Origin of the sequence: Niastella yeongjuensis (genome assembly GCF_900110245.1) — a bacterium.
GTDB classification, from domain to species: Bacteria; Bacteroidota; Bacteroidia; order Chitinophagales; family Chitinophagaceae; genus Niastella; species Niastella yeongjuensis.
This window is the reverse complement of record NZ_FOCZ01000001.1, coordinates 1-57,195: the sequence shown is the minus strand read 5'-3', so window position 1 is coordinate 57,195 and position 57,195 is coordinate 1. Positions and strand designations below refer to the sequence as shown.

The 57,195-nt window shown below is 44.1% G+C and carries 60 protein-coding genes and 1 pseudogene; 40 read left to right on the top strand and 21 right to left on the bottom strand.

The features are described from left to right. Positions 1-154 precede the first annotated feature (154 nt). From rpsP to rimM, 3 genes and pseudogenes are all read left to right on the top strand, one after another. Positions 155-331, top strand: a pseudogene (gene rpsP, locus BMX95_RS35780) (30S ribosomal protein S16); the annotation flags it as partial. Between the two features lie 30 nt (positions 332-361). Then, positions 362-586, top strand: a complete 225-nt coding sequence (locus BMX95_RS35775; RefSeq protein WP_394334979.1) for a hypothetical protein — start codon at positions 362-364, stop codon at positions 584-586. 518 nt (positions 587-1,104) lie between these two features. After that, complete coding sequence (gene rimM, locus BMX95_RS00290) at positions 1,105-1,620, top strand: ribosome maturation factor RimM (RefSeq protein ID WP_242673108.1); 516 nt, start codon at positions 1,105-1,107, stop codon at positions 1,618-1,620. 144 nt (positions 1,621-1,764) lie between these two features. Here rimM and BMX95_RS00285 read toward each other — a convergent pair whose 3' ends face one another. Together BMX95_RS00285 and BMX95_RS00280 are read right to left on the bottom strand one after the other, a co-directional pair. After that, complete coding sequence (locus tag BMX95_RS00285; RefSeq protein ID WP_081199729.1) at positions 1,765-2,325, bottom strand: DinB family protein; 561 nt, start codon at positions 2,323-2,325, stop codon at positions 1,765-1,767. 72 nt (positions 2,326-2,397) lie between these two features. Beyond that, positions 2,398-2,982 carry a Crp/Fnr family transcriptional regulator gene (locus BMX95_RS00280; RefSeq protein WP_081199731.1) on the bottom strand — a complete coding sequence of 195 codons (585 nt, stop codon included), beginning with the start codon at positions 2,980-2,982 and terminating at the stop codon, positions 2,398-2,400. 90 nt (positions 2,983-3,072) lie between these two features. Between BMX95_RS00280 and dinB the strand changes: the two genes are divergently transcribed. Both dinB and BMX95_RS00270 read left to right on the top strand, forming a co-directional pair. Then, a complete protein-coding gene (dinB, locus tag BMX95_RS00275; protein ID WP_081199733.1) occupies positions 3,073-4,218 on the top strand; it encodes a DNA polymerase IV in 1,146 nt (381 codons plus the stop codon). A 190-nt stretch (positions 4,219-4,408) separates the two neighbouring features. Next, positions 4,409-5,044, top strand: a complete 636-nt coding sequence (locus tag BMX95_RS00270; RefSeq protein WP_081199735.1) for a peroxiredoxin — start codon at positions 4,409-4,411, stop codon at positions 5,042-5,044. A gap of 60 nt (positions 5,045-5,104) precedes the next feature. Here the strand turns inward: BMX95_RS00270 and BMX95_RS00265 are convergent, their stop codons facing one another. Continuing rightward, entirely contained in the window at positions 5,105-5,896 is a 792-nt protein-coding gene (locus tag BMX95_RS00265; protein WP_081199941.1) for a hypothetical protein, read from the bottom strand. 112 nt (positions 5,897-6,008) lie between these two features. On the opposite strand from BMX95_RS00265, the gene BMX95_RS00260 reads away from it, so the two are divergent. Further along, the gene (locus tag BMX95_RS00260) at positions 6,009-7,280 is read left to right on the top strand and encodes a metal-dependent hydrolase family protein (protein ID WP_081199737.1); all 1,272 of its coding nucleotides are present in this window, start codon (positions 6,009-6,011) and stop codon (positions 7,278-7,280) included. A gap of 85 nt (positions 7,281-7,365) precedes the next feature. Here the strand turns inward: BMX95_RS00260 and BMX95_RS00255 are convergent, their stop codons facing one another. From BMX95_RS00255 to BMX95_RS00225, 7 genes are all read right to left on the bottom strand, one after another. Beyond that, positions 7,366-8,085, bottom strand: coding sequence for an RluA family pseudouridine synthase (locus BMX95_RS00255; protein WP_081199739.1), 720 nt, complete (start codon positions 8,083-8,085; stop codon positions 7,366-7,368). Next, a complete protein-coding gene (locus BMX95_RS35380) occupies positions 8,078-9,406 on the bottom strand; it encodes a pseudouridine synthase (RefSeq protein WP_081199741.1) in 1,329 nt (442 codons plus the stop codon). The genes BMX95_RS00255 and BMX95_RS35380 overlap by 8 nt, the downstream gene beginning before the upstream one ends. A 107-nt stretch (positions 9,407-9,513) precedes the next feature. Beyond that, the gene (locus BMX95_RS00245; protein WP_081199743.1) at positions 9,514-10,143 is read right to left on the bottom strand and encodes a Spy/CpxP family protein refolding chaperone; all 630 of its coding nucleotides are present in this window, start codon (positions 10,141-10,143) and stop codon (positions 9,514-9,516) included. 169 nt (positions 10,144-10,312) lie between these two features. Then, positions 10,313-10,993, bottom strand: coding sequence for a nucleotidyl transferase AbiEii/AbiGii toxin family protein (locus BMX95_RS00240; protein ID WP_081199745.1), 681 nt, complete (start codon positions 10,991-10,993; stop codon positions 10,313-10,315). Further along, positions 10,990-11,505 carry a hypothetical protein gene (locus tag BMX95_RS00235; RefSeq protein ID WP_207631566.1) on the bottom strand — a complete coding sequence of 172 codons (516 nt, stop codon included), beginning with the start codon at positions 11,503-11,505 and terminating at the stop codon, positions 10,990-10,992. Before BMX95_RS00235 ends, BMX95_RS00240 begins: the two co-directional genes overlap by 4 nt. A gap of 210 nt (positions 11,506-11,715) precedes the next feature. Then, positions 11,716-12,768: a dual-specificity RNA methyltransferase RlmN gene (gene rlmN / locus BMX95_RS00230; RefSeq protein ID WP_081199747.1), complete on the bottom strand. Its 1,053-nt coding sequence runs from the start codon at positions 12,766-12,768 to the stop codon at positions 11,716-11,718. A 114-nt stretch (positions 12,769-12,882) separates the two neighbouring features. After that, positions 12,883-13,722, bottom strand: coding sequence for a DUF6438 domain-containing protein (locus BMX95_RS00225; RefSeq protein ID WP_081199749.1), 840 nt, complete (start codon positions 13,720-13,722; stop codon positions 12,883-12,885). 160 nt (positions 13,723-13,882) lie between these two features. Between BMX95_RS00225 and BMX95_RS00220 the strand changes: the two genes are divergently transcribed. The 4 genes from BMX95_RS00220 (at position 13,883) to BMX95_RS00205 (ending at position 17,902) form a co-directional block, all read left to right on the top strand. After that, a complete protein-coding gene (locus tag BMX95_RS00220; protein WP_081199752.1) occupies positions 13,883-15,079 on the top strand; it encodes a thiolase family protein in 1,197 nt (398 codons plus the stop codon). A 186-nt stretch (positions 15,080-15,265) separates the two neighbouring features. Next, entirely contained in the window at positions 15,266-16,822 is a 1,557-nt protein-coding gene (locus tag BMX95_RS00215; protein WP_081199754.1) for a WG repeat-containing protein, read from the top strand. A 46-nt stretch (positions 16,823-16,868) separates the two neighbouring features. Beyond that, positions 16,869-17,315 carry a DinB family protein gene (locus tag BMX95_RS00210; RefSeq protein ID WP_081199756.1) on the top strand — a complete coding sequence of 149 codons (447 nt, stop codon included), beginning with the start codon at positions 16,869-16,871 and terminating at the stop codon, positions 17,313-17,315. Further along, positions 17,315-17,902, top strand: coding sequence for a hypothetical protein (locus tag BMX95_RS00205; RefSeq protein WP_081199758.1), 588 nt, complete (start codon positions 17,315-17,317; stop codon positions 17,900-17,902). Before BMX95_RS00210 ends, BMX95_RS00205 begins: the two co-directional genes overlap by 1 nt. A gap of 3 nt (positions 17,903-17,905) precedes the next feature. Here BMX95_RS00205 and BMX95_RS00200 read toward each other — a convergent pair whose 3' ends face one another. From BMX95_RS00200 to BMX95_RS00175, 6 genes are all read right to left on the bottom strand, one after another. Further along, complete coding sequence (locus BMX95_RS00200; RefSeq protein WP_081199760.1) at positions 17,906-19,102, bottom strand: FtsX-like permease family protein; 1,197 nt, start codon at positions 19,100-19,102, stop codon at positions 17,906-17,908. A 9-nt stretch (positions 19,103-19,111) separates the two neighbouring features. Beyond that, entirely contained in the window at positions 19,112-19,753 is a 642-nt protein-coding gene (locus tag BMX95_RS00195) for an ATP-binding cassette domain-containing protein (protein ID WP_081199762.1), read from the bottom strand. Between the two features lie 91 nt (positions 19,754-19,844). After that, positions 19,845-21,521 (bottom strand): DUF4836 family protein, encoded by a 1,677-nt coding sequence (locus BMX95_RS00190; RefSeq protein WP_133053898.1) that lies wholly within the window; start codon positions 21,519-21,521, stop codon positions 19,845-19,847. Between the two features lie 26 nt (positions 21,522-21,547). Beyond that, complete coding sequence (gene hisS / locus BMX95_RS00185) at positions 21,548-22,960, bottom strand: histidine--tRNA ligase (protein ID WP_081199766.1); 1,413 nt, start codon at positions 22,958-22,960, stop codon at positions 21,548-21,550. A gap of 33 nt (positions 22,961-22,993) precedes the next feature. After that, the gene (locus tag BMX95_RS00180; protein WP_081199768.1) at positions 22,994-23,461 is read right to left on the bottom strand and encodes a low molecular weight protein-tyrosine-phosphatase; all 468 of its coding nucleotides are present in this window, start codon (positions 23,459-23,461) and stop codon (positions 22,994-22,996) included. Between the two features lie 126 nt (positions 23,462-23,587). Next, positions 23,588-23,782, bottom strand: a complete 195-nt coding sequence (locus tag BMX95_RS00175; RefSeq protein ID WP_081199770.1) for a hypothetical protein — start codon at positions 23,780-23,782, stop codon at positions 23,588-23,590. A 300-nt stretch (positions 23,783-24,082) separates the two neighbouring features. On the opposite strand from BMX95_RS00175, the gene BMX95_RS00170 reads away from it, so the two are divergent. From BMX95_RS00170 to BMX95_RS00080, 19 genes are all read left to right on the top strand, one after another. Next, positions 24,083-24,316 (top strand): hypothetical protein, encoded by a 234-nt coding sequence (locus tag BMX95_RS00170; protein WP_081199772.1) that lies wholly within the window; start codon positions 24,083-24,085, stop codon positions 24,314-24,316. Positions 24,317-24,464: 148 nt separating this feature from the next. Then, complete coding sequence (locus BMX95_RS00165; RefSeq protein WP_081199774.1) at positions 24,465-25,397, top strand: PstS family phosphate ABC transporter substrate-binding protein; 933 nt, start codon at positions 24,465-24,467, stop codon at positions 25,395-25,397. A gap of 76 nt (positions 25,398-25,473) precedes the next feature. After that, a complete protein-coding gene (locus BMX95_RS00160) occupies positions 25,474-27,165 on the top strand; it encodes a tetratricopeptide repeat protein (RefSeq protein ID WP_081199776.1) in 1,692 nt (563 codons plus the stop codon). Positions 27,166-27,311: 146 nt separating this feature from the next. Beyond that, positions 27,312-27,725 (top strand): NADH-quinone oxidoreductase subunit A, encoded by a 414-nt coding sequence (locus BMX95_RS00155; protein WP_242673109.1) that lies wholly within the window; start codon positions 27,312-27,314, stop codon positions 27,723-27,725. Between the two features lie 136 nt (positions 27,726-27,861). Further along, positions 27,862-28,440, top strand: coding sequence for an NADH-quinone oxidoreductase subunit B (locus BMX95_RS00150; RefSeq protein WP_081199778.1), 579 nt, complete (start codon positions 27,862-27,864; stop codon positions 28,438-28,440). A gap of 6 nt (positions 28,441-28,446) precedes the next feature. Further along, the gene (locus BMX95_RS00145; RefSeq protein WP_081199780.1) at positions 28,447-28,950 is read left to right on the top strand and encodes an NADH-quinone oxidoreductase subunit C; all 504 of its coding nucleotides are present in this window, start codon (positions 28,447-28,449) and stop codon (positions 28,948-28,950) included. A gap of 16 nt (positions 28,951-28,966) precedes the next feature. Continuing rightward, the gene (locus BMX95_RS00140; RefSeq protein ID WP_081199782.1) at positions 28,967-30,190 is read left to right on the top strand and encodes an NADH-quinone oxidoreductase subunit D; all 1,224 of its coding nucleotides are present in this window, start codon (positions 28,967-28,969) and stop codon (positions 30,188-30,190) included. An 80-nt stretch (positions 30,191-30,270) separates the two neighbouring features. Then, complete coding sequence (locus tag BMX95_RS00135; protein ID WP_081199784.1) at positions 30,271-31,032, top strand: hypothetical protein; 762 nt, start codon at positions 30,271-30,273, stop codon at positions 31,030-31,032. 20 nt (positions 31,033-31,052) lie between these two features. Beyond that, on the top strand, positions 31,053-31,553 hold the full coding sequence (locus BMX95_RS00130) for an NADH-quinone oxidoreductase subunit NuoE family protein (RefSeq protein WP_081199786.1): 501 nt from the start codon (positions 31,053-31,055) through the stop codon (positions 31,551-31,553). Between the two features lie 36 nt (positions 31,554-31,589). After that, the gene (nuoF, locus tag BMX95_RS00125) at positions 31,590-32,954 is read left to right on the top strand and encodes an NADH-quinone oxidoreductase subunit NuoF (RefSeq protein ID WP_081199788.1); all 1,365 of its coding nucleotides are present in this window, start codon (positions 31,590-31,592) and stop codon (positions 32,952-32,954) included. A 39-nt stretch (positions 32,955-32,993) separates the two neighbouring features. Beyond that, a complete protein-coding gene (locus tag BMX95_RS00120; RefSeq protein WP_081199791.1) occupies positions 32,994-34,082 on the top strand; it encodes an NADH-quinone oxidoreductase subunit G in 1,089 nt (362 codons plus the stop codon). A gap of 30 nt (positions 34,083-34,112) precedes the next feature. Next, positions 34,113-35,180 (top strand): NADH-quinone oxidoreductase subunit NuoH, encoded by a 1,068-nt coding sequence (gene nuoH / locus BMX95_RS00115; protein ID WP_081199793.1) that lies wholly within the window; start codon positions 34,113-34,115, stop codon positions 35,178-35,180. 180 nt (positions 35,181-35,360) lie between these two features. Beyond that, on the top strand, positions 35,361-35,903 hold the full coding sequence (gene nuoI / locus BMX95_RS00110; protein ID WP_081199795.1) for an NADH-quinone oxidoreductase subunit NuoI: 543 nt from the start codon (positions 35,361-35,363) through the stop codon (positions 35,901-35,903). Between the two features lie 30 nt (positions 35,904-35,933). Beyond that, positions 35,934-36,431, top strand: a complete 498-nt coding sequence (locus BMX95_RS00105) for an NADH-quinone oxidoreductase subunit J family protein (protein WP_081199797.1) — start codon at positions 35,934-35,936, stop codon at positions 36,429-36,431. A 17-nt stretch (positions 36,432-36,448) separates the two neighbouring features. Then, positions 36,449-36,778, top strand: coding sequence for an NADH-quinone oxidoreductase subunit NuoK (gene nuoK, locus BMX95_RS00100; protein ID WP_081199799.1), 330 nt, complete (start codon positions 36,449-36,451; stop codon positions 36,776-36,778). Positions 36,779-36,823: 45 nt separating this feature from the next. Further along, positions 36,824-38,740 (top strand): NADH-quinone oxidoreductase subunit L, encoded by a 1,917-nt coding sequence (gene nuoL, locus BMX95_RS00095; RefSeq protein ID WP_177193668.1) that lies wholly within the window; start codon positions 36,824-36,826, stop codon positions 38,738-38,740. A gap of 51 nt (positions 38,741-38,791) precedes the next feature. Further along, positions 38,792-40,258 carry a complex I subunit 4 family protein gene (locus tag BMX95_RS00090; protein WP_081199801.1) on the top strand — a complete coding sequence of 489 codons (1,467 nt, stop codon included), beginning with the start codon at positions 38,792-38,794 and terminating at the stop codon, positions 40,256-40,258. Between the two features lie 21 nt (positions 40,259-40,279). Beyond that, entirely contained in the window at positions 40,280-41,671 is a 1,392-nt protein-coding gene (locus BMX95_RS00085; protein WP_081199803.1) for an NADH-quinone oxidoreductase subunit N, read from the top strand. 76 nt (positions 41,672-41,747) lie between these two features. Further along, on the top strand, positions 41,748-43,022 hold the full coding sequence (locus tag BMX95_RS00080) for an ABC transporter permease (RefSeq protein WP_081199805.1): 1,275 nt from the start codon (positions 41,748-41,750) through the stop codon (positions 43,020-43,022). Between the two features lie 117 nt (positions 43,023-43,139). Here the strand turns inward: BMX95_RS00080 and BMX95_RS00075 are convergent, their stop codons facing one another. After that, a complete protein-coding gene (locus BMX95_RS00075) occupies positions 43,140-45,674 on the bottom strand; it encodes a zinc-dependent metalloprotease (protein WP_317043922.1) in 2,535 nt (844 codons plus the stop codon). A 120-nt stretch (positions 45,675-45,794) separates the two neighbouring features. On the opposite strand from BMX95_RS00075, the gene BMX95_RS35590 reads away from it, so the two are divergent. From BMX95_RS35590 to mnmE, 8 genes are all read left to right on the top strand, one after another. After that, a complete protein-coding gene (locus BMX95_RS35590; protein WP_262493569.1) occupies positions 45,795-45,923 on the top strand; it encodes a hypothetical protein in 129 nt (42 codons plus the stop codon). Between the two features lie 241 nt (positions 45,924-46,164). After that, positions 46,165-47,031, top strand: a complete 867-nt coding sequence (locus BMX95_RS00070) for a MotA/TolQ/ExbB proton channel family protein (RefSeq protein ID WP_081199807.1) — start codon at positions 46,165-46,167, stop codon at positions 47,029-47,031. A 107-nt stretch (positions 47,032-47,138) separates the two neighbouring features. Further along, positions 47,139-47,798 carry an ExbD/TolR family protein gene (locus BMX95_RS00065; protein WP_081199809.1) on the top strand — a complete coding sequence of 220 codons (660 nt, stop codon included), beginning with the start codon at positions 47,139-47,141 and terminating at the stop codon, positions 47,796-47,798. A gap of 40 nt (positions 47,799-47,838) precedes the next feature. Next, positions 47,839-48,381 carry an ExbD/TolR family protein gene (locus BMX95_RS00060; RefSeq protein WP_081199811.1) on the top strand — a complete coding sequence of 181 codons (543 nt, stop codon included), beginning with the start codon at positions 47,839-47,841 and terminating at the stop codon, positions 48,379-48,381. A 55-nt stretch (positions 48,382-48,436) separates the two neighbouring features. Then, complete coding sequence (locus tag BMX95_RS00055) at positions 48,437-49,273, top strand: energy transducer TonB (RefSeq protein WP_081199813.1); 837 nt, start codon at positions 48,437-48,439, stop codon at positions 49,271-49,273. Positions 49,274-49,488: 215 nt separating this feature from the next. Beyond that, a complete protein-coding gene (locus BMX95_RS00050) occupies positions 49,489-50,316 on the top strand; it encodes an energy transducer TonB (RefSeq protein WP_081199815.1) in 828 nt (275 codons plus the stop codon). A 124-nt stretch (positions 50,317-50,440) separates the two neighbouring features. Then, complete coding sequence (locus tag BMX95_RS00045; protein WP_081199817.1) at positions 50,441-51,271, top strand: energy transducer TonB; 831 nt, start codon at positions 50,441-50,443, stop codon at positions 51,269-51,271. A gap of 165 nt (positions 51,272-51,436) precedes the next feature. Beyond that, a complete protein-coding gene (gene mnmE / locus BMX95_RS00040) occupies positions 51,437-52,822 on the top strand; it encodes a tRNA uridine-5-carboxymethylaminomethyl(34) synthesis GTPase MnmE (RefSeq protein ID WP_081199819.1) in 1,386 nt (461 codons plus the stop codon). A gap of 254 nt (positions 52,823-53,076) precedes the next feature. Here the strand turns inward: mnmE and BMX95_RS00035 are convergent, their stop codons facing one another. Next, positions 53,077-53,727, bottom strand: coding sequence for a RipA family octameric membrane protein (locus BMX95_RS00035; protein ID WP_081199821.1), 651 nt, complete (start codon positions 53,725-53,727; stop codon positions 53,077-53,079). A gap of 124 nt (positions 53,728-53,851) precedes the next feature. On the opposite strand from BMX95_RS00035, the gene BMX95_RS00030 reads away from it, so the two are divergent. Together BMX95_RS00030 and BMX95_RS00025 are read left to right on the top strand one after the other, a co-directional pair. After that, on the top strand, positions 53,852-54,223 hold the full coding sequence (locus BMX95_RS00030) for a helix-turn-helix domain-containing protein (protein ID WP_165758893.1): 372 nt from the start codon (positions 53,852-53,854) through the stop codon (positions 54,221-54,223). A 63-nt stretch (positions 54,224-54,286) separates the two neighbouring features. Next, positions 54,287-54,496 (top strand): hypothetical protein, encoded by a 210-nt coding sequence (locus BMX95_RS00025; RefSeq protein WP_081199825.1) that lies wholly within the window; start codon positions 54,287-54,289, stop codon positions 54,494-54,496. 89 nt (positions 54,497-54,585) lie between these two features. On the opposite strand, the gene BMX95_RS00020 is transcribed toward BMX95_RS00025, so the two are convergent. Then, positions 54,586-54,843 (bottom strand): hypothetical protein, encoded by a 258-nt coding sequence (locus tag BMX95_RS00020; protein WP_081199827.1) that lies wholly within the window; start codon positions 54,841-54,843, stop codon positions 54,586-54,588. Between the two features lie 450 nt (positions 54,844-55,293). Here BMX95_RS00020 and BMX95_RS00015 point away from each other — a divergent pair, with 450 nt between their 5' ends. Next, the gene (locus tag BMX95_RS00015; RefSeq protein WP_081199829.1) at positions 55,294-56,436 is read left to right on the top strand and encodes a site-specific integrase; all 1,143 of its coding nucleotides are present in this window, start codon (positions 55,294-55,296) and stop codon (positions 56,434-56,436) included. 8 nt (positions 56,437-56,444) lie between these two features. On the opposite strand, the gene BMX95_RS35770 is transcribed toward BMX95_RS00015, so the two are convergent. Both BMX95_RS35770 and BMX95_RS00005 read right to left on the bottom strand, forming a co-directional pair. Next, entirely contained in the window at positions 56,445-56,672 is a 228-nt protein-coding gene (locus tag BMX95_RS35770; protein WP_081199831.1) for a helix-turn-helix domain-containing protein, read from the bottom strand. 329 nt (positions 56,673-57,001) lie between these two features. Then, a partial coding sequence (locus BMX95_RS00005; RefSeq protein ID WP_177193667.1) for an ATP-binding protein occupies positions 57,002-57,195 on the bottom strand: 194 nt, incomplete at its 5' end.

The following is a 57,195-nucleotide window of genomic DNA, read 5'->3' as shown; positions in this document are numbered from 1 at the left end:
ATTTAACGCGTATCATCTTCAGAATGATGGCATGATAAAAGGCAAAAATTTCAACTGAATTATTAAATTTGGAAAAATCGTCTCGATTGCTATTTTTGCAATCGTTATAATGGAAAGTAACCCTATTTGTTAAGCATTTAAATTTCTATTTAAGATGCCAGTTAAAATCAGACTGCAACGCCATGGGTCTAAAAAAAGACCATTTTATTTCATCGTAGTGGCCGATGCACGCTCTCCGCGTGATGGAAAGTTTATCCAGAAGTTGGGTACATACAACCCGCTTACAGTTCCTGCAACAATTCAGTTGGATCGCCAGAAAGCCTTAGATTGGCTTCATAAAGGTGCTCAACCTACTGATACTGTGCGCAGAATTCTGTCGTATAAAGGTGTATTGTACCTGAAACATTTGTTGCGTGGTGTGAAACTGGGTCTGTTCGACGAAGCTACCGCTATGGAGAAATTCCAGAAGTGGCATGCTGAGCACGAGGTCCAGGTTAAAAAGCGCCAGGAAACAAATGCAAGGGAAAGAAGGCCGCGCAGAGGCGGTGCTGGTGCTCCTCCGGTAAGACCGCGCAGAGGAGAATAAGCTACGCAGTATAGCTAACTGTCAACTTGTTAAATCCCGTTTAGGTTCATCCCTGACGGGATTTTTTTCTTTTAGGCCCCTTCCGCCTAAAGAGGGGCAGTAAATTTCAATGGGCTGCGATCTGTTTAGGTCGCAGCCCATTTTTTTGCCCGGAAATGCCAGCGGAATGGCAGCCTAATGGCCTAAGTATTGCCTGAGGACTGCCTGGGTATTGCCTTAGCTATGGTAGCCCCCAGAGTGATTGTAGGCGGTCTCCAGGCAATATCCCGGCCACCTGACCACCATTCTCCGGTACTATTACGGTACCATCTGAATGCGATATTCGTCCGGAATACCCGGCATTCCATACAGACATAACCCGGACCTTACCCGGATAAAATTCCTTCCAGGTCCTTGTGAAGTCCCTGTGAGGTCCCTGTTAAGTCCTTGTGAGGTCATCCTTAAACCGGGTATTGTTCATCAAAAATCCAGGACCCGGCATTGCCCATTGCCACCTGAAAAGTTACCTTTGCCACCTTATGACCAACTACAACAGCATTGGAAAAATAGTGGCCACTTTTGGGGTGAAGGGCGAAGTGGTGTTGCAACATCAGCTTGGGAAAAAATCTTCATTGAAAGGTCTTGAGTCTGTTTTTATTGAAGAAAAGAAAGATGAAATGCTGCCTTATTTCCTGGAAGGCGCCCGCATAAAAAATGATGACGAACTATTTCTGAAGTTCGAAGGCATCGAAACCAAGGAAGCTGCACACAAATTGATGCAAAAAAGGGTTTGGCTGCCACAGGAGGAATTTGAAAAATATGTTTCCAAATCGGCCCCCATTATGCTGTTGGGGTTTCATATCATCAATGAGGGAGCCGACCTGGGTCCAATCCTGGAGGTCATCGAGCAACCGCATCAGCTCCTCTGCAGGATCGATTTAAAGGGCAAGGAAGCCCTGATACCAGTGCATGAGGACTTTCTACTTAAGATAGATCAAAAGAAGAAACAAGTGCATGTAGAGCTGCCTGACGGGCTGTTGGATATCTATAGCTAGATTGATGGGTTGAGACAATATCAAATAAACAGCTGTTACAAGTTACAGGTTGCAGGCTGCAAGGCATGAAAAACAATTTGTATTCCCCTGTAACCTGAATCCTGAAACCTGCAACAGCCTCTTTATATCATTCCTTCCGGTTATTTAAGAAAGGTCTCTCAAGGTATTCTCGATTTGCACAAAATGCCTTTGATGATGGGCAATGATGAACCCAAACACATCGCCCATTTTTAATTTAAGCAAAGGCGTAATAGAGATTGGGATCCGGATAGCGTTTATATTCACCTGCCGGGCCATTTCGAGCAATTGCAACAGGGTTATTTCCTGCTGGTCAAACTCCTGCAACACCTTCAAACCATCGAGGACAGGCGCCGGGTTGTGATTTTTTACCGTTTTACTTTTATGGGTGATGGTACCATCGGCTTTGGGCCGCATACTATTGGTAAAATAGCCGCCCAGCCAGCCGGACGTAAAATATTCGATAGCCGTATCGTTGTGGGCATTGATGGCCTTTTGCAGCTCGGGCAGGTAAAAACGGCCATAGGTGTTCAGGTGTTCAATTACCTGGACCACACTCCAGCGGCCGGGTTCGGGTTGTTTTACCAGCAAACCGGCCGGTAATTGTTTCAGCTGGGCTAACCGCCCCAGAATCTGGAGGGTATCGGTTTGCATGGTTTCCAGGAATGTAGCTGCTTGTATTTTCATGGCTGTGTTGGTATTGATAACAGCACAAAGCTACCAACCCTTTTATTCAAAAATCTTGGCGCTAACCAACATTTATTCTATTCGAACCGTAGCCATCAACTTACTAAACGTGGTAGCATCCATGCCAAGATAGGAGGCCAGGTATTTATGAGGGATCAGTTGCAATACGTGCGGACTGCGTTTGAACAGGATCCTGAACTTTTCTTCGGCACTGAACGTTAATAACTCCACATGCCGCTCCAGCACGCCCATCAATGCAAATGAAGTAAAACGGGCAATCAGTTTTTCAATGTTCCGGTGTTTATCCATCAGCTGTTGCAGCTGGGCATGGGTGGTGCGCAACAGGGTGCTGCTGGTCAACGTTTCCAGATAATAGCGGGAAGGCAACTGGGTAAGAAAAGAGTCGGCAATGCCCGAAAAACAATAGGGATAAGTGAAAACCAGGGTAGCTTCATGCCGGGCATCGATGAAAAAGGCACGCTGAATGCCTTCCAGCACAAAGTACAGATAGCGTTCGGTTTCGCCGGCTGCCGTCAACGTGGTTTTTCTTTTATACTGATGCACCTGCCAGATGGACGAAAAATCGCACCACTCTTCAGCACTGAGCGGGTGCATGGTGAACAGATGCTTTTTTAATTGTTCCAGGCCTTCTTCCAAAGGAGTGTTTTTGTAAAGTTATAGTTTCCGGTTTATTTGTTAACCTATGGGAATGATAGGCTATATTTAATGATGTAAATTTGATGAGAGATGAGCATTCCCCAGCGGATCATAGCGCACTTTGACCTGGATGCATTCTTCGTTTCTGTTGAATGCCTCAACAATCCTTCGTTAAAAGGATTGCCATTGATCGTGGGCGGACGCGAACGGGGTGTAGTGGCTGCCTGTAGTTATGAAGCCCGCAAATACGGCATTCATTCTGCCATGCCCATGAAAACAGCTTTGCGGTTATGTCCGCACGCGACTGTGGTAAAAGGCACGCGCGGTGAATACAGCCGCTTTTCGCGTTGGGTTACCGAGATCATTGCTGCCAAAGCCCCGTTGTTTGAAAAAGCTTCGATCGATGAATTTTATCTTGATCTAACAGGGATGGATAAATATTTCAACCCGTATCAATGGACCATCGACCTGCGACAGGAGATCATCGATAAAACCGGTTTGCCTATTTCATTTGGACTGGCAGCTAATAAAATGGTGGCCAAAATTGCTACCGATGAGGCCAAACCAAATGGATACCTGCATATCGCCTTTGGGCGCGAAAAAGAATTCCTGGCACCTTTAAAAGTAAATAAAATACCCGGGGTAGGTGACAGTACCTTTCAATCATTGCGCGACCTGGGTATTGAAACCATAGAACAACTGGCTGCATTCCCTGGTGAAATGCTGGAGAAGCGGTTTGGTAAATACGGTGCCGATCTCTGGCACAAAGCGCATGGCATTCATCAGGGTGAAGTGATACCCTACCATGAAGCAAAATCCATCTCCACCGAAAGCACTTTCGAAGAAAACATCCTCGATACCGACCGGCTGATGAATGAGCTGGTACGCATGACAGAACGGGTGGCTTATGAACTTCGTCAGGATAATAAAATGGCCGGTTGTATTGCGGTGAAAATACGCTATCCGGATTTTGAAACCACCTCGCGGCAAACAAGTATTGTATATACCTTTTATGACGATGAACTTATTCCCAAGGCTAAAGACCTGTTTCACAAGCTGTACCGGAAAGGCCAGCCGGTAAGGCTGTTGGGCGTGCGGCTAAGTGAACTGGTTGATGAAGCAGTGCAGACAAATTTGTTCAGTGATGTAGAAAAAAAGACCGAGCTTTATAAGGCTATCGATGATGTTAAAAACCGGTTCGGCAGTAAATCCCTGACCAAGGCCGCCGGGAAGTAATCCGGAAGTAATAAATCCGTAATAATCCAATATTTTACCACTATGACTACCAGTAAAATGGTATTTTTTACCTGAAAAACAAAAAATAGAATATAAGTCTACTTTATGAGTAGGGATTTGTATCTTCGTACTCCTTTAAAGTGTTAACAATCATTAGTATTCATTTTATCAACCTTAAAATACTTAGTATATGAGTTTAAGATTAGGCGATATCGCTCCTAACTTCCAGGCTAAGACCACTGCCGGTGATATTGATTTTTATGAATTCCTTGGTAATGGTTGGGGTATCCTGTTTTCTCACCCTGCAGATTATACACCTGTTTGTACTACCGAATTAGGCAAAACTGCTTTGTTGCAGGAAGAATTTGCCAAACGTAATGTAAAGGTACTGGCGGTTAGTGTTGATCCCCTTGATAAACACGTGGGTTGGGTAAAAGATATCAATGAAACACAAAATGTTACAGTTGGTTTCCCCATCATCGCCGATGAAGAGAGAAACGTGGCTACTCTATACGATATGATCCACCCCAATGCTTCTGAAACATTTACTGTACGTTCGCTGTTTGTGATAGGACCCGATAAAAAGGTAAAACTGATGATCACCTATCCAGCTTCTACAGGAAGAAACTTCTATGAAGTATTGCGTGTGGTTGATTCACTGCAATTGACTTCTAACTACAGCGTGGCTACACCAGCTGACTGGAAAGAAGGCGAAGATGTAATTGTAGTTCCGGCTATTTCTACTGATGATGCCATCAAGAAATTCCCTAAAGGTGTTAAGGTTGTTAAACCTTATCTGCGTTATACACCTCAGCCGAACAAATAAGGTTGATAAAGACATATCTGTTTATAGTAGATCCCCCGATGAACTCGGGGGATTGTTGTTTTATGGCTGTTTACCCGGATTATATTGCTCCCTGAAGATCTTATCGGGATTGGCGTAAATAAAAGCAGTGCTTTTTTTGAAGTCTGACCTGATGTTGGGGGTAAGATGGTTTATCCAGCCGGGATTGTTTTCCTGTCTGAAGTAGGCATATAAAGCCAGTGCATAACCCCACTCCCGTTGTTTTAAATAACCCAGGGTGCTATGGCCACGAACGGAAAAATTTTTGATCTCTCTGAATGCGCAATTGGCATTAAATATCCCAATGCCAAACAATACCGTTGTTAAATCGGTTAACGATTCATCGTTAAAAGGAACCTGCTTTTCGTCTAACAGTTTTATATGGGCAAACTCATGTGCGATGGTGGCCACCAGTTTTTCAGGGTCTGATAAATTATTCTTTTCTATAAACACATCGAATTTGCCCGATTCATTTTTACCAAAATACAAACCGGCCGTTAAGGGCACTTCACTGCTTTCATCGGGTTGGGTGAACATACTGAACCCATAGTCACTTTTTAATTCCTGTACACTTTCATTGAAGATATCGAGATTGATCTTTTGCAGATCGATTTCCATTTGCCGGGCAATGATGTGGGCGGTTTGTATAAATGATTCTTTGGTGCCGTTGTAGAGGATGGGGAAATGTTCGGTGGTTGGAAAAAGCATAGGTTTTGTCAGGAGGTTGTTTTGTCCAAACTCCTGTACCAGCCACACAAAGGCCTGTTCCATCCAAAGCCGGGTGTTGTTGTCGATGGGACATTCAGGCTGCTTTTTTGAAAATAAACCGAACATAGTACCAGCAGGATTTATATGCTTAAAGTTACACATATCAGTTGATATATAATCTTTCTAACTATTAACCATAAACTATTTAAATGACTTAACTTTCATTAAAACACTTACCATGCGAAAACTGCTGCTTGGGCTTTTGATCTGTAGTCCTGTACTGCTTATTGCACAACGCACCATACTGCATTGTGGTAAACTGATAGATGTTACCAAAGGACAGGTGCTCGCTGAATATACCATTATTGTCGATGGCAATACCATTACGGATGTGCAGGCGGGTTATACCAAACCAGCCGGTACAGATAAAGTAGTTGATCTGAGAAACAAAACCGTTCTTCCGGGGCTGATAGACTGTCATGTTCACCTGGAGCATGAAACAAGTCCTACCAGGTACTTAGAGGAATTTACCAATAATCCGGCTGACTATGCTTTTTTATCGGTGGGTTTTGCAGAAAAAACATTGATGGCCGGCTTTACCACGGTACGCGATCTGGGTGGCACGGGGGTGAATATTTCACTGCGAAATGCGATCAATAAAAGATTGGTCAAAGGCCCGCGCATATATACGGCAGGTAAAGCCATTGCCACTACGGGCGGGCATGCCGATCCTACCAACGGCTATAGAAAAGACCTCATGGATGATCCGGGGCCGGCTGCAGGGGTAGCCAATGGCCCGGATGAATGCCGGAAGGCTGTGCGGCAGCGATATAAAGAAGGAAGTGATGTAATAAAGATCACGGCCAGCGGCGGCGTTTTAAGCGTTGCCAAAAGCGGTGAGAACCCACAGTTCACTGAAGACGAGATAAAGGCCATTGTGGAAACAGCCCGTGATTATGGTTATAAGGTGGCCGCACACTGCCATGGTGCCGAAGCCATGAAAAGAGCCGTAAGGGCCGGCGTGAACAGCATTGAGCATGGTACCCTGATGGATGAAGAAGTGATGCAGCTCATGAAAGAACACGGAACTTATTTTGTACCTACCATTACCGCCGGAAAATCCGTTGCTGACTCTGCAAAGAAACCGGGTTATTATCCGGCGCTGGTAACACCCAAAGCCCTGGCGATAGGACCTAAAATACAAAATACATTTGCCAAAGCATACAAAGCAGGTGTAAAGATCGCCTTTGGGACTGATGCCGGGGTGTATGCGCATGGAAAGAACTGGATGGAATTTGTGTATATGACGGAGGCGGGCATGCCGGTTATGGAAGCCATTCAGTCGGCCACGGTTTCAGCAGCTGATCTGATTGGGGTGAGTGATAAAATCGGGAGTATTGAGAAAGGTAAGTATGCTGATATTATTGCGGTAGACGGGGATCCTATAAAAGACATTCAAACGATGGGGAAAGTAGCTTTTGTGATGAAGGATGGGATTGTTTATAAATAGTTGACCAGTTGATCAGTTGACGAGTTAACCAGTTAACAAGGCCATATTTACTGGTCAACTGGTTAACTGGTTAACTTTTCAACTCTTATGCATTCTTTCTTAATTGTTGTAATAAGGCTCTCATGTCCTTCGGCATCTCTGCCGTGAGGTCATACGCATTCCCTTCCATATCGGTAAAACGTAAACGTTGGGCGTGCAGACCGATCCTTGAAAGAATAGGTTTTTCTTCTTCCTCGTTCTTGCTGAGCTTATAGTTGCGTTTAAAGGAGGAGATCTTTACCGGGATGCCATCACCATATACTTCATCACACACCAGGGGATGGCCCACATACTGCATGTGCACCCTGATCTGGTGGGTACGCCCGGTATGAATGCGGAACTGTACCAGTGAGAACTTGCCAAAATCTTCCAGCACTTCGTAATCGGTAACGGCATGTTTACCTCGCTGGTGAATGATCATGACGCCTCTTTTTACGGTGTTCTCTGCAATGGGAGCGTCAATTGTTTTTTGTTTTTCGGGTAAGGTGCCCACCACAATTCCCTGGTAGTATTTTTCTACCGTTCTTTCCTCAAATGCCTGTGACAGGAATTTATGTGTTTCGGGGTCTTTGGCAAATACGATGATGCCACTGGTTTCGCGGTCGAGCCGGTGAACGGTGAAGATCTGGTCGTACTTCTGTTGCAATATTTCCTTGAGGGAAATCTCTTTTCCTTCGCGATCGGGAATACTTAACAGCCCCGGCGGTTTATTGATAACTATAAAATGATCGTTCTCTGCAATGATCTCCAATGATGCTTTAACCACGTGTAGCGTTTTTGTTTTTTGTATAAGAGGCGTTCAGGTATTTCAGCAGGCGTACTTCTTTTTCGGTTAAGAAGCGCCATTTGCCTCTGTCTACATTTTTCTTGGTAAGGTTGGCATACATTACGCGGTCGAGGTTGCGCACATCGTAGCCCATGTGTTCGAATATACGGCGAACGATGCGGTTGCGGCCGCTGTGGATCTCGATACCGATAACGCTTTTATCTTTTGAATCGGCATAAGCCATTGAGTCAGGGGAAACAAAGCCGTCTTCGAGTGTAATACCGCCCAGGATGGTTTCAAAGTCTTTTTTTACGAGGGGCTTATCGAGCTTTACTTCGTAGATCTTTTTTATTTCGTAGCTGGGGTGCGATAATTTTTGCGCCAGCTCACCGTCGTTGGTGAGTAACAGTACACCAGTGGTGTTTCTGTCTAACCGGCCAATGGGGTATACGCGTTCTTCGGTAGCGTTTTTTAAGATATCCATTACCGTTTTTCTGCCTTGCGGATCTTCGGTAGTGGTGATGAAATCTTTGGGTTTGTTAAGCAGAATGTAAACGAGGTTCCTGCGGATGAACAGCTTTTTACCATTCACTTTAATATCGTCTTTGTCGCTTACTTTATGACCGGGCTCTACTATTTTAGCGCCATTCACAATTACTTTGCCAGCTTTCACCAGGTCCACAGCATCGCGGCGTGAACAAATGCCGGAGTGGGCGATGAACTTGTTGAGGGGCATGGAGCCCTTTGGCGCCTGCTGGCTATCGGTTTCTGGTTGGGCCTCTGTTTTTTGAGCTTTACCTTTTACCAGCACAGGTTTATTGCCTGAGGCCTCCCCCCGGCCCCCTCCGGTGGAGGGGGAGGAATGCGACCTCGACACTGTTTTTGTGGCTTTTCCTCCAGCTTTGGGTTTGAACCCTAATGCTTCAGGTGTTCTACCTTCGGTTTTGGGTTTGAAGGCCTCGCGCCCCCCTCCATTAGAGGGGGAGGTAGATGCTTTTTTCCCGGTATAGCCTGCGGCTTTTTTGTAGCCTGTATTGCTTTCGTCTTTAGATTTAAAGTTGCCTGATTTTCCGCCTTGCGTCTTGCCTCTTGCGCCTTGTGCCTTGAAGTCCGCTTTCTTCTCTGAATGTTCCTGTCTTCCTCTATCGGCCTGATAACCACCGGCCTGGCCCTTAGACCTGGCTTCCCGGGCTTCCTGCTTTTTCTTTTCGAAGTATTCTTTTGTTTCCTGGCGGACCTTTTTCTTTTCCTGACGGATGCGTTCTTTCTTTTTGGCGCCGCTGTCGCCATTACCCATAAATTTTTTAAAACCTTGTGCCATTGTGTAGTAGTTTGCTGTTTTTCAACAGTAATGAGCGGCAAAGGTACAAAATAAAAAACTCTCCTCCCGACTGGTCGGAAGAAGAGCTCTCATTAAGTCTGGAACCTTTATGATTGAACAGGTTTTCCGTGCCTGTGATTTTTCTTAAGTTCCTGGAATTTATTCCATTGGTCGGGGGTAAGGATCTTTTTCAAACCTTCCTCCTGTTGATAATGATACGTTTTGAAAAGGGCTTTTTTCTGATCGTCGGTCAGCGTTTTATCGTCATGAGTCGCTTTCATTTTTTGCATGCCTTCGTCGAAGTTCTTTTGAATGGCGGCTGTTTGTTCATCGGTGAGGTTCAGCTCTTTTTTCATTCTGTCCATGCGGTTGTGCTTATCCTGGCGGAATCCTTTGCCGTGGTCTTTATGCATTTTTTTCAGGCTGGCCTTTTGCTCATCGGTCAGAACTTTATCCACTTTTGCATGGTGGTCTTTACGAATGGTGGCCATTTTGCTTTTCCATTCGGTAACGGTTATCTTATCCTCACTCTTTTTAAGATCGGTCATTTGTTGTTTGAAGTCATCATTGATCACTTTCATTTCGTTCTTTTGATCGTCGGTGAGGTTCAGTTGTGCCAGGGCATCACCGCGGTGGTGGTGCATTTTGGGACGATCATTGCTTAAAGACTGGTCCTGTGCACAAGCGGTAGTAGCTACAAAAGCGGCCAGCGCCATTCCTATAAATACTCTTTTCATAATTGCTGATTTTACTGTTTATTAAATGCCGGTTTTGGGGGCACAGTAACATAGACGGCTACCAGGCCAGCAGGTTTAATGGGGGTAAGAATATCTTCGTAGATGGAGGGATTTTAGGATGAGCGGGGGGAGTTGTTAAGGTGTTAACAGGGAGGGGGAAGAAAGGGGCTTAAGAAATGAAGTTTTTCAGGTCTTCTAAAATGAATGAGGGACTTGGGTTCGAATAAAAGCTTGCGTGAGCATCTAACCATTCTTCTATGTAAGGATTTGCATGTAATGTTTTGAATTTCGTGATCAGATATGACCGAACGTTTTCGTCTGCCGCTTTCATCTCATCCCATATTGTACGTCTGTTTTCCAAAACATAAACTATGTCTTCAAAGTCAGTGCTGGTTCTGCCATCGTTATTTCCTCTGTTTTTAAAGGCTTCCAGCTTCGAAGCCATGAAATAAGGAGCTGAAAATATTTTTACTGTATGGTGATCATCGATCGTATAATCTATTGCTGTTTTAAATCCACTCTCATACCAGGTGTTTGAAAATCCCAATATTGAACTGTCAGTGGGCATTACATCGATTACAATACCTGTTAAGGTATAACGACCTATATAATTACTGGTAACGTCGTTTTGAAATCCGATCTTTCGCAGTTGTTCTTCCAGGTCTGCAAAGTCCCATTTTGAAGCGATCTCTACCACAATGTCTACGTCATCTGTCGGGCGGGCTTCTGTGGCTGCACGGTCTGCATATAAACTAACAGTGGCTCCACCAACGAAAACAACTTTATCCTTTAGATGTCCGAGGGAATTACTAACCGCTTTAATTCGGGTAATATTGGCTTTATGGCTCATAAAAGTAATCGTTTTAGTTCTTCAAGAGCTACCTTCCATTCGCGTACTCTTCCTACACGAATGACATCAATCAGGGCTAACATCAGGTATAAAGTAGGGTCAAGCTTAACGGCACTTACCTGATTCTTGTATAAAGGTTCTATGCTCAATCCCCGAAATTCTCCTTTGGGATCGGGCCATACATAATTAAATTCACTTTGAAAATGAGCTTGCATAAAAGGATGGGAGTGGGCGGTATAAATTCCATTAACCATAGCTTCGGGAGATGCTGGAAAGACATAATGGAGCCCATGTTCCAGAAATTCCATGAGTGACTGGCGATGCACTTTCTTCTTTTTCTCCCGATCAATTAACCCTGCAACACTGCTCCGGTTTAATGATTCAGAAACTTCACCCGCACTGATAAATAACTCCGACGCCAGGTCCTTGTTTTGCCAGGGCTGACCATTTTTTGCTACTATTTTCAACAGAACCACCACATCCTGAGGGCGCATTCCATTATGCTGTCTCATGGTGTAAATATACTGTAATTTTCAATTCGCAATTTGCGAATCGTGAATTGTATTGATTATCAGTATGCTTTAAACGGTGAATGACTCGAATAGCGAACAGATGGTGCAAGCGTGCGATCCGCCGGCGGGCGGGACACGCGCAACGAAAGCTACATAGAAAAGCAAAAGCCGGGCTCCAAACCCGGCTTTTAAAATCATTTATTTCAATATTTATAACTGATCCTTATTCGCTAATTGTCCACAGGCGGCATCGATGTCTTTACCGCGGCTGCGACGCAGGCGGGCGTTTACCCGGTTGCGTTCGAGGTAGTTCATAAATTGATTAACCGTATCTTCTTCGGGCTTTTCAAAACGGGCGGCATCGATGGGATTGTATTCAATGATATTTACGAGGTCTGCAGGCACCTGCCGGTAGATCTTGATCAGTTCATCGGCATCCTGAATACTATCGTTAAAGTCTTTGAAGAGGATGTATTCGAAAGTGATCTCGTTACCGGTTTTCTTGTAGAAGTAATTCAGTGCCTCGATCAATGCCCTGAGGTTATTGGTTTCATTGATGGGCATGATCTCGTTGCGTTTGGTATCGTTGGCGGCGTGTAATGAAAGTGCCAGTTTGAACCGCACCTCATCATCGCCCAGCTGTTTGATCATTTTGGCCACACCGGCAGTGGAAACGGTGATGCGGCGGGGGCTCATGCCCAGTCCTTCGGGAGAAGTAATGCGCTCGATGGCATGCAGTACGTTCTTATAATTGAGCAGGGGTTCACCCATGCCCATGAACACGATATTGCTCAGCTTTTTATTATATACACGTTCGCTTTGCTGATTAATGAGCACCACTTCATCATAGATCTCATCAAATTCCAGGTTGCGTTTGCGGTCCATATAACCGGTTGCGCAGAACTTGCAACTGAGCGAACAACCTATCTGTGACGACACACAAGCCGTTTTACGCTCGTCTGTAGGAATCAGCACACCTTCAACCAGGTGACCGTCTGTAGTGCGGAAACGCGATTTAATAGTGCCGTCGGCAGAATATTGGGTAGCATCTACTTTTATAGCCGGCAAAGAGAAGTTTTCAGCTAGTTTGGTGCGCAATTCCTTGCTGAGGTTGGTCATAGCCTCAAAAGAATGCGCCTGTTTAAGCCAAAGCCATTCATACACCTGTTTGGCGCGGAATTTCTTCTCGCCCAGGGTTTCGAAATATTGTTCCAGCTCACTGAGGCTCAACTGCCTGATATTCTTATTCGCCGTTTTTAACATGCCGCAAAGATACAACGACCGGGTCGGATTTGGTAACCGGCCCGGTCGTTGATAGGTAGTATCATGTATGTCAATGCGTTTTACACGCTGATACGGCTTGTTTTTAGCAAAACCTTAGTTTTTAGGCTCGGGGAAGGTAGTGAGCGTAGTGGTTGGTTTTGCTGCTGGATGCTTTGAAAAATAATCCAGGTTTACGGTAGTGTCGGGTGTTAAAGACACATGCTCGTAAACATGCATCAGTTTGTTCAGCAACATGGTCAATTCAACCGGCTCCTGTTCAGATCCATATACGGTGCTTTTAATGAGCTTGCCATCTGCTTCAATGGCTATTCCCTTGGTTTGGGCATCGGTATAACCGGCGCGGTAAAATTCTTTCAGGGAATCAACCGGCAATTGATTGATCTGGTTCAGAATTGATTCATATTCAGTTGCGCTTACTTTACCCCGTACACCGCCTTTAGGTTCGGTAAAGCGGTCGCCAAAGAAGGTGAAGTTGCGGGCTGAATCTATTTCGAAATACATAGTAGGGCATGTGCCAAAGCAGGCGCCGCTGGCGAAATAGATAGCAGATGGCTTCAGGGTATTTTTCTTAACAACCTTTGCCAGGGCAATCGTATCTGCGGGAATACCGTCCGTAGAGTCTGCAAACAATACCAGTGAGTCGTTGGTAAGCTTCAGGATCGTGTATTGGTATTTTTGCTGGTATTTATCCTGTGGTGCGCTTTGAATAAAGATAGTATCGTGGCTGATCGTATACTTTAAGTCGTTGCCCCAGGGCTGGCTATTGGTGCAAATAGAATCTTCGAAGCTGATGAACCTGCTGCGTGGGTGAAAATCATTTTTAATTTCACCCTGCCAGTTGCCCTTAATGGAAGGGGTTTCGGCAGTTATCTGCTTCTGCTGTTGGCACGAAAAGAAAAGTGCTGCAACAATTAAATACATGGTCTGTTTCATAACGGAGTGATTTGATGTAAGATGCACTGTTTTAGGATTTTTCATAAAATGGGGGCGAAAATATGGTTATTAATGTTTTCCAGCTGTTTTAATGAGTAATCTTTTACTTAACAATTGAATTCTTTACAATTACTTTGCGGACGCTCAAACAAAAAACTATATGAAGAAAGTATATGTAATAGATGCGGTTAGAACACCTATTGGAAAATATGGTGGCGCATTAAGTACCATACGCCCCGACGATCTGCTGGCCCATGTGATCAGGTCATTATTGCAACGCAATGCCTCCATCGATGTAAATGCTATTGAAGATGTGATTGCCGGCGATGCCAACCAGGCCGGGGAAGATAACCGGAATGTGGCCCGCATGGCGGCCCTGCTGGCTGGTTTACCCGTGACAGTTCCCGGGAACACCGTTAACCGCTTATGTGCCTCAGGTTTACAGGCTATTCAGGATGCGGCCCGGGCTATAATGTGTGGTGATGGTGAATTGCTGATCGCCGGTGGGGTGGAAAGTATGACCCGCGCCCCCTTTGTTCAGTTGAAATCTTCCGGTGCCTGGAACCGTACCCCCGAAATGGTAGACTCAACCATTGGCTGGCGTTTTCCCAATAAAAAGCTTACCGATAAATATTACCCGTACTCCATGGGCGAAACTGCTGAAAATGTGGCCAAACAATGGAAAATAGGTCGGCAAGCCCAGGATGAATTTGCCCTGCAAAGCCAGGAGAAATACTTTGCCGCCCTGGAAAAAGGCAAATGGAAAAACGAGATCAGCGGTGTGGAGATCTTTGGTGGAAAGGATGAAAAGATCTTCCTGGAAAAGGATGAACCACCACGTTCTACTTCCCTGGAAAAACTAGCCGGTCTGCGTGCTGCTTTTATAAAAGATGGAACGGTTACCGCTGGTAATTCATCGGGCATCAATGATGGCGCTGCTGCTATGTTACTCGCCAGTGAAGAAGCGGTACAAAAATACAACCTGCAACCTTTAGCCCGTATTGTGTCGATGGCCGTAGCCGGTGTTGACCCCGCCATTATGGGCATTGGCCCTGTACCGGCCACTCAAAAAGCCTTACAGCGGGCTGGTCTTACGGTGAATGACCTCGATCTGATTGAACTGAACGAGGCTTTTGCTGCCCAATCGCTGGCCTGTATGCACGACCTGAAACTGGACCCCGCCAAAGTAAATGTGAACGGCGGCTCTATTGCCATTGGGCATCCGTTAGGTTGCAGTGGGGTACGCATCTCCGCCACCTTATTGCATGAAATGAAAAAGCGTGGCAGTAAATATGGCCTGGCTACCATGTGTGTGGGCGTAGGGCAGGGTGCTGCCGTTGTTTATGAAGGTGTTTAGATAGTAGCTATATAATACCCGTGTACATCATCTGAACGGCCCTTATGCATCTGGGCCATTACGCTGGTGTACGCGGGTATTTCATAAAATGATGCTGGTAACCGGTAGTTTCTACATTTAATTAACACACGATCACTTGCATACGCAAATTGAATTTATATTTTTGTTGTTCGATAAATTCACCCTATGCGAAAATGTTTACTCGTTTTTGGTATACTAAGCACCTTATTGGTAAAAGCACAGGAAGAAGGAAAAGCTGTGATTGCCCCAGCCTCAAACGTGTTTGTAACTGCAGATGGAGAACAGTATACTCCTACCAGGGAATTTCCGGAAAAGAATATCATTATTGCTGAAAAGGGTTCCGGATCCGACAAACTATATGCAGTGTTGGAATATTCTTCCAAAAAGAAGATAACGGAGTTTATTTTCGAGCGGCTTGAAGGCCTGGTCCTTAAAGACACCCTGGCATTCGTAAAGTTAAAAGGGAAGTGGGGTATTATCAATATCAAAGGGCAATTTGTTATTCCCTGCAGGTATGATCATATCTACCCTCAAACCATTGAAGGTAAACTATATTATTTTGTTCAAAATGAAGGCCGGAGTGGCGTGATCAATCTTTCAAATGAAATAGTATTTCCTTTGGAATATGAATATTTCTCAAAGCCGGGTAAATCTGCCACGCTTATTCAGGTAGCCAAGAATGGTAAGTTTGGAGTAATGGACTTTGTAACGCGCAAAATGGCGATCCCGATGATCTATGACAGAATGAATGTTCTGAATCCCGACCTGGTGCTGGTGAAGAAAGGAACAATGAGCACAATACTTAAGCTGAACGGTGAAAAGGTATTTTCAAATTGGTACTCAGAACTGGATGTCAGATACCTGAAAATTGTTATAGTGACATTGAATGGAAAAAAGGGACTGATAGACCTGACAGAAAAGAAAATTATTCCGCTGGAATATGATGTACTGGCCGAAATTCCCAGTATGTATTTTGAGTTATCATTTATAGCAGGCAAAAGCGGTAAGTATGGAATAATTGACGAGGCTGGGAAGTTAGTGCTGCCCCTTCAATACAATATGATCAGCAAGACAAATACTGACTTTTTGATAGCTACAAAAAATAATAAAACAGGCTTATTGACAAAAAGGGGGCTTGTTGCACTTCCATTTGAATATGAAGAAATCAATGAAAACGGCTATTACTTTAAGTTGAAAAAAGACAAAAAGGTGGGCATTGCCGATCTTACAGCCAGGATCATTATTCCCTTTGAATACGAATACCTGAAGCCTTTTACGTATGAACGTAGTTACAGACATAGTGCCCTGATAGGTAAGAAAAATGGTAAAATAGGTGTGGTTAATTTTGAAGGAAAGCCACGCATCGATTTTATATATGATTCCCTGATCGGTTTTGAAAAAGGTACTTTCCTTTCAGAACTACATGATTCATATATTGATAATATTATTGCCATTAAAAGGGGAAAGTATGGCGTTATAGATCTATATGGCCGGGAAGTATTGCCTTTTGATTATGAGGAAATGCAATACGTAAATAAGGAGCTGGTTATTGCCCGTAAGAATAACAAATATGGTATTGTAACTATCTATAATAAGGACAATATTGTGTTGCCTTTTGAGTACAAGTCCATAACCTTTATAGATGATGTGATAAGCGCTTACAAAGACACTCCTGAGAAATACAGGGTAAGTGGAAACAGGATTGTGAAAGAGAGTAATTAGCGACTTCGTAATAAATTTTATAGTTTGCAGGTTCAATCAATCTACCATGAACCTGCAAACTGCTATATTACAACTGGAAAAACATCTACTGGAAGTTCCCCAACAATTCCAACAATTCTCCCCTGAAATATTATTGAACAAACCCGCCCCGGGTAAATGGTCGAAGCAGGAGATCCTGGGCCATTTAATTGATTCAGCCATCAATAACCTCAAGCGTTTTACCGATATTCAGTGTTTTCCCCAACCATATACGGTTTTAAGATATCAGCAGGACGACCTGGTGGTGATTAACCGTTACCAACAGTTACCATTAGACCATCTGCTTCAATTATGGAGTATCCTGAATAAACAGGTATTTAATATTATCAGCACCATATCCGAAGAAAAACTGCCTTATACCGTTATTATACCATCCGGCGAGTCAAAGACCCTTGAATGGATTGCAATCGATTATGTGGAACACCTGGAGCATCATTTAAAACAAATAGGCTAATGGAATTTACCACATATATCATTAAGAGAAATACCGACAAAACAGTAGTGTCGGGCAATACGATTGTGCTGGTTTTAATAATCGCCGCCCTGATAACGGGCGTTATTGGATTTGTTAAAACAGCTACTGTGCTGTTTATTCTTGGGGTGGCAGCCGGTATTATTTTGTTTGTTATCAAGAAGGGTAATACCCAGGCTTATGTTCTTTCAAAGGAAAACAAGCTGGTAATAAATAGCACCTCTATTGAACTTGAAGGCGTGGTGTATGACATTGAAAAAATAAAAGACCTGAAGTTTGTTATTCATTCCTATGCGGGGTTACGATATTCCGAAGGGAAGAGCAGGATCTACCAAACATCAGATGGCACGCTGAATTACCTGACTTTTACCGCGGATGGCAAAGAAACCGGTTGCCGGTATTATTTAAACAGTGAAAAGCATACGTTTATTTTATGCCAGGTGTTACAGGAATTCTATTATAAAAAAGTTCCTTTTATTGAAACAGACCGGGATGGTAATCAAACATACCTGTTGAAGCGGCTGGATGAAAAAGAATTAGCCGCATTTAAAACTAAATACGGCTATTAAGATCTATACCAGCTTATATAATAACTTCTTCACCATGCGGTAATTGGTTAACAGCGAAAGTCCGATTAAGAATACAGCCGTGCCCATTACAGCCCAGTGCAACAGGGACGACAGCTCGGGCCGGTCGAACATGGCGAAATGATGAAAGGCCCATTGCATGCCCTCTGTGAGCGCCAGGGCAACCAATACTACCAGTACGTATACGGGAATAAACTGTTTTGATACATTTTTACTGAGCCAGTTAGGGGAGTAGCCCATCATCAACAATAATTGCAGATTGTCTTTGCTGCGGGCAATCATCAACTGCAGGTAAAATGAGAACAACATCAGCGCCAGGATAACCACCAGCAAACCAAAAATACCGAGTCCGCTAAAGATGCCCTGCAGCACCTGCTTAACGCGGCCGAATTTTGTTTTATCCTTGTTTACCTTATAATTCTTTTGTTGCAGGTAATTTAAAAAATCAGGGTTGTTGGCGTCTTTGGTTTTAATATACAAACGGGATGCCTTTACATCGGTGGTATTACCGAATTTGTTATTGGCCCAGTCGAGGAAGTTCTTGGGCACAATGATGGAATTAACGCGGTCGCTCAACGCTACAATAGAGCCACGGAAAGTTTGTTTCTCGCCATTTTGGCCATAACAGGTAATGAATACTACTACCTGCGAAGCTGTTTCGGCTGATAACTGCGGTAATCCATAACCGGGTGCAAACACGTTGTATATTTCCAGGAAGTCGGACGAGAAAACGATGGGAATATAATTCTGTCCTTCCTGCCAGGCGAAGTTGGGTGGAACGGTATCGATAAAGTTATTGTCCAACGATTCCAGGAACATATCGGTACTGAAGGGAATAATATCCCCGGCGCTTAATTGTACCCGGAAGCGGTTGGCGGTAAGGGGCGATACGCCTTCAATAAAAGGTTTTGTTTCGATGTCTTTAATATCGTTGGCATTGAACAGGTTCTTTTCCAGCAGCCCCATGGTTTCATTGGTAATGGTTTTGGAGATGGAAATAAAATCAGAACCATCCTTGCGCTGGCTTTCACCGCCTAACAACTGCTGTATGTTGATGTACATTTGAATGGAGCACAACAACAGCAATACACCAATGCCTAAGCCAATGTAAGAGAACCAGCGGGAGCTGGTGTTGGTGCCTGTTTGCAATAAGGAGCGAATGGGTTTAAATGATACTGCCACGGGTAATGATTACAAATGAAAAATTCGGGTGTACGGGAACCAGTCGATGCGTTCAAGGTCGGCAAAGATGATGGCCGCATTGCGCAATTTGGCTTCTTCGAGCATCAATTGCATAGCGTTCTGTGAATTCTTATCATCCAGGTGACTGAATGGTTCATCGAGCAACAGGAAATCGAAAGGCTGCATCAGCGAACGAATGATGGCTACGCGTTGTTGTTCGCCATAGGAACAAATGCGGCTTTTGGAAGCCAGTTTGTTGCCGATGCCCAACCGTTCGGCCATTTCCCTGATCTTTTCAGCGGGGTGAAAAGGGTTCAGCTGCCGTTTCAGCTCAATATTCTCCTGCACGGTTTGCTCGGGAAACAGACGCAGGTCCTGGAAGACAATGCTCACATGATCTTTACGGTAACCGGCAAAATCTTCGGGTGTATAGTTCCTGAGGTTGGCGGAATTGTATACGATGTTGCCATTGTACTCATTGCGCATCCCATACAAAAAATGCATGAGCGAGGTTTTGCCGCTGCCCGAGGGAGCGACGATCTTTATGTATTCGCCTTTTTCGAAGGTGAGGTTACGGCGCCACACTTCGGACTGGGTGCGATGGTCTTCATCGAAATAAACAGGTAAAACCTGTTGTAATTGGAGTTGCATGCTGCGATATAATTACTGGATCATGAAAAAAGCCTGCTCTAAGATGTTGTTCCGATGAGCAGGCTTGTTCATTATTTAAAGATAGTAATGTTTAGGGATGAAACACGGGTTGCAGGGCGACCAGGCTGGCTGCTGCCGGGTCGGTGTACCTTACCTGTGAATCATAAGGGCGTTTGGGGTGTAAGATCTTAGCCATAGAATCCAGGTACTTGTTAAGCTGTTTCAGGCTGTTGGTGTTTTTATCAACCAGGTTTATTTCCATTTCGCCAACAAAAGCATCGTCTTTTTGACCACCGCTTGTCATGATCATATCCTGCCACATGCCCAACGAAACATCCAGTGCGGCTTTAGCACTGCTGTCGGTAACGGCAGAGGCGCCTGATGTCATGATCTTCTGCATATCGATGTAACCGCCAAATGCTTTACCACTGATGCGGCTGGCAAAAGGAAAGTTATTGTTGCCGCCGCTTAAAAAAGCATTCACCTGCTCGGGAGAATTGCTGGCTGCGAACCAGTCGTTGTTCAACTGGAAATGTACATTGCTGGAGATCTCCGGTATCTGCTGCGCCTTTTTTTGCAGAATGGCAAACAGCTTGTCGAACGAAGGCTTTTCGTTAACAGAAGTTGCAAACAGGATGTTTGCGTGCGGCATATCGTTTTTGATAACCAGGGGCGCACCGCCATCGGGGTTGGGAATGGTGGTTTCGTGTTTGATCTCAAAATCGCTTACAGCTAGCAGTACATCACCTTTGGTGGCTTTTGCAAACTCGGTGGTGCTGTAACCTTCGCTGCCCAGGAAGCCGTTTACCATTCCATCAACACCCATAAGTTTAAGCAGCTCTAAAAGGCCTTGTGGCTGGTATTTGAAAGCAAATACGGCTGATACGTTCTTTGATGGAATGCGGTTGATCATGTCGGCGCTCACCTTGTTGCCTGCATATTTTTCCATCAGGCCTTTCAATTCCTTATTTAAAAAGGCTTTTGATTTAAGGGTGATCTTACCGTTATCGAAATTCAGCGCGGCGCCATATACATTGCCTTCGAACAGTACATTCAACTTAAGCAATGACAACATACCACCCAGGCTGTTATAATATTGTTCGGCATTTACCCAGTAATGAATATCGCCGGGTTCTTTCATTATTGAAGCAAAGCGGTCATCGCTCATCAGGTTGTTTTTGGAAGGCAGGTCGAACAACTCTACGGCAAATCTTTGCAGGCTGTCTGTTGAAAAAGAGAAAGGCTCGCTGATGTCGGAAGAGCTGTTGAAACGATTGCTGAGCGATGGCATGGGAACATCGGAAATGAACACAAAACGGGTCTTTGTCCAGGCTACAAGGCTGTTACGACCGGTGTTCAATACGCTTACCTCACCTGATTTTGCCACTTTACCGCCTTTGTTGGCGCTGGTTGCAAAGGTTTCAAAAGCGGATGCGTCTTTTATGCCACCTTCAGCGGCCATATAGCCACCCTGACCCTGTTTTTTTATAAATACGCCCAGGTCGCCTTGTACGTCAATGCCAGAGTTGGCGGGGTCCTGGAGGGTTTTTCTGGCAAATGAATCGGTTTCATTCGCGTAGGCTTCTTTAAACCATTCGTTTTGCTGAATTTCCTGCCAGCTTACTTTTGAGGTTAGCGACTTAATGTTTACGTGTAAGGCAAAAGTCGCGTCTTTAGGTATGGCTATACCTGATTTATCGCTGCTACAGGATACGATGCTTGTAAGGGCTACTGCAAGCAAAAAAAGTGATAGTAGGTGACGTTGCATATCATCGGTTTGTTTAAAATACGAGATCAAATAAACAATTTATTGTTTAGGTCTGCAAGCGCTACGGTCTGCTGGGTGCCGGTTTTTAAATTTTTAACAACACCTGTATTATTTTGTATTTCCGTACTGCCAATAATTACAATAAATCCGATATTTTTCTTTTCAGCATACTTAAACTGCTTGTCCATTTTCGCCGATTCGTGGTACAGTTCGCAACGTACGCCCTGTTTTCGCAGTAATTGCATTGCATTAAATGCCCTGGCGCTTTCCTGGGCCCCCATATTAAAGAACAGCACCTGGGTGCCGGTGTAAACGTCTTCGGGGAACAGGTTCAATTCCTCCAGTACGTCGCAAATGCGGTCTACCCCAAAGCTGATACCCACCCCGGGTATATTGGGAACGCCAAACAGACCGGTAAGGTCATCGTAACGACCACCGCCACCAATACTGCCCATTTTAACGGTGGCCGGGCCTTTGGCTTCGAAAATGATGCCGGTATAGTAATTCAGGCCACGGGCAAGGGTGAAATCGAGGATGAGTGGTGAGTTCCCGACTTTGTCGGGCTGCCGGGAATCGGCATGATCAGTGGTGAGTTGTGAGTTGCCCACTACATATTTAAGCTCTTCGATTCCCAGTTTCCCTATTTCCAGGTGCCCCAGTAATTGCTCAATCTGATTCAGTTTTTCTTCATTGGAACCATTGATAAGCAGGTATTTTTCGATGGTGCTGATCTGCTCGTCGTTCAGTCCCCGCTGCGTCAACTCTTCTTTTACTTTATCCAAACCAATTTTGTCGAGTTTATCGATGGCGATAGTAATATCGATCATTTTTTCGGCACCCCCACAGAACTCAGCCAGGGCCGCCAGGATTTTGCGGCTATTGATACGCAGTTCGTAACCGGATAATCCCAATTGGGTGAATACCTCATTATAAATGTTTACCAGTTCCACTTCGTTCAGTAAAGACTTGCTGCCCACCACATCGGCATCGCATTGATAAAACTCACGATAACGGCCGCGTTGGGGTCTGTCGGCCCGCCAAACGGGTTGGATCTGGTAGCGTTTGAACGGGAAGGTGAGCTGACCATGGTTCATGGCCACATAGCGGGCAAACGGGATCGTGAGGTCGTATTTGAGCGCCCGTTCGGTCAGGTCTTTTGAATTTTTTCCTTCCATCACTTTTTCAAAACCAGCGCGGGACTTTTCCTGATTTTTGGGATCGTTCAGCCCGTTATTTAATATTTTAAAGATCAGTTTATCGCCTTCTTCACCGTACTTGCCCATCAGGGTTTCCAGGTTTTCCATAGCCGGTGTTTCCAGCGGTTGAAAGCCGTATAGTTCAAACACGCTGCGGATGGTATTGAAAATATATTGTCGTTTGCGAACTACTTCTGGTCCGAAATCTCTTGTTCCCTGAGGTATTGATGGTTTGTTAGACATTTTATAGTTGCTGAATTTTTGGTCTCGTAATTTTTAAATGTTGGATACGCGATATTTCTCAATGATTTTGTCGCTTGCTTTATCGATCATGGTGTACACTTCGTGATAGCCGGGTTCGGTACCATACCAGGGATCGGGCACGTCCATGTTTTTGCCGGGGTACAGTTCGTTCATCAACAGTTCTACTTTGGCAGCATCAAAATCCTTCCGGGCAATGCGCTGCATTGCTGCCAGTACATCTTCGGCCATGGCGTATATTTTGTCGAACTGTATAAAGTCGGCGGCGGTGAACCGGCGTGCGCGTTGATGGCTGATGTCGATACCATGTAATAAGGCTACTTTTTGCGAAAGGTGATGTGGTTCCTCGCCAACATGATAGCCGTTGGTGCCGGCACTGTCGATGGTCCATGACAATCCTTCCTGTTGCACTTTGTGTTGCAGAATGCCTTCAGCCAGCGGGCTTCTGCAAATATTACCAAGGCAAACCATTAAAATTTTCATAGCCGGCAAAGATAACTGATAGTTTCTGGTTTGGGGAGAGAGCTTTGACTGTCAGAAGCCTAAGGAAAGAGAAGACGAGGAGATTAATTTCTTAAACAACTGGTTTTTGATAGGTATTAAAAACTCTCAGGATAACCACGGTTGCAGTAAAGATGGGTCCTGCTGCACTTGCTCCAATGTTTTACGAACGGCTTCTTTCTGCCATTCAGGAATTTCAGGCTTATCCTCATCAATTATCTCAACCGCATTTTCCTTCTTGAGATGTTGGATCAAAGAAGCAGCATATTCATGTTTTATCATAAGGTGAAGTACTTCATTCATACCTATAACTCTATGTTTTTGACCACTTTTATGCAATCTAAAGCTATTCAAATATAGTAATATTGCGAATTTTTGTCGAATAGGGGATACTTCCCCCCTGTATTTATGGAAACCACTCCATTTTGCATCTCATTATCAACTGCACAGGTTTTTGTTTTGCGTATTCGTCCTTAAAACTCAAATAGTTATCAATAGAGCAAAAACCTGCGGAAGATTTTAATTTTTTGAATAAAGTCATGAATACCGGGATTTTCGTAACATGATTATTTCTTATCTTGCCCGGACCCTAAATATGTACAAATGGCAGAGGATATTGATGAAAAAAAGCAAAGAGCTTATGTAAACAGACGATCCATAATGGATCTTGGTATGGGGATCATTTACACGGGTATGGGTTTGTTGATGGTCTTTGCAAGCAAAGTAGGACTGGACGCTGTTTTCTCTGCACCATTCAACTACGTTTTCGGCGGCATATGTTTATTGTATGGCGGGTTCAGGATTTACCGGGGCGTAAGAAGAAACTATTACCGGTAAAATTTTTAACTAACGCTGGTTATCAACGACAGCGGTAGTTAAATGGAAATTGGCAAACTTTACTGGTAGGAACTGTATTAAATTTTCATTAAACAACATGGGTTTAATGCCGTTTCTCCAGGCTTTGATAAACTAAGAAGGTACAAAGATGAAAAGGATAGGGCAAGCTAGAAAGGTATTCCAGGGATTGGTAGGGTTCGTTGGAATTAACTTGTTATTAACCGCATGTAATTCTGGTACAGGCCCCAACAAAGCCCAGGAAACTACAACCAGTGGTACTATCCACATTAGTGTGGATGAAAGTTTTAAACCGGTGATCGACTCTCAGATCGAAGTATTTGAATCGCAACATCCCGAAGCACACATTGTGGTACAATACAAACCGGAGGCGGAATGCCTGCGTGATCTGAATGTTGACAGCATTCGTATGGTTATTGTAACAAGGCCGCTAAGTGAAGCTGAAGAAACTACACTTACCAATAAGTTACAATTCAAACCCGCTTTCGGTCCGCTTGCTTTTGACGGCATTGCGGTGATCGTAAACAACGAGGTTAAGGATACCATGTTCACCATGCAGGACATCCGGTCGATTGCAAAACACACCAGCAATTTTAAATACAAAATGTTGCTGGATGGGAAAACCGCTACCAGCACCGTTCGGTATGTGGTAGATTCCCTGCTCAAGGGACAACCGCTGACAGACAATATCGTGGCGGCGCCAAACACCCAGGGAGTAATCGACTATATTTCTAAAAATCAGGACGCTATCGGTTTACTGGGCGTAAGCTGGATTGGAAATAAAGATGATACCACCCAGCGGAGTTTTCTGAAAAAGGTGAAAATTGCTAAAATCGAGGCGCGGGATGGTACCTATGTTACTCCGGTTCAATATAATATAGCATATGACATTTACCCGATGATCAGACCCCTGTATTATATTTTAAAGGAAAATTTTGATGGGGTTGGCAACGGATTTGCAAACTTTCTTATCTACGAAAAAGGACAGAAAATATTTAATCGGGCATATTTATTGCCTGCGAGAATGCATCTGGAGTCAAGAAATGTGCAAATCAGTAATTAAAACTAATTCACGGATTCCTAATACATTAGTTGTGATTTATTCAAATTTCAAAACACTAAAAAAATAGCGACTTACAATGAGCAAGCGATTCATCAGTTTTGTAACCATGGTTGTACTGGGTAGCAACGTGCTATTTGCCCAGAGTGTGGAACAGGGGCGGAAGTTCTTATATTACGAACGGTACAAAAGCGCCAGAGAAAATTTTGAAAAAGTACTGGCTGCGAATCCGAATAATATCGACGCAACATACTGGTTGGGACAAACCATGCTTGAGCAAAAAGACTCAGTAGCAGCTAAGAATCTGTATCAAAAAGCGCTGCAAACAAATGGTAATGCTCCCCTTATTCTGGTAGGTATGGGTGAAATGGAATTGCGTGAAGGCAAAGCCAACGACGCCCGCCAGCGTTTTGAAACTGCCATCTCTTTAACTAAAGGAAAAGATGTAGAGGTTTTTAACGCCATTGGCCGTGCAAACGTTGATGCCAAAGCGGGTGATGCTACCTATGCCGTTGAGAAGCTGAACCAGGCTACTCAGGTAAAAGGCTTTACCAGTGCCGAGACCTATATCATTATGGGTGACGCTTATCGTAAATTGATTGATGGTGGAAATGCCATTCAGTCTTACAACAAAGCACTCGGTCTCGATCCTAAAATGGCTGCAGCCAAACATAAGATCGGTAAAATTTACCTGACCCAAAAGAATACCGAACTTTTCCTGCAGAACTTTGATGACGCTTTAAAGCTCGATGCAGCTTATGCGCCTACTTATTATGAATTATTCTACTACTGGTACTTTAAAGATGTAAATAAAGCAGCTCCTTACCTGGAAAGCTTTGCTTCCAATACTGATCAGGGACCTGAACTGGAGTATACTAAAACCGACTTCCTGTTTGCATCTGGTAAATTTGCTGAAGCAAGAGATAAATCAAAAAGCCTGATCACCCAGTATGGCGATAAGGTGGCTCCCCGTATGTATAAACAAGTGGCTTACGCTTGCGATACGCTGAAGGACCTTTCCTGCGCGAATCAATACATGGCTGATTACTTCGCTAAACAAAACCCGGATGATGTGGTGTCTGCCGACTACGAAGAGCTGGCAAACCTGAACCTGCAAACTGCCGGCCAGGAACCCCAGGCTTTTGTAAACCTGCAAAAAGCGGTTGATAAAGACACAGTTGTAGACAATAAAGTAAAATACATCAATAAAGCGGCTGCACTTGCTAAAAAACTAGGCGACCGTAAACAGGAAGCCAACTGGCTGGGTGTGGCTTACAACCTGAAAGCCAATCCAACCCAAACCGACCTTTACAACTGGGGTATGGCCCACTATCAGGCTGGTAATTATACTACTGCCGACAGCCTTTTCTGTAATGTTTATCAGGGCAAATATCCCGACCAGATCTATGGTTATCTGTGGTGCGCCAGAGCTATCCAGGCCGAGGACACTACCATGCAGAACGATAAATTTGCACCTGCACAGGAAAAGCTGGCGGAAATGGCTATGAAGCTTGATTCTACCAAATATAAAACACAGGCAATAGGCGCTTTGGCTGCTTTGACTTCATATTATAATGACGTTAAAAAAGACCCCAAAACGGCTTTAAGCTATATTGACCGCATTCTGGCGATTGAGCCAACCAATGCATTTGCAAACCAGGTGAAGCCTATTTTGCAAAAAGCCAGTACAAAACCTGCAGCTGCCCCTGCACCCAAAAAGTCAGGTACCGGCACTACAACCAGCAAATCTGGCGCAGCGGCCAAAAAATAACGGTTAACAAACCGTAAACAAACAAGTAAACGCATCATATTCAGTCCCCTGTCAATAAAATTTGGCAGGGGATTTTTATTTTAATCCATGATAAAGTTGAAAATATAAAACCCTGTCTTATTTTTGCGCCTAAACCAAAACGGGTTATGAATATGTACCTGTTACAAGTCTCCAATACCGCCGTTACCCACGATCCCGACAGTTCCTTCTGGTATCTTCCTATTGCTATTCAATTAATTTTCGCAATCATCTTTGTTGCTGGTATGATGGGGGTGACCCACTGGCTGGGGCCCAAACGTAATACCTCCGATAAGCTGGAAACTTTTGCCAGTGGTATTAAAAGTCATGGTGATGCCCGTCAGCCCATGGCCATTAAATACTTCCTGGTGGCGATCTTATTTGTGCTGTTCGATGTGGAAGTGATCTTTTTCTATCCCTACGCAGTAAATTTTAAAGCTTTGGGATGGAGTGGCTTTGGCGCAGTATTGATGTTCATTGCATTTTTTCTGTGTGGCTTTATATACATTATCAAGAAAGGAGCGTTAAAGTGGGAAGATTAAACCCATGTGAATGTGAAAATTAGCAACTGAGGAGTTTTTTCATTCCGGTAAAAGGCAACCTAAACAATCGTTAGTTGTTATTACAGAAAGAAAACGCTTACACATTTGCTAATTAGCTAATTTTCAAATTTTAATTATGGCACGTCCTGTTCAATATAATATTTACGGTCAAACCGATGTGAAACTGGTTAAGGAAGGTCCTGAGGGGTATATGGGCGAGGGTTTCTATGGCACCAAGCTCGACCAGGTGGTTGGCCTGGCCCGTAAGAACTCTATCTGGCCTTTACCTTTTGCTACTTCCTGTTGTGGAATTGAATTTATGGCTACTATGGGTTCGCACTATGACCTGGCCCGCTTTGGTTCAGAGCGTGTGGGGTTTTCTCCCCGTCAGTGCGATCTGTTGATGGTGATGGGTACCATTGCTAAAAAAATGGCCCCCGTTGTAAAACAGGTATATTTGCAGATGGCAGAACCCCGTTGGGTGCTGGCCATGGGTGCCTGCGCCAGCAGTGGCGGCATCTTCGATACCTACAGCGTTTTGCAAGGTATTGACCAGATCATTCCTGTGGATGTATACATACCTGGTTGCCCGCCCCGGCCGGAAGCAGTTATCGATGGTATCCTGAAAGTGCAGGACCTCATAGGCAAGGAAAGCTTACGCAGACGTAATAGCGATAAGTATAAACAATTAATGGAGAGCTACGGCATTCAATAAACAGACATGGCTTTAACGAACGAATATATCAAACAGCGGTTAACTGAAAAGTTTGGCGATCAGGTTCAGAACTTTCAGGAGCCCTATGGCATGCTCACTTTCGAAGCGCCCAAAGACCTCAATCTGAAAGTGCTTCAGTTCTTATTCGATGAGGATGCACTGGCTTTCCGGTTTATGACCGACTTGCAGGCTGTTCACTATCCCGATAACAAAGGACGTGAGCTGGCGGTAGTATATCACCTGCATAGCCTTACTGAAAATGTGCGCATTCGGTTTAAAGTGTTTACGGATATTCAAACGCCTGATGTTTTCAGCGCTACTGCGTTGTTTTCTGCGGCTAACTGGATGGAAAGGGAAACCTATGATTTTTACGGCGTAAACTTTATAGGCCATCCTAACCTGAAACGGATCCTGAATGTGGATGAAATGGATTATTTCCCCATGCGTAAGGAATTTCCGTTAGAAGAGCAAACCCGTGTTGATAAGGATGACGATATGTTTGGACGTTAATTATCGAATTTAATTTATGAGCGATCATCATATAAAATTACCCGAAGGCTCCATCGAGAAGCAGACCACAACCCTGAATCTGGGGCCTACACATCCGGCTACCCATGGTGTATTCCAAAATATCCTTGAACTGGATGGCGAACGCATCATCTCAGCCGAACAAACCGTAGGTTATATTCACCGTGCGTTTGAAAAGATTGCCGAGCGCAGACCGCTTTATCAGATCACCCCGCTTACCGACCGGTTAAACTATTGTTCAGCTCCCATCAACAACATGGGCTGGCACCTGACCTGCGAGAAATTGCTGGGTGTTAAAACTCCCAAACGGGTCGATTACCTGCGCATCATCATCATGGAACTGGCACGTATATCCGATCACCTCATTTGCAACTCAATTGTAGGTGTTGATACGGGTGCATATACTGGCTTTTTGTACGTGATGCAATACCGCGAACTTATTTACGAAATATACGAGGAAATATGTGGTTCCCGCCTTACTACCAATATTGGTCGTATCGGCGGTTTTGAAAGGAACTTCTCCAATACTGCTTTTGAGAAGATCGAAAAATTCCTGGCCGAATACCCCAAAGTATTACAGGAGTTCGAGAACCTGTTCACCCGCAACCGCATCTTCATGGAACGTACCATTGGCTGTGGACCTATCAGTGCCGAAAGAGCGCTGAACTATGGTTTCACCGGGCCAAACCTGCGCGCTGCAGGCGTTGATTATGATGTACGGGTGCATACTCCCTACAGCAGCTACGAAGATTTTGAATTTGAAATACCTGTTGGCAACACCGGCGACTGTTACGACCGTTACCTGGTGCGTAACGGCGAAATGTGGCAATCCCTCCGCATCATTGAGCAAGCAATGCGCAAGCTGAGCCAGTTCAAAGGAAAAGATGCCGAGATTTTCCACGCCGATGTACCGGAATACTATCTGCCCGAGAAGAAAGATGTATATACGAAGATGGAAGCGCTGATCTGGCACTTCAAGATCATCATGGGTGAAATTGATATGCCTGCCGGTGAAGTATACCAATCGGTTGAAGGCGGCAACGGCGAATTAGGCTATTACCTGATCACCGATGGTGGACGTACCCCTTACCGGTTACACTTCCGTCGTCCGTGTTTTATATATTACCAGGCATATGAAGAACTGACAAAAGGTTCTATGCTCAGTGATGCGATCATTGTAATGAGTAGCCTGAACCTGATTGCAGGGGAAATGGATGCTTAGTAGTAAAATCAGGCAACGTAAAGGAAAAGTAATCGACGATCATTTGCCTGTTTACTACAATTTTAAAGCTATTCAATTCTATGAAAAGGATCTTTGTAAAAGTTCTTTGTTTTTTGTTGATCGTTCAACATGGGTATACTCAGTTAAGCTCTGATAAAAGCGGCGCCATTACGTATAACAACAATGCAATTGCAGATGTAATCAAATATGGTGGCAATGCAAGCGTACGGCCTAAATTCTGGGTGATAAGCACTGCAAATGACACGGTATTGCACATCAACTTTAAGAAGGAGTTTGATTCTGACTGGATGCAGTTTGAATTCAGGAAAGCGGCAAAGGTGGTTGAAATAAATACCGGAGAGATCATTAAAGGGCTGAATTATCGCAAGAACATTGCCAGCTTTTTATTAGCGAATAACCTGATTACACCCGAAGGAAAGATTTGTGATACGGCATTTGAACGGTTTGTCGGTAACCATACCGAAAACCTTACTGAGAAGTACCACAAACAGAACGAGTTTAACTATAAAATGGCAGCTGCCAGATTCGACTATTTTACAGAGGATGGCCGGCTGGTTGTAAATAGTAACGTGGTGGGATATGCAACGGCTCCCGCAAAACAGGGCGTTTTGATAAGGGGTATTGTTCTGTACGATCTTAATAAGAACGTAATAGCAAGAGGAGAGCGGTTTTCATTTGGCGATGTAACCCTGAAACTCATCGATGGAAAGGAGATAAATGTGAAAGCCTCTGATGGGAACACGATGGACAATTATAATCAGATCAGGTTTTTTCAGATTTTACTTAGGGAGTTGTGCAGAATTGGATTCTATCCATTTTAACAAGAGATAATTTTAAATAAATGGCTCAATTTTCTGACGAGAAATTAAAAAAAGTAAACGAGATCATCGCACGCTATCCTGCCGGAAAGCAAAAAAGTGCCCTGATACCCGTATTGCATGTTGCACAGGAAGAATTTGGTGGCTGGTTGAGTTCAGAAACCATGGATTATGTGGCTTCCTTACTCAAATTAGAACCGATTGAGGTGTATGAAGTAGCTACGTTTTATTCTATGTACAACCTGAAACCGGTAGGTAAATATGTGTTTGAAGTTTGCCAAACCGGTCCCTGTATGATAAATGGCAGCGACGAGATCATTGAATATATAAAAGACAAACTGGGTATTAAGGTTGGCGAAACAACCGCTGATGGGTTGTTCACATTGAAAACAGTTGAGTGCCTGGGCGCCTGTGGGTACGCACCCATGATGCAATTGGGCAAACATTACCGCGAGCACCTGACCAAAGAGAAGATCGATGCGATCATAAATGAGTGCGAAAGAAACGCTGTGACGAATAATTAAAAAACCTGACAGCATAATTGCTGAAAGTCATATAGAATGGGAAGAAAATTATTATTAGAAAAAGCGCATGTTCCGGGTATCCGTAATTACGATGTTTACCGTCGTGAAGGCGGATATCGCAGTGTAGAAAAAGCGTTCAAGACCATGAGTCCCGACCAGGTAACCGAAGAAGTAAAGAAAAGTGGTTTACGGGGCCGCGGCGGCGCTGGTTTCCCTGCTGGTATGAAATGGAGCTTTCTGGCCAAACCTGAAGGCGTTCCCCGTTACCTCGTTTGCAATGCGGATGAGTCTGAGCCTGGTACTTTCAAGGATCGTTACCTGATGGAATTTATTCCGCATTTGCTGATAGAAGGATTGATCGTTTCCTCCTATGCGTTAGGTTCAAACAAAACATTTATATATATCCGCGGTGAATACGCGTGGATCGTTGATATACTGGAACAGGCCATTGCTGAAGCCAAAAACAATGGCTTCCTGGGTAAGAACATCCTGGGCACTGGCTTCGACCTGGACATTTATGTGCAACGCGGGGCCGGCGCCTATATCTGCGGTGAAGAAACAGCTTTGCTGGAATCACTGGAAGGTAAAAGAGGTAACCCCCGGATCAAACCACCGTTCCCGGCTGTAAAAGGTTTGTGGGACTGCCCTACGGTGGTGAACAACGTGGAAACAATTGCCGCAGTAGTTCCCATCATCAACATCACCGGTGAAGAATACGCCAAGATCGGTGTTGGTAAATCAACCGGTACCAAGTTGATCTCCGCCTGCGGTAACATCAACAAACCGGGTGTGTATGAAATAGACATGACCATTTCGGTGGAAGAGTTTATATACAGCGATGAATATTGTGGTGGTATAGCCCATGGCAAACGTCTGAAGGCCTGTATCCCCGGTGGTTCATCAGTGCCCATTCTGCCTGCCAACCTGTTGCTGAAAACGGCCAAAGGCGAAAACCGCATGATGAACTATGAAAGTTTATCAGACGGTGGTTTTGCCACTGGTACCATGATGGGTTCCGGTGGTTTCATTGTGCTGGATGAAGACCAGTGCGTGGTTCGTAATACGTTGACCCTGGCGCGTTTTTACCGCCATGAAAGCTGCGGTCAATGCTCCCCCTGCCGTGAAGGAACCGGATGGATGGAAAAGATCCTGAAGAACATCGAGTACGGAAAAGGCAAGAAGAGCGACATCGATCTGTTGTGGGATATTCAACGCAAAATAGAAGGTAATACTATTTGTCCTTTAGGGGATGCCGCCGCCTGGCCGGTAGCTGCTGCTATTCGTCACTTCAGAGATGAGTTTGAGTGGCACGTGCAATACCCGAACGCGGCACAGAACAGGAATTATGGTTTGGCGCATTATGCCGATCCGTTGCCAGTGGCGAGTGCTCCTAAAGCGTAATAAATCTAAAAAAATTAAATCCTCCTTGGGGGTTAATATATGGCTGAAGAAAAAAAGTTATTTAAGGTTACCATCGATAACATCACCGTTGAGGTGGAACCAGGTACCAGTATCCTGAATGCAGCCCGCATGATTGGTGGTGAAGTAGCGCCGCCTGCCATGTGTTACTATAGTAAACTGAAAGGTAGTGGCGGTAAATGCCGTACCTGTTTGGTGGAAGTAGCAGCAGGCTCAACAGCTGATCCGCGCCCGATGCCAAAACTGGTAGCCAGTTGCCGTACCAATGTAATGGATGGCATGATCGTAAAGAACATTACCAGTGAACGTGTACAGGATGCCAGAAAAGGGGTAGTGGAAATGTTACTTATTAACCACCCGCTTGATTGTCCTGTTTGCGACCAGGCCGGTGAGTGCCACCTGCAGGACCTGAGCTATGAGCATGGTGCTGAAGGAACCCGTTACGAATTCCCACGCCGTACATTCGAGAAACATAACCTGGGGCCCTATATTCAACTGCACATGACGCGCTGCATCCTGTGTTACCGTTGTGTATTTACTGCCGACCAGCTTACCAATAAACGCGTGCATGGTGTATTAGACCGTGGCGACCACGCTGAAATTGCTACTTATATCGAGAAAGCGCTCGATAACGACTTTATCGGAAATGTAATTGACGTTTGTCCGGTAGGCGCTTTAACCGATAAAACCTTCCGCTTCAAAAACCGCGTATGGTTCCTGAAACCGGAAGATGCACACCGGGATTGCCCCAAGTGTTCTGGTAAAGTAACATTGTGGTACCGGGGTGATGAAGTATTCCGTGTTACCGGCCGTAAAGACGAGTGGGGCGAACTGCACGACTGGATCTGTAACGACTGCCGTTTCGAGAAAAAGAAAACAAGCGACTGGGTGATCGATGGCCCAACCAAAGTAAGCCGTCATTCGGTGATCAGTGCCAACCACTACGTTGATACTGTGAAACCACATGAAGCCTTACCCGAAGTAATGGGTGGCCGTAACCCGCGTTTGCTGATGGATATTCATGATGTGAGTGAAGTGAACAAGCCGAATATCGATCTGTCGAAGATACCGGGCCCGGCGCATTCGAACGACTTTAAGAAGAAGGATTAGAACACAAAGTTGACTACATAAAATAATAAAATGCATTCTGCTTTATTAGCTATTGACTTGTTTTTAGTGATTGAGAAGCTGGTACTCATCATAGCCATTGTTTCCATTTCATTGGTAATAGCCATGTATGAAACATATGCCGAACGTAAAGTAGCTGCTTTTATCCAGGACCGAAAAGGCCCTAACCGTGCCGGACCGTTTGGTATTTTACAACCACTGGCCGACGGGTTAAAGCTGTTCATGAAAGAGGAGATCATTCCTAACACGTCAAACCGTTTGCTGTTCATTTTAGGTCCCTGTCTGGCAATGATGGCCGCCATGATGACATCGGCTGTTATTCCCTGGGGTGGCACACTGAATGTATTTGGCCGACCTGTAACCCTGCAGATCGCAGATATCAATATTGGCATCCTGTACGTGTTTGGTGTAGTGAGCATGGGTGTATATGGTATCATGATCGGAGGCTGGGCTTCCAACAACAAGTTCTCGCTGATGGCTGCATTACGCGGCGCCTCACAGGTGATCAGTTATGAATTGCCCATGGGCCTGTCGCTGATTGCCCTGCTGATGTTGACCGGTTCTTTAAAAATGAGTGAGATCGTTGCCCAACAGATGGATGGCTGGTGGAATATCATTTACCAACCGCTGGGCTTCTTTATATTCCTGGTATGTGCGTTTGCAGAATGTAACCGTACCCCATTCGACTTACCTGAAGCGGAGAACGAATTGAACTTTGGATACCACCAGGAGTACTCTTCCATGAAACTGGGTTTTTACCTGTTTGCTGAATACATCAATATGTTTATCAGCAGTGTGGTAATGGCAACCCTGTTCTTTGGCGGGTATGATGTTCCTTTCTTTAACGATGCCGCCCACGCTGACTGGGGCAATTGGCTCGTAGCTTTACAGGGAGCCGTGTTATTGATAAAAGTATGTTTCTTCATATTCCTGTTTATGTGGGTGCGCTGGACCATCCCGCGCTTCCGTTACGACCAGTTGATGAATTTGGGCTGGAAGGGTTTGATTCCTTTGAGTCTTTTCAACATGGTGGTTACCGCTGCTTTTGTATTGTGGAAAAGCAACGGCTATAAGTTTTAAGGGCCGGATTTAATTGGAGTATTGAAGGGAGAAAAATACTTTTGCGGCTAAATGAGATTTGTGATGTTGACTTCGTGTATAAAACTCTAAGGCCTCCCCCGACCCCCTCCAGTGGAGGGGGAGATGAATGTCAGGAATTTTGTGATTTGAAATTTGAGATTTTGATTTAACTAGTTAATAATGCAAGCATTAACAAACAGAGCCAAAGCAGTTGACCGGAAGCCGCTGTCGCTGGTAGAGAAACTCTACGTAGTGAACATTGCCAAGGGCATGATGATCACTTTGGGCCACTTCTTTAAAAAGAAAGCAACCATCAGTTATCCTGAGGAGAAACGTCCGTTTAGCCCGGTATTTCGTGGGTTGCACATCCTGAACCGCGATGAAGAAGGTCGCGAGCGTTGCACCGCCTGTGGTTTGTGTGCATTGGCCTGTCCGGCTGAAGCCATTACCATGGAAGCTGCAGAACGTTTACCAGGAGAAGAGAACCTGTATCGGGAAGAGAAATATGCTGCCAAATACGAGATCAACATGCTGCGGTGTATTTTCTGTGGTTTGTGTGAAGAAGCCTGTCCGAAAGACGCTGTGTATTTAAGTGAAACCTTTGCGCCTTCGAATTATCAGCGTAAAGGGTTTATATATGGCAAGCAGGATCTTTTGATCCCCAGTCCAAAAGAAAATCCCGGTGAATACCAGAAAGCGATAGGTAACCGGAAAGCAAACTAAGAACAGCCCAAACAACAGAACAAAGCTGCAATGGATATATCACAAATATTATTTTATGCTTTAAGTGCGCTGGCTCTAGGTAGCGCCATTATGGTGGTGATCAGTCGTAACCCGGTACACAGCGTATTGTGGCTCATCATTACCTTCTTTGCCATTTCAGGCCATTATATTTTAATGAATGCCCAGTTTCTGGGTATCGTAAACCTGATCGTGTATGCAGGTGCCATCATGGTACTGTTCCTGTTCGTGATCATGTTAATGAACCTGAATGCAGAAACCGAACCACAAAAGAACAAATGGCTAAAGCTGGCCGGTGTGGTAGCAGGCGGATGTTTGCTGCTGGTAATGGTTGCAGCCTTAAAACAGGCTGAAGTAAAAGGTCAGGTAGCTATGCTGGGAACCGGTGACATTGGTTTGATCAAGAACCTGGGTCAGGCCCTGTTCACTGATTATGTTGTACCTTTTGAGATCAGCAGCGTCCTGTTTTTAAGTGCAATGGTGGGAGCTGTAGTTATTGGTAAGAAGTAATTTAATAAAAGAGATTTATGTTAATTGAAAGATATATCTACCTGGCTATTGCCCTTTTTTGTATCGGCATTGTAGGGGTACTTGCCCGCCGGAATGCCATCATCATTTTCATGTGCATTGAGCTGATGCTGAATGCTGTGAACCTGTTGCTGGTTGCATTTTCAAAAATGCATTATGCGGTAGGGGTGGCCAAAAACGCTACAGCCGGTATCGACGGTCAGTTATTCGTATTCTTTATTATGGTAGTGGCGGCAGCGGAAGTAAGCGTGGGCCTGGCCATTATTGTGATGATGTATCGCAATACACACTCGGTAGATGTTAATTTTTTAAACAGGTTAAAACACTAAAACGCTTAACGCGCAACGCCGCGTGTAGCGTTCAGCTTAAACTGTATGAACAACGTGTTACACTTAGTTTGGTTGGTTCCCTTTTTTCCACTGGTAGGTTTTCTGATCACGGGTTTACTCAGAAAACAACTCTCCAAACCGTTAACCACTATTATTGGAAGCGGTATGGTATTGGCCTCGTTTATTGTGAGTGTGCTGCTTTTTACCGAGGTAAAAAACGGGAACACCTATGTAGCCAACCTGTTTGATTTTATCAGCTACGGTACTTTATCAATTCCCTTCGCATTTCAAATAGACCAGCTCTCGTCGCTCTTTTTGCTGATCATTACCGGTATAGGATTCCTGATACATTTGTATTCGTCATCCTATATGCATGAAGAGAACAATGAGCACTTCGGCCGGTTCTTCTCTTACCTGAACCTGTTCGTGTTCTCCATGTTGCTGCTCGTTCTGGGCGCCAACTATGTGATCATGTTCATTGGCTGGGAAGGTGTTGGTTTGTGTTCTTATCTGCTCATTGGTTACTGGTTCAAGAACATTGAATATGGTAATGCGGCCAAAAAGGCCTTTATCATGAACCGGATCGGTGACCTTGGTTTTTTGATCGCCATCTTCTGGCTGATTGCTAAACTGGGCACTGTGACATATACTACACACGACGGTGGTGGAGTGTTTGATCTGTATCAAAAATTAACAAGAACTGATGTTATCGGTATTACCATGCTGCTGTTTGTAGGGGCTACCGGTAAAAGTGCACAGATCCCTTTATATACCTGGCTGCCTGATGCGATGGCGGGTCCAACCCCGGTTTCGGCGTTGATCCACGCCGCTACGATGGTAACAGCCGGTATTTATATGATTGCGCGCAGCAACATTTTATATACCATGGCGCCAGAAACCCAAAGTGTGGTGGCTGCTATTGGTTTGGCAACAGCCTTGTTTGCGGCTACCATCGCCATCAAACAAAACGATATTAAAAAAGTACTGGCTTATAGTACGGTGAGCCAGTTAGGTTATATGTTCCTGGGTTTGGGTGTGGGCGCTTATACCGGCGCGGTGTTCCATGTAATGACGCACGCCTTCTTTAAAGCCCTGTTGTTCCTGGGTGCGGGTTCTGTAATTCATGCCATGCACCATGAGCAGGACATTCGTAAAATGGGTGGTTTGGCAAAGAAACTGCCTATCACACACATCACCTTCCTGATCGGTTGTATTGCCATTGCCGGTATTCCTCCGTTCAGTGGTTTCTTCTCGAAAGATGAAATATTAGCATTCGCATACGCCAAAGATCCCCTGTATTATTACCTGGGTGTTGCCGGCGCAGCTATGACTGCTTTTTATATGTTCCGTTTATATGCTACTACGTTCCGGGGTACATTCCGTGGAACAGAAGAGCAAAAACATCACCTGCATGAAAGTCCTGCTGCCATGACCATTCCTTTGATCGTGCTGGCAATTCTGGCTGCAGTAGGTGGGTTGATCGGTATTCCTGAATCGTTGGTGCCGGATGCACACAAACTGGAACATTTCCTGGAACCGATCTTTGCGAAATCGAATGAGATCAAAATGGCCGCGCTGCCTGAGCATCATACTGAGATCAACCTGATGGTTATTTCTGTAGCGCTGGCATTGGCGATGATCATCTTTGCATGGGTTAGATACAGCAAAAAGCCTGAACTCAATGAGCCTGCAGGTTTTGGAAAAGTACTGGCCGACAAATGGTACATCGACGAATTATACAATTATGCAGTTGTAAAACCATTGCAATGGCTGGCCCGGTTCATGAACAGCTTCTTTGAGAAAAAAGTGGTGGATGGCATTGTAAATGGCGTTGGCCGTATGGTGACTTACACCAGCCGCCAGGTTCGCCTGTTGCAAAGTGGTTTGGTGGGCAATTATGTGTTGTTGATGGTGCTGAGCATGCTGGCCCTGTTTGTAGTGAAATTCTTTATTAAGAAATAAGAAGTTAGCAAGTAGAGATAAAATCCATAAATCAGAAATCAAGAAATTATAATGGTACCTGTATTGCTGATAGTTATTCCGTTGGTGAGTGGTTTGCTTGGATTCCTGATAAAACAGGAAAAGAACGCAAAAGTATGGTCATTGTTAACATCCATTATTACCATGGTTGTTTCCATACTGGGCATTGCTGTGTTACACAAACCTGAATACCTGCAAGCCGATGTGGCATGGTTACCCGATCTGGGCAGCCGGTTCTCACTTACCATGGATGGTATGAGCAAGATGTTGTGTTTGTTAACCGGTTTGGCTTATCCCGGTATTTTCATCGCAACCTGGAACTCTACTTACAAAAATGGTTATCAGTTTTACGCCCTGATGCTGTTGATGCAAACCGGTTTAATGGGTGTGTTTGTAGCTTCTGATGCTTTATTATTCTACTTCTTCTGGGAACTGGCCCTTATACCTGCTTACTTCCTGTGTTCTATCTGGGGTGGCGAAAGAAGAGTGGCGGTTACCTTCAAATTCTTTATTTACACGTTTGTAGGCTCTTTGCTGATGTTGGTGGCAATCATCTGGGTATACTTTCATACCCCTGATCACTCATTTGCCATGAGCTCCTTTTACAAAGTGAACCTGCCCGGCAGCACCCAGGGCTGGTTATTCTGGCTGTTCTTCCTGGCTTTTGCCATCAAAATACCTTTGTTCCCCTTCCATACCTGGCAGCCAGATACCTATGAGCAATCGCCCACAGCGGTTACTATGGTATTGAGCGGCATCATGGTTAAGATGGGGGTTTTTGGCATTCTGCGCTGGTTAGCTCCTGTAGTTCCCGTTGGTTTGTGGGGCTATGGTGATCCCGCCGCTTCTATGTGTGTGATCGGGATGATCTATGGTTCTATTGTAGCCATGCAGCAGGATGACCTGAAACGTTTTGTAGCCTATTCTTCCATTGCCCACATGGGTTTGATGGGACTGGCCATATTTGTTACCTCTTCAATTGGTATCCAGGGTGTAATGATCCAAATGTTCGCCCATGGTATCAATATCATCGGACTGTGGATTGTGGTAGAACTGATCGAGCGTCAGTTCCACACCCGTAAAATGTCTGAACTGGGTGGGCTGGCACAAAAGGCGCCCTCGCTGGCCATTATGCTGGTGGTGGTATCGCTGGCTAATGTGGCCCTGCCGCTTACCAATGCCTTTATTGGTGAGTTCATGATGTTCAATGGTGTGTTCGGATCAAAAGCCTCTAACTATCATTATATCTTTATGGTAGTGGGTGGTCTCAGCATCATTCTGTCGGCCGTATATACTTTAAATATGTTACAGAAAGTATTGTTTGGCAACACCAGTCCATTAACTGCAAATGCTCTTGATTTAAAGATCAATGAGAAATTTGTGCTGGCTGTGCTGCTGATCGGCATTGTAGTAATGGGTGTTTATCCCAAGCCTATGATTGAAGCAACAAGGCATGCGGTAGATGCCATTTACTCAAAAATGTTTGTCAAATTACCATAAGCGAACGTATAGAATTGATTTATGAATGCAATTGTAATTTCTGCTGTTCTTGGTGTAGTGATGATGTTTTGTGGCGTGTTTACGAATAGTAAACCCGCTGTGCGCACCGTAGCTATTATTGGCCTGCTGGCTTTGGTAATAGTGAATGTGCTCGACATGGGCGGATACCACTTTTTTAATGTGAATGTGAAGGGCATGCTGTCCTTCGACATCTTTGGCCTGCTGTTCAATACCATTGCCTTTGGCAGCACCTGGATCTATTTTCTGCTTAGCGGCAGGGATATGGAGCGCGTGGGCGTGAACCTGGCAGAATACTTTGCATTGATATTTTTCGTGCTGTGTGGTATTGCCATCGTATCTTCCTTCACCTCCCTGTTGATGCTGTTCCTGGGTATCGAGATCATTTCTATTCCTTTATACATTTTAACCGGTAGCGATAAACGTAACCTGAAAAGTAATGAGGCTGCGCTGAAATACTTTTTGATGGGTTCTTTTTCAACCGGTATTATGCTTATGGGCATTACCTTGCTGTATGGCGTAAAAGGCAGTTTTAATATCGATGTGATCCGTATGGGCACAACGAATTTAACACCTATGCTGGCAGCTGGTTTGTTATTGCTGTTGTTCTCCATGTCGTTCAAGGTATCGGCTGCGCCGTTCCACTTCTGGACGCCCGATGCATACGATGGTTCCCCCACTGTATTCACTTCCTTTATGGCAACCATTGTAAAGGTGGCTGGCTTTATTGCCTTCATCCGGTTGTTTGAAGGTTGTTTTGGCGATGTACAAAAACAATGGCAATTGCTGGTGGCTATTATCGCAGCGGCTACGTTGTTCATAGGAAACATCACCGCAGTGTTCCAACAGAGCGTAAAAAGAATGCTGTCTTATTCAAGTATTGCCCAGGCCGGCTTTATGCTGTTTGCCCTGGTTGCCATGAATGATATGGCCAAAGACGGGATGATCTTTTATGCAGCTGCATACAGCCTCGCTACCATTGGCATCTTCGCCATCCTGTTGAAGATGAAAGATTATACGTTCGAAGGCTTTAACGGACTGGCCAAACGCCAACCGGTTCTGGCTGCTACCAACACCATCTTCCTGTTATCGCTGGCTGGTATACCGGCTACGGCTGGTTTCTGGGCCAAATTCTATATGTTATCGGCCGCCATCAACAATGGAAATGTGATGTGGCTGGTTATTATAGGGGTGTTGTGTGCCGCTATCAGTGCCTATTATTATTTCCGCGTTATACAAGCCATGTATTTTAAAGAGGGAGAAGCAGAACCCCAGGAAGTTGAAACCACTTCCGGTTTCAAAGGCCTGCTGATTGCCATTGCAGCTGTAGTGGTAATTCTGGGTATTTTCCCGCACTGGCTGCTCGATCAATTGCATAATTTATTTTATCTGTAAGCGATCCGAAAGACCATTCATCACAGATCTGTTTACTGCCCCGTAATATTTACTATATTAGGCACACTAATTTAGTATGACACTTCGCGATACACTTTCGCTGTCTTTTCGTACGGTACGCAGCAACAGATTACGTACGGGTATTACAGTGGCTATCATAGCCCTGGGTATCACCGCGCTTATTGGCATCAATACCGCTATTGTTGCTATTAAACAGAAATTTTTGGAGAGTTTTTCTTCCATGGGGGCTACCGGGTTTACCATCCGGTACCAGGAACCACGCCGGGGTTTTCACAATGACGAAGTGAAGAAAGAAAAGCGTGGGGCGAAAAAGGAGAAGAAATCGAACATGGGTAAACCCATTACCGTGCGCCAGGTAGAGGCATTTAAAACAGCCTATACTTTTCCGGCACAGATAAGCGCCAACATTATGGGTAACCGTAGTGCCATTGTTGCTTATCAAAACCAGAAAACCAACCCCAATGTATGGTTAGTGGGCGGTGATGAAAATTATGCCAGTTTAAATGGATTTGCTGTTTTATATGGCCGCGATATGAACTCGTTAGATGTTGAAACCGGTCGTAATGTGTGCGTAATAGGAAAGGATATTGCTACCCGTTTTTTTGGCGAGAATGTGGAACGGCCGGTTGACAAGGTCATTCGGGTGGATAATATTCCCTTTCGCATTATCGGTGTTTTAAAACCAAAGGGCTCTACTTTTGGCCGCAGTCTCGATAACCTCGTTATTATCTCCTACACCAGCGTGCGCCGGTACTTCAATAGTAATCCCAATGCATCTTTCAATATTCAGGTAAAGGTCCCGGACATAAAAATGATGGATGGCGCTATTGGGGAAGCTACCAGTGCTTTCCGTCCTATTCGTCAACTAACGGTTACCGAAACGGATAATTTCATGATCGACAAAAGCGACAGCTTTGCCGAAATGCTGATCCGTAACCTGAGTTTTGTTACCATAGCGGCCTTGCTGATAGGAGTGATCACCCTGGTTGGTGCTGCTATTGGCTTAATGAATATTATGCTGGTAGCCGTAACCGAACGCACCAAGGAAATTGGGCTGGTAAAGGCCATTGGGGGAAAAAGAAAAAATATCCGGTACCAGTTCCTCTATGAATCCATCATCATCAGTTTGCTGGGCGCGGCCTTTGGAATTATACTGGGGATTATATTGGGAAATATAGTGGGTATATTATTAAGCACCAGTTTTGTGGTGCCCTGGGACTGGGTGTTTACCGGTGTAATCATTTGTTCGCTGGTGGGTTTGCTGGCCGGATTATATCCCGCCATAAAAGCCGGTAAGTTGAATCCGATAGAGGCGCTGCGGTATGAATAAGGCAGCGGGCAGAAGGCAAAAATCTTCGTTGCGGCAACAAAGAACTTAGAACTCAATAACAAATAAAAAAGCCCTCCCCGATTTATCGGGAGGGCTTTTTTATTAATTCGGAACTATTTATCTCGGATTCAATACCCGGTCGATACGTTCGTTCAGGTCCTGTAAATGATACCTGCTCAGTTTATCGCCATAGGTAGCTGCGGCTGCAGCGATCTGGGCTTTCAGGGCCCGCAGTTCGCCACGGGCAACAGAACTGATATCGGTTTTCTTTACATCAACAGAGGGGCCGCCAAAAGAAATGGTGATTCCTCCACCGCCGGCAGGCGCAGCAGCGGTAAATGCCGCCAGGTTGCTCATTCTTTCTACAAAAGACTTTTGCAGGTTACGGCGGAAATTATCGAGAGGCGCGTGGGTAGTCAGTTCGCTGAAGATACCTTTCTTCAGGTCATCTATAAACTCATCGATGCGGTAAGCATTGGCATCGCGGGTGGTTTCTGTAATGAGGCGTTGTAAACGATTGGTGTTTAACAGAGCGCCTAACCAGGTATCCTGCAGACCGCTCACTTTGTCTTCAACCGGTGAGGTTACTTTATCCATAATGGATTTGTTCAGCAACCAGGTAGGAGTGGTAAACAGGTTCTTTTGCAGGAAAGACATGGCTTCTTTTTGCAGAGCCTTGGGCACTACAGTATATACAGGTCCATCCTGATCGGTTGTTTTTAAATCGGTATAAGAACCACCGATATAGGTAACGGCGTGGCCCATATATCGGCTAAAAGTGGTATACACTTCATCATACACCTGGTCCAGGCTCTTGAAATCTTCTCCCTTTTCATTGAGCCATTTGGGCAATTGGGGAAGGATCCATTTCAGGTTTTTGATACCATATTCATTTGCCTTCATGGCATTGTCGCCAAGGCTTTCGGTTTGGGCGCGGGGATCAACACCATCGGAATGAATAAAACGTAACCGGGGATTGTTATAACGGCTTTTTACCCAGTCGTTCAAAATGTCTTTTTCTTCATCGTCCGTTTTGCCAGGCAATAATTTGTAACCCCATTCAATTGACCACAGGTCGTAATCGCCAATGCGGGGATACATACCGGCAGAACCGATTTTATCTTCAGGTTGCGCCACATAGTTAAAACGGGCATAATCCATAATAGAAGAAGTGTGACCATGCTCTTCCACCCAGGCTTTATCGCGCAGTTTTTCAACCGGCGTGGCGGAAGAAGCGCCCATGTTATGGGGTAAACCAAGGGTATGGCCTACCTCGTGCGATGATACAAAGCGAATGAGATCGCCCATGAGTGAATCATTGAAATGTGCTGTGCGGGCGCGTGGGTCGCTTGGTGAAGCCTGGATCAGGTACCAGTTGTGCAACAAGGCCATTACATTATGATACCAGTTGATATGAGATTCCAGTATTTCACCACTGCGGGGATCGTGCACGTGCGGGCCCATGGCGTTAGGAATATCAGAGGGTTTGTATACAACGGCAGAATACCGGGCGTCTTCCAGGCTCCAGGTGCTGTCTTCCTCGTGGGTAGGGGCCCTGCGGGCAATGATGGCGTTTTTAAAACCGGCCTTTTCAAAAGCCTTTTGCCAGTCGTTAACCCCGGCGATCAGGTAAGGGACCCATTTTTCGGGTGTATTGGGATCGATATAATAGATGATCGGTTTTTTAGGTTCAACCAGTTCACCGCGTTTATATTTTTCCATGTCTTCCTCTTTGGGTTCAAGGCGCCAGCGGGTAATCAGGCTGATGTCTTTAACACCTTGTGGATCGGCATCGAAATCGGTGTACTCGGTAGTGAAATAAGCTACGCGGTCGTCGTAAGTACGGGCATGCATGGGAACTTTGGGCAACAGCACCAGGGAGCTGTTCAATTCAAAAGTTGCATTGCCGGCGGGACCTGCCGATGCACCGGGGAAGGGACCGGGTGCAGGCATTCTGCCATAGGTTTTTACCGTTTTTATTTCGGTATTGATGGGGAAGGTCTTGATATCGGCGATATAAGATTTATCGGGCTGCGGGCCACCGATACGCAGGGCCTGTTTAAAATAAGAAGCAAAGAACAGGATATCGTTGTCGCTATTAATAAAATCTGTTATATCAATCACGATGCCGGTACTGTCTTTTGAAAAAGCTTTGATATCGAATGAAGCGGCAATGGGTTGAATATTGCTGTTCATTACCGATTTATACATGGGTTTGGTAGAATCCTTGGCATAAACCGAGTAGGAGATATTGCGCATGAACAGGCGGTTATTGGGGCCTTTATCGAAACGGATCACATTTTCATTGATCTCGTCACCGGCATAGCCAAAAAAGCCGGCGCGGGTATTGGTGGGCGCTTTGGAAATGCGGTTCACTACCAGTACATCTCTGCCCAGTAAGGAATCGCCCATTTCGAAATACCATTTATCTTCTATTTTATGTACCGTAAAGAGCCCTTTGCGGGTTATTGCCTTATCGGTTATGATTTCTTTGTAGGGTTTGGGGCCGTTTTGCGGTGGTCGGGGAGCTACGGGAGCTGGTTTTTTAGCAGTATCTGCCTGGGCTGCCGGGGTACTGCCTTTTTTTTGTGCATAGGTCAGTGCACTACAACAGGCCAGTAAAACCAGCATTGAAAATCTCTTTTTCATCATTAATAGTAATTGTTTTTTGGGGAGCCAGTAGAACAGGGGGTACAAAGTTTTGCTATTGCGCATTATGGAAAACCGTATTATCCTATTCTTCTGAATGATTAGAGCATTAAAAAAATTTTAATGGATGAAGGTAGGGAAAACAACATGTGTGCAGACGAGGGTGGCTTACCGCTGATCAAAAAAGTATTATATGGTGTTCTTATAGACAATGAGAAAATACGGCCAATCACAGAGGTGGGTGGTTTATAGTTACTGTTCATTGATTAACAGGCTTGTTTTGTTTCTAATTATGACATATATTGTTGCCGTTCTATTCAACCAAATCGCCTGTTTTTTAGGCGATCAGTTAAGAAATTTCTTAACTTGTGAACCTTATCAAAATTTTTCTTGATCAATTTGATTAAGTGAAATGACTTTTTCCTTAGAATTGTGAGCCCATTTAGAATCTACTGATAGCTTAAAATTTATAAAACACTAAAAAAACACAATCATGGCTGAAACAAGACCCGTTGCGACTGCAACCGCAGCGAAGAGTAGTACATCTGTTCAACCTAAGAAGAAATCCAATGCCATTTCATGGTTAGCCCCCGTTGTTTGTATTGTTGCCGGTTATATTATCTGGCGTTTTATCCTTGGCGACAAAAGTAATTTTACTAATCCCGATCTTTCTGGCGGTTTTTGGCCCAAACATAAAGGTCCTAAAGGTGGTTTGGTGAGAATGTATGATGGTGGAATTATTGTGCCTCTTCTGCTTGCAACCTTTTTAACTGTTATTACTTTCGTTATCGAGCGTTTGATGACTATCACAAAAGCTACCGGTACTGGTAACATTGCGGAATTCATCCGTAAAGTACAGTATCACCTGGCTAACAAGAATGTTGATCAGGCTATTTCTGAGTGCGACCGTCAACGCGGAAGTGTTGGTAATGTAATGAAAGCAGGTCTGCGCAAGTACAAAGAAATGATCTCTAATACTGAATTGGATACTGAGCAAAAAGTATTAGCAATTCAAAAAGAGGTTGAAGAAGCTACCGCTCTGGAGCTGCCTATGCTCGAAAAGAACCTGGTGTTCCTGTCAACTATCGCTTCGGTAGCAACCCTGTTGGGTCTGTTAGGAACGGTATTGGGTATGATCACTTCATTTGCTGCCATGGGTTCTGAAGGTGGTGGCGGTGCTGCTGCTGAACTGTCAAAAGGTATCTCTGAAGCGTTGTATAATACCGCTCTGGGTATCGGTACTTCAGCTATCTCTATCATCATGTATAACATCTTTACTACTAAGATCGATCAAATTACATATGGTATCGATGAGTCTGGTTTCACGCTGACCCAAAGTTTCGCATCTCTGTACAAATAAGCGGACCCCAGGTTGGGGAATTTACGTTTTTTTGAAAATTACAGATAGATGTGATATGGAAATTGGAGCATAGTGAATCTTATACCAGAATCAGAAATTTTTAAATTATGCCAAAAGTAAAAGTGCCGCGCAAGAGTACCTCTGTTGACATGACAGCGATGTGTGATGTGGCATTCCTGTTACTTTCTTTCTTCATCCTCACCACCAAGTTCAAATCTGACGATACAGTGGCCGTTGTAACCCCTAAATCGGTTTCAACCAAAGCTGCCGCAGACAAGAACGTTGTGATGGTTACTATGGACAAAGACGGAAAGGCCTATTTTTCAGTGGGCGACAATAACGTTGCTGAAAAGCAGGATATCATTGATATGATAGACCAGGGAAAAAACCTTGGGTTAACTGCCCAGGAAAAAGCTGCATTTGCAAGAAGTGGCTCAATTGTAGGGGTTCCTTTCTCAATGTTGAAGTCGTACCTGGATTTGAATGCCGATCAGGTTAAAAACTTTAAAGCTCCCGGTATTCCGCTGGATACGGCTGACAACCAATTGACTGTATGGATGAATGCAGCTACCCGTTCCTTCACAGGTAATACAATGACCTTGTTGGTAAAAGGGGATAACAATGCGAAATATCCTACATTCAAAGGGGTGATCGATGCATTTAAAAGAAATGAGATATTTAAGTTCTCGATGGTGACAGATCCCGAGGGTGTTCCGGAAGGTACTGCCCTGGCAGCTAAAAGAGCCACCGGTGCCAAAGAGGATTAATATAAGCGAATTAAATTCTTAACTTAAAAAAAAGTGCGACATGGCAGAAATGGATACCTCCGGTGGGGGGAAACATAAAAAAGGGCCAGGCGTAAAGAAAGGGAAAAAACTTTCTACACGTATTGACCTTACGCCAATGGTGGATTTGGGATTCCTGCTGATTACCTTCTTCATCTTCACCACTACCATGAGCCAGCCCACTGCAATGAAGCTTTTCCTGCCTAAAGACACGGAGAAGCCCGAAGAGCAGAATAAGATAAAAGCGTCAGGCGCTTTGACCATTATGCTGGGTAAAGGTGATGGAGTGTATTATTATGAAGGGGAGTTATTACCAGATGGTTCCAACTTCAAAGGAAGCAACTTTAAAGATATCCGCAGGGAGATCATCGATAAAAAGAAGTCAACTAATCCACAGGATTTTGTAGTGGTTATTAAACCCGGCCCCGAGGCTACCTACAAAAATACCGTAGACATACTTGATGAAATGACCATCAATGATGTTAAACGGTATGCGATGGTTGATATCTTTGATCAGGAAATTCAACTGATGAAAGCAACTGAAGCAAGTCAGGGAATTAAATAAAGTTGCTTTATGGAAATTTCCATTCAATGCATCTAATTAAAAAGATTTTTTAATCATGGAAGTCAATAAAATATTAAGCGCTGATGTTCTTGACATCATCTTCGAGGGCCGGAATAAGGAATACGGTGCTTATGATCTGCGCAAAACCTATAATAAGCGGTTGATCACATCGCTTCTTGTAGTTGGTGCACTTTGTCTTCTGCTGTTTATCGGGTACCTGGTATCCGCTTTACTGGAGGATAAAGAAAGCGCCAAGAAAGTGGTGGTGCAGGATGTGCAGCTCGAAGAAATAAAACAAGAGGAGAAAAAAGAGGAGCCGCCACCGCCGCCGCCCCCAAAACCACCAGATCCACCAAAAGTGGAAATGGCCAAATTCACACCTCCTAAAATCGTAAAAGATGAAGAGGTAAAAGAAGAGGAGAAACCACCAGAAGTTGAAAAACTGGAAGATACCAAGATTGGTACAATGAACCAGGAAGGTCAGAAAGACGAAGGTATTGTGGCTCCTCCCGTTGAAGACGGTGGAAAGGGAGTTGTTGAAGCACCCAAAAAAGACGATGAAGACTGGGATAAAACCTTTACGAAGGTGGAAATCGAGTCGGAGTACCCAGGTGGAGCCGCCGCATGGCAGCGTTACCTGAACAGGAACCTCCGCTATCCCCAGGAAGCTATCGATAACGAAGTACAAGGTGCTGTAGTTGTACAGTTCATTGTGGACAAAGAAGGTAATGTGAGTGATGTTGAAGCCATCAGCGGACCGCAGGAATTGCGTGCAGAAGCTGTTCGGGTTATCAAAAAGAGTGGTAAATGGACACCAGCTGTACAAAACGGTCGCCAGGTTAAATCGTACAAGAAGCAACCGATCGTGTTCCGTCTCGAATCAGAAGGATAATACCGTAGAATATAAAGAAATTAAATCCTCCCCACTTGCTGGGGAGGATTTTTTGTTTTATCAGGTTACTGAAAGGCGAATAAGCAAATGGGCTAAATGTTTTGTCTCTCACTATCGCCGCACACAGGCAGGTATTTACTTCATAATTTACAAAGCATCTTATTCAACGATTGTGGAAATGGTTAGGCTATGCATCTAAGTAATAAAGTATAGCCATGGAAAGTTCAACAATTCTAACGGCAGATGTACTCGATATTATTTTCGAGGGGCGTAACAAAGAATATGGCGCCTATGATCTGCGACGCACCTATGGCCGGCGTTTAACTATGTCCATCACTGTTATGTCGTCGGTAGTTCTTTTATTGGGCATTGGGTTTGCCTTTGCAGGTGAGAAAAAACAACAATTTGCAGAAGTGATCATTCCGCCAGACGTGGAATTACAAAAGGTGCCGGATGAAAAACCTGTTGAGCCGCCACCACCGCCGCCGCCCAAACAGCCGGAAGTAAAAGTGGAAATGAAACAGTTCACTCCGCCCAAAATTACCCGCGATGAAGATGTGAAAGAAGAGGAGAAACCACCTGAAATGAAAGAACTCGAAGAGGCCAGGATCGCTACATTCAACCAGGAAGGGGAAAAAGAAGCCGACATTATAGCCCCGCCAGGTGACGATCATGGAAGAGATGTAGTGGTAGCCCCAACGAAAGAAGAAGAAGACTGGAACAAAGTATTTACCAAAGTAGAAATGGAGTCGGAGTATCCGGGCGGTATGTCGGCCTGGGCACGTTACCTGAACAGGAACCTTCGCTTTTCACAGGAGGCGTTGGATAACGGGGTACAAGGTACAGTGATCGTACAGTTCATTGTAGACAAAGACGGAAACGTAAGTGATGTGGAGGCCGTTAGCGGACCACCGGAACATCGGGCAGAAGCAGTTCGCGTAATTAAGAAGAGTGGTAAATGGACACCAGCCATTCAAAATGGCCGCCAGGTTAAATCGTACAAAAAACAACCAATCGTATTCCGTCTTGAGACGGAAGGGTAAGATTCCAAATGGGTTATGTAATCCTCCCGGCGAGCCGGGAGGATTTTTTATTTCAGCTAATGTCAGTACATAAATTATATTATGGAATAAATTAGGCTATGCATCTTAGTAATAAAGAATAGCCATGGAAAGTTCAACCATTCTAACAGCAGATGTTCTCGACATTTTATTCGATGGACGTAACAAGGATTATGGCGCCTACGATCTGCGACGCACCTATGGTAAACGATTGACAGTGTCCATTACTGTTATGTTGTCTGCAACCTGCATGTGTTTTATCGGTTTTGCCTTTGCGGGTAAAAAGGAAGCAACAGATCCAACCTTCATTACAAAAGACGTTGTGCTGGAATCTGTAAAAACACCGGAGAAACCAGTGGAATTACCTCCGCCGCCCATGAAGCCACCAGCCGCTCCCGCGCCAGTGAAGATGATCAGGTCTACGACCCCTGTTCTGGTGTCGGATGACAAGATCCCGGAAAGTGAAGTGCCACCTGTTGAAGCGCAGGAGAATGTTAAGATCGGCAATATGAATGTATTGAATGGAGCAGATGATGATGGTACAGTAACTGGCCCCATAGGTGACGGAGTGGCAAAAGGGGTAATTGAAAAGCCTCAAAAAGCTGATGAAGAAGATGATGGGATCAGGCTTAAAGTGGAGATCGAATCCGAATATCCTGGTGGTGTGGCTGCCTGGCAGCGCTTCCTGAAAAAGAACCTGAACTATCCACAGATTGCGATCGATAACGAAGTACAGGGAGCGGTAGTGGTTCAGTTCATTGTTGACAAGGAAGGCAATGTAAGCGATGTGCAGGCGGTGAGCGGTCCGGAAGAATTACGTGCGGAAGCTGTACGGGTAATCAGGAAAAGTGGTAAATGGACGCCAGCCATTCAAAACGGTCATCGGGTAAAATCGTACAAGAAACAGCCTATCGGGTTTCAACTTGCTTCTGAATAAGGCAGTCTGTTTTTCGCTTCGCTCTATAAGGCGGGCCTCAGGTGGGGCCCGTCCCTTTTTTAGGCAGTAGGTTATGGGCGCTGTATCCGGAAACATCCTACTGCCGGCAGCTTACTGCCCATAGCCTTTTAATCGTATTTTTGCACTCTTTTAAAAAAGCACTGTATGCACGGAAAATCGATAGGCTGGGATGATACTATTGTAGCACTGGCAACCGCCCAGGGAATTGGGGCTATTGGCGTTATACGTTTAAGCGGGCGGCAGTCCATTAACATCGTGAACCGGTTGTTCCCGGCAAAGGACCTTACCCAGGCCCCCTCGCATACCCTGCATGTAGGCTATTTAAAGGAGCATGGAAAGGTGCTTGACGAAGTGGTTATATCGCTGTTTAAAGGCCCGAAATCGTACACTGGCGAAGATGTGATAGAAATATCGGGCCACGGTTCTCCCTACGTTTTACAGCAGATAATACAAGCTTGCGTGAACCAGGGCGCCCGGCTGGCCAAACCCGGTGAATACACACAACGTGCCTTTTTAAACGGTAAGCTCGACCTGGCCCAGGCAGAAGCCGTAGCGGACCTTATTGCCAGTAATACGGAGGCCTCCAGAAAAACAGCTCTCCACAACATCCGCGGTGGTTTTTCCGAACACCTGAGTGTACTGCGCGACCGGTTGATCAAATTCTCGGCCCTCATAGAACTGGAGCTCGACTTTTCCCAGGAAGATGTGGAGTTTGCCGATCGCACCCAATTGTATGAGCTTCTGACCGAAGTACAGCAAACAACGCAACAACTGGCTGCCTCCTTTCAGTTGGGCAACGTGATCAAGAATGGCGTAAGCGTAGCGATCATTGGTAAACCCAATGCCGGCAAATCAACCCTGTTGAATGCCCTGCTCAACGAAAACCGGGCCATCGTAAGCGATATTGCCGGGACCACCCGCGATACTATTGAAGAAGTGCTGAACATCGACGGCATCCTGTTCCGCCTTATCGACACAGCCGGTATTCGTGAACATACCCATGATGTAATAGAAAGCATTGGCATGGAAAAAGCCCTGGCCAAAATGCAACAGGCCGATGTAGTGATCTACCTGTTCGATGTAAACGAGGTCTCCTCTGCTGAATTACAATCAACCATTAATGAATTCAACAATAAAAAGCTGAAGTACGTGCTTGTCGGTAATAAAGCCGATGCTTCTTCCGAAGCCGACCTGCGCAATAAATTCAGCTCCATTCCCGGCATCACATTCATCTCCGCGAAAGAAAACCGGCATACCGAGGTGCTGAAAGAAAAGCTGGTTGACTTGGTATTACAGGGCAAAGTCACCACCGATGATACGATCATCACCAATGCGCGTCACTTTCATGCTTTGCAGGAAGTATTACAATCCCTGATCGACATTCGCAATGGGTTGGATAATAACATTCCCAGTGACCTGATTGCCCTGGATATTCGTCGATGCTTACACTATTTGGGAGAGATCACCGGTGAGATTACCACGGAAGATCAGCTGGATTATATCTTTAGCAAATTTTGTATCGGAAAGTAACCGCATATACGTTGAGTGCGGGTTTTACACGATTTCCTCTGATTCTGAAAGGTTTACATTTGCCTTTCATTGCCTTTTTCTGCCTTTAATAGCCTTTTTCTTGTTGTTATGTTGGTTACTACTTAAAAAATATGGGAAATTTATGGTCACTATTGTGTAAAATTGATACGGTATGATACGCAATGATACGGTATGATACGTATGGGAACAGAGAGTCTTGTAATGACTGGCTATTACAGAACTTTGCGCATAAATCATTTATTATCTTCTTTGTTATGCCTTCTATTGAATGAAATCGATTCAGGCTTTTTAAATTTATCGTTTTTTATAAGCATTGAAACTGCCATCCCTAGAGTAAGCAATACAGAAAGCAGTTTATAAAATGAAAAGCTCCATTGACTAAGTGGGCTTTGCCATGGGACAATTTCTTTTGAAAACAAGATTGCCCAAACTCCCATAATAAATTTGCTTACTGTAAGATTAATCTTAGAAACCGAATATCCAGTTTTTATTAAAACGGTTTTATATATTGGACCGGTGACGTAATCTTCTAACATATCAATGTGCTTTTCCCAATTTTCCTGCCATTTCTTACTGCCAAGGTTTACTAAAAACCATGCAGTAGAAAAAATAAAGCCCAAGCATGTCATTAAGAATGGTAGTTCTTGAAAGGTGGCTTTAATTTTATCTGAATTTAGAACGGCTATGTAACCTGCAAATGTAGATGCAATAAATGCCCAAAAATATGTTGCTCTACTCCAGTATTTATCAATTTCAAAATCTCTATTTTTCCAAGCCCTTTCAAGTGCAGCTTCTAATTTTAGTTTCTTGTTATAATCAGTTTGCAGGAACGGCTTATAATATTCTTCTGGAAGAATTTCTTTTATTTCTTGTTTTATTTTCATATGAGTATTATGGAAGAAATGTAATAATAATATCTGTAATGACAAATAGGTATTTGCTTTTTGTTTGTTGCTGCACGAGTTGTTTTATATGATTTTTAGGCAAGTAAAACACAAAGATAAAGCCATGAGTAGTAATATTCGAATCGTAAAAGCCTGTAATTTCTGTAAGAAAGAGTTTATTGCAAAGACAACCGTTACACAATGCTGTTCTGACGATTGCGCAAAACGATTATATAAGCAAAAGAAAAGAGATGAAAAGATTAGCCAGGCTAATTTAAAAACAGAAATTAAACGGAGGCCGAAAGCATTTATAACAGAAGATCAAATTAAGCTGATTAATGTTAAGGCAATACTTACACTTAAAGAAGCTGCGACTCTACTCAATATATCTGAACTAACTATGAGAAGGTGGGTGCTATCCGGTAAAGTAAAGTCTCAAAAGGCCGGTAAAAAACATTTGATACTTAGAGCTTCTCTGCCTGTTAAAGAAATTTAACACTTCAAAACCCAATTAATCAGCTAACAAATCCAGGGATTGCTATCATTGTAAAAAAGTAATATGAAGAAACAAAGGAAGCAAACCCAGACAACACGCGAAATTCCTGAACATGTTCGAGCATGGATTGATAAAATACGTGGGCCTAAATTCGATAAGAAGGCGATAGCCAAAGAAGAAGAGGAACGGAGAAAAAAGTATTTTCAGGAAATTAAGGAACGGTGTGATTTAGCTAATGATTGGCCTCAATACAATGCGGATTCCGAGCAATAGGCTGGGTCATTGCATGTGATTTAAAGATAGGTAAACGCTTTAGCGCAATCATGTTAGCTACTGGCGAAATCTACCTCTATTTCTTTTTTTTATTTTTTAGCTATATAAACTGCCTCTATTAATTGTTCCAGTTGAATATAAAAGTACAATAGCCTATCCCGGCTTTTGCCTTCAGAATAGTTTGGGTGATTAGTAGTGAGAGCAGTTTCTACCATATTCCATAGTTCCTGCCTTACATCTGAAAGGTGAAAATCTAAAAAGAAGTCTTTTATTACTTCTTGCGGATTCTCTTTATCTAAACGGATAGGTTGATTATAAATATCAGGCCGGTTAAGAAAATGATTCATATAATTTTTGCATGCACTATCGCAACAGTTTTTGTTCTGTACAACAAATTGTGTGTATCAATGGCGTGAAAAGCGTTTAAAAAAGGAATTCTTCGATTTTAACTGGTTTACGTGTAGATTCTATGATGTTTTGCGAAATCGGTTTTAAACCGGTTTAATCACGTTTTAAACGCATGTTGTTTAGCGTGGTTATTGAAAGTTAAAATATCATGTAACCCACTAATTATTACAGGAATTGGCGATGGAGCAGCCATACGCTACCTAACGCAATAAAAATCGGGTTTTAATGAATCAATGGATTTCGCATAAAATGGAGGTATTTTCTATTGTAGAAAGTACTGAATACTGGTTTGATCGTGTAAAACCCGCGCCAATAGGGTGAGCTGTTGTTTGATTGAGAAAGTCAGCGGAAGGTTGTAGCAAAATTAGTAACAAATAAAACATTTTGTCATGAAGATTTACTTATTAAAACGCAAAGGCCGGCTTTCTCAAGAAAATGAAAAAAAGGGAAAAAGCAGAAAGATCAGTTTATACTTGGCTTATCATTACGGTGCAGGCCAAAAACGTGAATATGAATTTCTGGATCTGTATTTATACGAAAAACCCAAGAATAGGCTAGAAAAAGATCACAACAAGGATACACTACAGTTAGCTGAAACGATCAAAGCTCAGAAAGTTATTGATGCCCAAACAACAGCCCACGGCTTTGTAAGTAGCGTTAGGTCGAAAGTTGGATTTTTAGCCTACTTTAAAAAATTAACAGAGAAACGTTTTGATTCAGGGGGAAACCATGGAAACTGGCTAAGCACGTACCAGCATTTACATGATTTCCGTGAAGGGAAAGATATTGCGATTGAAAACATTGACGACCGGTTTCTTGAGTCATTCAAAGAGTATCTGTTAACCTGTAAAACACGGAAAGGCAAAGGCTCTGGTAAATTGAATCAGAATTCAGTTTTGTCTTATTTTAATAAGGTGAGGGCTGCGTTGAGAGAAGCCTATCAAGGCCGAATGATTAAAGAGAACCCGGCAACCAGAGTGAAGTCAGTTAAATCAGCGGAAACCCATCGACAATTTTTGACGTTAGAAGAATTACAGCGATTAGCCAGGACAGATTGCGAACTGCCGATTTTAAAAAAGGCTTTTCTTTTCAGTGCATTGACTGGCTTGCGATTCTCGGATGTAAAAGCGCTTCGATGGGAGAATATAAAGCATAGTGAAACTGATGGGTGGTCTTTACAGTTTACCCAAAAGAAAACAAAAGGAGCAGAGATACTACCAGTATCTGAGCAGGCTATTAAGATGTTAGGAGAGAAAGGAAACCCGGAAATAGAAATATTTGACAGCCTTGATTACAGTGCATGGAATAATTTAAAATTGCGGGAGTGGGTTATAGAAGCCGGTATTACAAAGAAGATAACTTTTCATTGCGCCCGGCACAGTTTTGCAACATTGCAGCTTTCTATGAATACCGATATTTATACGGTCTCTAAACTGTTAGGACATAGGCATTTGAAAACAACGGAGATATATGCAAAAGTCATTGATAAGAAAAAGATTGAAGCCGCAAGTAAAATGCCACAATTAATTTAGTAAGCACATCAAAATTTTAATAGTTGTGCAGGTGGGATATCTAGAGCATTTGCTATTGCTTTTAGTGTACTGATAGATATATCCACCTTTCCCTTTTCAATTCTGTATAAAGAATTTAATTCCATATAACAATTGCCTGAAACCTCATGCATAGTGAGGTTCTTTTTTTTTCGTATTGCTCTTAGATTTTCTCCAAATGCTTTTATATAGGTTACATTTCTTAGACGCTGTCGCATAAGCTAAGATATACATTTCTCATGATTCGTCAAATTTGACTAGTTTTTAATTAATCATTTAGCGCAAGGTATGCTGCATTAGTTTTGTTCAGTCATTCCTATTTGAAGTGATGTCTCGCTGGCCAGCAGGCTTATTAATTAAAAATTATTTGATATGGATAAGCAAATTCTAAGCAGTAAAGAAGCTGCTGCATACCTAGACATTAGTATAAATTGTAAAATCCGGCGATGTTGACCACCAATCCGGTGATGCTGACCACCCCTTAGAAGTAAGCCGATTGGGGCAGTTTCTGTAATAATTTAAAGAGCTGGTTTACAAAAATAGGATTCTATTTCTTTCTTAAGGATTCTCCTTTTAATTCTAACCGATGGGCGGCATGTACCATTCTATCCAGTATGGCGTCAGCCACGGTGCTATCACCTATTACTTCATACCATTTAGCTACTGGTAATTGTGAACTGATGATGGTAGCCTTTCGGCCATGCCTGTCTTCAATAATCTCCAATAAGATCATTCTGGCGG

Bases quoted from the DNA above. Each gene is read 5' to 3' on its own strand.
- rimM (WP_242673108.1), top strand. From the start codon at position 1,105: ATGACCAACTACAACAGCATTGGAAAAATAGTGGCCACTTTTGGGGTG.
- BMX95_RS00285 (WP_081199729.1), bottom strand. From the start codon at position 2,325: ATGAAAATACAAGCAGCTACATTCCTGGAAACCATGCAAACCGATACC.
- dinB (WP_081199733.1), top strand. From the start codon at position 3,073: ATGAGCATTCCCCAGCGGATCATAGCGCACTTTGACCTGGATGCATTC.
- BMX95_RS00270 (WP_081199735.1), top strand. From the start codon at position 4,409: ATGAGTTTAAGATTAGGCGATATCGCTCCTAACTTCCAGGCTAAGACC.
- BMX95_RS00265 (WP_081199941.1), bottom strand. From the start codon at position 5,896: ATGTTCGGTTTATTTTCAAAAAAGCAGCCTGAATGTCCCATCGACAAC.
- BMX95_RS00260 (WP_081199737.1), top strand. From the start codon at position 6,009: ATGCGAAAACTGCTGCTTGGGCTTTTGATCTGTAGTCCTGTACTGCTT.
- BMX95_RS35380 (WP_081199741.1), bottom strand. From the start codon at position 9,406: ATGGCACAAGGTTTTAAAAAATTTATGGGTAATGGCGACAGCGGCGCC.
- BMX95_RS00245 (WP_081199743.1), bottom strand. From the start codon at position 10,143: ATGAAAAGAGTATTTATAGGAATGGCGCTGGCCGCTTTTGTAGCTACT.
- BMX95_RS00240 (WP_081199745.1), bottom strand. From the start codon at position 10,993: ATGAGCCATAAAGCCAATATTACCCGAATTAAAGCGGTTAGTAATTCC.
- BMX95_RS00235 (WP_207631566.1), bottom strand. From the start codon at position 11,505: ATGAGACAGCATAATGGAATGCGCCCTCAGGATGTGGTGGTTCTGTTG.
- rlmN (WP_081199747.1), bottom strand. From the start codon at position 12,768: ATGTTAAAAACGGCGAATAAGAATATCAGGCAGTTGAGCCTCAGTGAG.
- BMX95_RS00225 (WP_081199749.1), bottom strand. From the start codon at position 13,722: ATGAAACAGACCATGTATTTAATTGTTGCAGCACTTTTCTTTTCGTGC.
- BMX95_RS00220 (WP_081199752.1), top strand. From the start codon at position 13,883: ATGAAGAAAGTATATGTAATAGATGCGGTTAGAACACCTATTGGAAAA.
- BMX95_RS00215 (WP_081199754.1), top strand. From the start codon at position 15,266: ATGCGAAAATGTTTACTCGTTTTTGGTATACTAAGCACCTTATTGGTA.
- BMX95_RS00210 (WP_081199756.1), top strand. From the start codon at position 16,869: ATGAACCTGCAAACTGCTATATTACAACTGGAAAAACATCTACTGGAA.
- BMX95_RS00205 (WP_081199758.1), top strand. From the start codon at position 17,315: ATGGAATTTACCACATATATCATTAAGAGAAATACCGACAAAACAGTA.
- BMX95_RS00195 (WP_081199762.1), bottom strand. From the start codon at position 19,753: ATGCAACTCCAATTACAACAGGTTTTACCTGTTTATTTCGATGAAGAC.
- BMX95_RS00190 (WP_133053898.1), bottom strand. From the start codon at position 21,521: ATGCAACGTCACCTACTATCACTTTTTTTGCTTGCAGTAGCCCTTACA.
- hisS (WP_081199766.1), bottom strand. From the start codon at position 22,960: ATGTCTAACAAACCATCAATACCTCAGGGAACAAGAGATTTCGGACCA.
- BMX95_RS00180 (WP_081199768.1), bottom strand. From the start codon at position 23,461: ATGAAAATTTTAATGGTTTGCCTTGGTAATATTTGCAGAAGCCCGCTG.
- BMX95_RS00175 (WP_081199770.1), bottom strand. From the start codon at position 23,782: ATGAATGAAGTACTTCACCTTATGATAAAACATGAATATGCTGCTTCT.
- BMX95_RS00170 (WP_081199772.1), top strand. From the start codon at position 24,083: ATGGCAGAGGATATTGATGAAAAAAAGCAAAGAGCTTATGTAAACAGA.
- BMX95_RS00165 (WP_081199774.1), top strand. From the start codon at position 24,465: ATGAAAAGGATAGGGCAAGCTAGAAAGGTATTCCAGGGATTGGTAGGG.
- BMX95_RS00160 (WP_081199776.1), top strand. From the start codon at position 25,474: ATGAGCAAGCGATTCATCAGTTTTGTAACCATGGTTGTACTGGGTAGC.
- BMX95_RS00155 (WP_242673109.1), top strand. From the start codon at position 27,312: ATGAATATGTACCTGTTACAAGTCTCCAATACCGCCGTTACCCACGAT.
- BMX95_RS00150 (WP_081199778.1), top strand. From the start codon at position 27,862: ATGGCACGTCCTGTTCAATATAATATTTACGGTCAAACCGATGTGAAA.
- BMX95_RS00145 (WP_081199780.1), top strand. From the start codon at position 28,447: ATGGCTTTAACGAACGAATATATCAAACAGCGGTTAACTGAAAAGTTT.
- BMX95_RS00140 (WP_081199782.1), top strand. From the start codon at position 28,967: ATGAGCGATCATCATATAAAATTACCCGAAGGCTCCATCGAGAAGCAG.
- BMX95_RS00135 (WP_081199784.1), top strand. From the start codon at position 30,271: ATGAAAAGGATCTTTGTAAAAGTTCTTTGTTTTTTGTTGATCGTTCAA.
- BMX95_RS00130 (WP_081199786.1), top strand. From the start codon at position 31,053: ATGGCTCAATTTTCTGACGAGAAATTAAAAAAAGTAAACGAGATCATC.
- nuoF (WP_081199788.1), top strand. From the start codon at position 31,590: ATGGGAAGAAAATTATTATTAGAAAAAGCGCATGTTCCGGGTATCCGT.
- BMX95_RS00120 (WP_081199791.1), top strand. From the start codon at position 32,994: ATGGCTGAAGAAAAAAAGTTATTTAAGGTTACCATCGATAACATCACC.
- nuoH (WP_081199793.1), top strand. From the start codon at position 34,113: ATGCATTCTGCTTTATTAGCTATTGACTTGTTTTTAGTGATTGAGAAG.
- nuoI (WP_081199795.1), top strand. From the start codon at position 35,361: ATGCAAGCATTAACAAACAGAGCCAAAGCAGTTGACCGGAAGCCGCTG.
- BMX95_RS00105 (WP_081199797.1), top strand. From the start codon at position 35,934: ATGGATATATCACAAATATTATTTTATGCTTTAAGTGCGCTGGCTCTA.
- nuoK (WP_081199799.1), top strand. From the start codon at position 36,449: ATGTTAATTGAAAGATATATCTACCTGGCTATTGCCCTTTTTTGTATC.
- nuoL (WP_177193668.1), top strand. From the start codon at position 36,824: ATGAACAACGTGTTACACTTAGTTTGGTTGGTTCCCTTTTTTCCACTG.
- BMX95_RS00090 (WP_081199801.1), top strand. From the start codon at position 38,792: ATGGTACCTGTATTGCTGATAGTTATTCCGTTGGTGAGTGGTTTGCTT.
- BMX95_RS00085 (WP_081199803.1), top strand. From the start codon at position 40,280: ATGAATGCAATTGTAATTTCTGCTGTTCTTGGTGTAGTGATGATGTTT.
- BMX95_RS00080 (WP_081199805.1), top strand. From the start codon at position 41,748: ATGACACTTCGCGATACACTTTCGCTGTCTTTTCGTACGGTACGCAGC.
- BMX95_RS00075 (WP_317043922.1), bottom strand. From the start codon at position 45,674: ATGATGAAAAAGAGATTTTCAATGCTGGTTTTACTGGCCTGTTGTAGT.
- BMX95_RS35590 (WP_262493569.1), top strand. From the start codon at position 45,795: ATGGATGAAGGTAGGGAAAACAACATGTGTGCAGACGAGGGTGGCTTA.
- BMX95_RS00070 (WP_081199807.1), top strand. From the start codon at position 46,165: ATGGCTGAAACAAGACCCGTTGCGACTGCAACCGCAGCGAAGAGTAGT.
- BMX95_RS00065 (WP_081199809.1), top strand. From the start codon at position 47,139: ATGCCAAAAGTAAAAGTGCCGCGCAAGAGTACCTCTGTTGACATGACA.
- BMX95_RS00060 (WP_081199811.1), top strand. From the start codon at position 47,839: ATGGCAGAAATGGATACCTCCGGTGGGGGGAAACATAAAAAAGGGCCA.
- BMX95_RS00055 (WP_081199813.1), top strand. From the start codon at position 48,437: ATGGAAGTCAATAAAATATTAAGCGCTGATGTTCTTGACATCATCTTC.
- BMX95_RS00050 (WP_081199815.1), top strand. From the start codon at position 49,489: ATGGAAAGTTCAACAATTCTAACGGCAGATGTACTCGATATTATTTTC.
- BMX95_RS00045 (WP_081199817.1), top strand. From the start codon at position 50,441: ATGGAAAGTTCAACCATTCTAACAGCAGATGTTCTCGACATTTTATTC.
- mnmE (WP_081199819.1), top strand. From the start codon at position 51,437: ATGCACGGAAAATCGATAGGCTGGGATGATACTATTGTAGCACTGGCA.
- BMX95_RS00035 (WP_081199821.1), bottom strand. From the start codon at position 53,727: ATGAAAATAAAACAAGAAATAAAAGAAATTCTTCCAGAAGAATATTAT.
- BMX95_RS00030 (WP_165758893.1), top strand. From the start codon at position 53,852: ATGAGTAGTAATATTCGAATCGTAAAAGCCTGTAATTTCTGTAAGAAA.
- BMX95_RS00025 (WP_081199825.1), top strand. From the start codon at position 54,287: ATGAAGAAACAAAGGAAGCAAACCCAGACAACACGCGAAATTCCTGAA.
- BMX95_RS00020 (WP_081199827.1), bottom strand. From the start codon at position 54,843: ATGAATCATTTTCTTAACCGGCCTGATATTTATAATCAACCTATCCGT.
- BMX95_RS00015 (WP_081199829.1), top strand. From the start codon at position 55,294: ATGAAGATTTACTTATTAAAACGCAAAGGCCGGCTTTCTCAAGAAAAT.
- BMX95_RS35770 (WP_081199831.1), bottom strand. From the start codon at position 56,672: ATGCGACAGCGTCTAAGAAATGTAACCTATATAAAAGCATTTGGAGAA.